This window comes from Halobacterium bonnevillei, from assembly GCF_009831555.1.
Lineage (GTDB): Archaea > Halobacteriota > Halobacteria > Halobacteriales > Halobacteriaceae > Halobacterium > Halobacterium bonnevillei.
Genome location: NZ_WUUU01000003.1, coordinates 1 through 57441 on the forward strand (window position 1 = coordinate 1; position 57441 = coordinate 57441).

A 57441-nucleotide genomic window follows, 5' to 3' on the forward strand; every position below is an offset into this window, starting at 1 on the left:
CTCGCGATGCCGGCGACCCGGCAACTCGCCCGGGAGGCCGGCGTCGACATCAACGACGTGCTGGCCAGCGAACAGCGCAGTGGCGAGGCGTACGTGACGCCCGAGGACGTCCGCACGTACGTCGAATCCGGCGAGAAAGCCGCGGAGGCCGGGGGGAGCGAGGTCGCAGCAGGGCCGTCCTCGGGGGAGCGGGTCCCCTACCGCGGTATCCGCCGCGCCATCGGAGAGCAGATGGCGCGCTCGAAGTACACCGCGCCGCACGTCTCCCACCACGACGAGTTCGACGCCACTGACCTGGTCGGCGTGCGCGAGGACCTCGCCGCGCCCGCGGAACAGGAGGGCGTCAACCTCACGTACCTCCCGTTCGTCGTGAAGGCGGTGACGCGAGCGCTCCAGGAGTTCCCGTTCCTAAACGCCAGCCTGGACGAGGACGCCGGGGAGATCGTGCTCCACGACGAGTACAATATCGGCATCGCGGTCGCGACGGACGCGGGCCTGATGGTTCCCGTCGTGAAACACGCCGACCGGAAGAGCCTCGTGGACCTCGCCGCCGAAATCGACGACCTCGCTACGCGCGCTCGCAACCGCGACCTCTCCCGCGAGGAGATGCAGGGCGGCACGTTCACCATCACGAACATCGGGGTCATCGGCGGAGAGTTCTCGTCGCCCATTATCAACCACCCCGAGGCCGCCATTCTCGCGATGGGGCCCATCGCCAAGCGGCCGTGGGTCGTCGACGACGACGTGGTCGCCCGCGAGACGATGCGGCTGTCCATCTCCGTGGACCACCGACTCGTCGACGGCGCGGACGCCGCGCAGTTCACGAACCGCATCCAGGAACTGCTCGGACAGCCATCTCGCCTGCTGCTGTAACGACGATACAGGTCCGGAGGCGCGGCTTGAACACTGTATGGCGGCATGTTCGCGGCCGCTCGCGAACGCTGGCCGGAATACGTGGACTTTTGCGAGCGGCCCGAGAAGCCAGTTCCATGGTAATGGGTGACATAGCGACCGGCACTGACGTGCTCGTCATCGGGGGCGGTCCCGGTGGGTACGTCGCGGCGATTCGGGCGGCCCAACACGACCTCGACGTGACGCTCGTCGAGAAAGACGCCTACGGGGGGACCTGCCTGAACTACGGCTGTATTCCCTCGAAGGCGTTCATCACGGCGACGGACGTCGCCCACGACGCGGGCAACGGCGGGGTCATGGGCGTCGTAGCCGACCCCGACATCGACATGGCGGCGATGGCCGAGTGGAAGGACGGCGTCGTCGACCAGTTGACGGGCGGCGTCGAGCAGCTCTGCAAGGCCAACGGCGTGAACCTCGTCGAGGGGACGGCCGCGTTCGAGGACGAACACACCGCGCGCATCGCCCACGGCGGAAGCGGGCAGGGCATGGAGACCATCGAATTCGAGCACGCAATCGTCGCGACGGGCTCGCGCCCAATCCAGGTGCCCGGGTTCGAGTTCGAGACCGACCCCGTCTGGTCCTCGCGGGACGCGCTCGCCACCGACTCCGTGCCCGACGAACTCGTCGTCGTCGGTGCCGGCTACATCGGCATGGAGCTCTCGACCACGTTCGCGAAAGCGGGTGCGGACGTCACCGTCGTAGAGATGCTCGAGGACGCGTTGCCAGGCTACGGGAGCGACCTCACCGGGGTCGTCCAGGAGCGCGCGGCCGCCCTCGGCATCGACTTCGGGTTCGGGGAAGCCGCGGCCGAATGGGAGTCCACGGAGGATGGAATCGTCGTCACGACGGAGACGGAGGACGGCGCGGAGTCGACGTACGCCGCCGACAAAGTGCTCGTGGCGGTCGGGCGGGAACCGGTCACGGACACGCTCGAACTGGAAGCAACGGGTCTCGAGCCGACCGACGGGGGCTTCCTGGAAACGGACGGTCAGGCGCGCACGGACGTCGACCACATCTACGCTGTCGGCGACGTGGCCGGCGAACCGATGCTCGCACACACGGCCAGCCAGGAGGGCGTCGTCGCCGCCGAAGTCATCGCGGGCGAGCCCGCGGCACTGGACTATCAGGCCGTGCCCAGCGTGGTGTTCACTGACCCGGAGATCGCGACCGTCGGCATGACCGAGGTCGAAGCCGCGGACGCCGGATTCGACCCGGTGGTCGGTCAGATGCCGTTCCGCGCGAACGGCCGGTCGCTCACCACCGGCAACGACGACGGATTCGTCAGGCTCGTCGCTGACGGCGACGACGAGTTCGTGCTCGGCGCGCAGATTGTCGGACCGGACGCTTCCGAACTCGTCGCCGAGGTCACGCTCGCAATCGAACTCGGCGCGACCCTCGAGGACGTCGCCCGCACGATTCACACGCATCCGACGCTCTCGGAGGCGGTGATGGAGGCCGCGGAGAACGCTCGCGGACGGGCGATCCACACGCTCAATCGATGACCTCCCGGAGCCAATCGCTGCCCTGCCAAAGAGTTAGGCCCGCTCGCGCAGACGGTAGGGTATGACAGTTCCAACGGCCGTCCAGCGACTGGCTATCGTGGCGTGGGGCGACCACCCGTGTCCGCCGACTCACCTCCGCGACCAACTCGGCGACCTCGACTGTGACGTCGTCGTCCGCGACGCGACCGACCTCGACGACTGCGACGCCGCGGTCACGGTCTACCACCACGATGAGTTCCTCGGCAGCGTCGACTGGGTGCACACGATTCGCTCCGGCTACGACGACTTCCCGCTGGACGCCTACGAGGAACGAGGAATCACGCTGACCAACAGCACGGGGATCGCTGGCGACCTCGTGGCGGAGACGGCGCTCGGCCTGATGCTCACGCAGGCCAAGGGCCTCCACCGCTACCGGGACAAGCAGCGCGACGCTGACTGGGAGCGCATCCCGTGGCAGCGCCCGTTCGAACTCGGCAGCGAATCCGTCTGCGTGGTCGGTCTCGGCGCGCTCGGATCCAGCGTCGCGACGCGGGCAGCGGCGCTCGGAATGGACGTCTGGGGCGTGGACGTCCGTCCAGTGGCCGCGCTGGGTCTCGACCGGGTGTACGACGTCGGTCGCATCCAGGCGGCCGTGGAGAACGCGCGCTTCGTCGTCCTGACGACGCCACTGCTGGAGTCGACCCGGGGCCTCGTCGACGCGGAGGTGCTGGCCGCGATGCGCGAGGACGCCTACCTGGTGAACGTGAGCCGCGGCGGAATCGTCGACCAGCCGGCGCTCGAGGCCGCGCTACGGGGCGATGAGATCGCCGGTGCGGCACTGGACGTGTTCGCGACAGAACCACTCGCGGACGAGTCCCCGCTCTGGGAGATGGACAACGTCGTGGTGACCCCGCACGCGGCAGCGCAGTCGAACAACTACGGCGAGAAGGTCGCGACGCTCGTCAGGACGAACGCTCGCATCCTCGGCAGCGACCGCGACCCCTGGAACAGAATCGTCTGACCGAATTCGGGAAATCCGAACCGAACGTTTTTCTTCCCGAACGCTGTTTGTGAGGGTATGACACAAAGCGACGCCGGGCCGAGGACGCCGGTCAAGACGGCCGAACGGACCCTCGAACTCGTGGAGTTCCTGAAGGCTGCAGACGGTGCGACGCTCTCCGAGGCGACCGACGCGGTGGACCTCCCGAAGAGCAGCGTCCACAACTACCTCAAAACGCTCGTCCACCACGGCTACGTCGTCGAGAACGACGGTACCTACGAGGTCGGTCTGCGGTTCCTCGACCTCGGCGCGTACGCTCGGACCCGGGTGCCCCTGTACCCGGTCGCCGAACCGGAACTGGAGACGGTCGCCGAGGAGACCGGCGAACTCGCGAACCTCCTCGTCGAACAGGACGGCCGCGGAACGTTCATCTACCGGAAGAAGGGCGAGAACGCCGTGAAAATCGACTCGTACAACGGTCAGCAGATCCTCCTCCACACAACCGCCATCGGGAAGGCGCTCCTTGCGAATCTGCCCGAGGACCGGGTCGAGGCCATCCTCGACCGCTACGGCCTCCCCCAGAAGACCGAGAACACGATCACGGACCGCGAGGAGCTGTTCGCTGAACTCGACAGGATTCGCTCGGAGGGGTTCTCGTACGACGACGAGGAACGAATCTCCGGTCTCAACTGCGTCGCGACGCCGATCCTCCAGGGCGACGACGTCGTCGGCGCAATCAGTGTCACCGGGCCGACGAGCCGGATGTCTCAGTCCCGCATCGACGACGAGATCAAGCAACAGCTCCGGAACGCGAAGAACATAATCGAGCTGAACCTCTCGCACGCCTGATTGCTCGCGGGGGACAGATCGCTCGAGGTGGACCGACATTCTGGAAATCCGAACGCCTCCCCGCACGAACGATTATACTCTTGTTCGAAGTGTGCAAGATAGTGGGATGGCGGGGTTGACACGTGATGTCACACCAGTACTGATGCTCGTGTTCGTATTTTACGAAGCACGGGGCGCAGGCGGGGCAGAATCGCGGAGCTATTTAAGTGTCGTCGCCCCAGGTCAGCGTTTATGTCGCCCTATCCAGGTACGGGATGGCCTGCCCATCCCTTCCATTCGGGTCACTGTACAGCGGTTCCTGGTCACCACGGGACGAGCACCGACCGAGACGAGCGTTCGCATTTCCCGAATCGACGCCCCGGAGAGCAGCACTAACTATAACAGGCGTACTTTCGTTATGCTAAGGCGGGCGCACCCGCGGCCCCCATTTAGAATAGAATTCTTATATTTTCGGCAAATACTAAAATCTCTGCTAATTCCGACGCCCTCGCCGGTTTGAAACGCGTTCGTGGCACATTCTCAGCCTGTACGGCCTTACGGTGGAGGATTACTTTTTTCAGTTTCGCTCGACTGCCTGGGGATACTGTGTTCTACGATTGCTGTTGCGGACGTACTTACGGCAATTGACAGTCAGTAAGCGATCTCTACGGATATAGTTATGATAAACTAACCAAAATTTTCTGTACTATCAGTAGATATGGGTATTTGTGGACGACTTCCGCGGTGGCGGAGCGCCGTCTCGAGGAGTGTTCACTGACGTGGTATCCCAGTCACCAGTGCCGGGGCGTCGAGGAGACGCGCGCTCGTCGTCAGGGTTGCCGGAATGAGCCGTCAAGCGAGGGGCCCGGAGGAAGACGCGCTGTGGGATTTGAGGATCGGCTTCGAGTGCGCCAGGTGGGGCTGCGTGGCCGGGCCTAGAGGCCGGCGTACGGACCGTCCTTGGCTTCGGTGAGCCGCTGCACTTGCTCTTCGCTGAGGTCGATGGCCGCCGCGCCGAGGTTCTCCTCGAGCTGGTCGACGGTCCGCGCGCCGACGATTGGCGCGGTGACGCCGTCCCGGTGCACCAGCCACGCGAGCGCGGTTTGGGCCGGCGTCGCATCCACTTCGTCGGCGACGGCGTCCAGTTCGTCGTGCACGTCGAAGTTCTCGCCCGTGAGGTAGTTCTCCTCCCAGCGCGACGACTCGCTGGCTCGCGATTCGCCGGTGAGTCCCTCGGAGCGGTCGTACTTGCCGGTCAGGAAGCCCTGGGCGAGCGGACTCCACGGGCACACCGCCAGCCCCTCGTCGCGCGCCATCTCGAGGTAGTCCCCCTCGACCTCACGGTCGACGAGGTTGTACCGCGGCTGGAGCACCGAGAACGGCTCCCAGCCCTCGCTGCGCGCGAGTTCGTTCGCCCGCGCGACCTTCCACGCGTCCGGCCGGAGCGTCGAAGCGCCGAGGTAGTGGACTTTTCCGGCTTCGACGAGGCCGTTCAGCGTCCGCATCAGCTCCCGGGTCGGCGTCTTGTCGTCCCACCGGTGGATGTAGAGGACGTCTACGTAGTCGGTGCCGAGGCGCTCGAGGATGCCGTCGATGCGGTCCCGGACGTTCTTCCGGTTCGTGCCCCAGCTGTTCGGGTCGCCGTCGCGCGTCTGCCAGAAGATCTTCGACGCGATGGTGTAGCGCTCGCGGTCGCGGTCGGACAGCCAGTCGCCGATCCACTCCTCGCTCTTCCCGCCGCCGTAGACGTCCGCCGTGTCGATGTACCGGCCGCCCGCCTCGGCGTACGCGGTCAACAGCTCTTTCGCTCGCTGTTCGCCGATTTCGAGGTTGCCGGCCTCGTTCTCGCGGCCGAACCGCCACGTCCCGAACTGGAGTTCGCTGGTCTGGAGTCCCGTCTCACCGAACTGCACGAAGTCGAGGCCCTCGTCTGGTTCGTCACTCATAGTCGTTCGTGGGTTCGGTCCCCCCGCGAAAAAGGGTTCAACAACCGGCAATCCCGCGACCGACCGACTCGTTCGAACGTGGTGCGGCCAGTCGACCGCTCAGCAGCGTGTGCAGGGAGTTCGCCGCCCGTTCGAGAGACGGAGCGGTTTTACGGTCGCAGCGGGACGACCGCCGTGTCCCCGGAGGCGTCCCCTTTCGGCGCGAATATCTATATGGTTTTCCGTCCCGTAACGGACTCCATCTCGAGTTCGTACAGCGAGAATTCGACGGTCTCGGTCGATTCACCGAACAGGCGGAACGGGGGAAACCACTCGTTGAGCGTCTTCTCGTCGACGTCCCCGTCCCACTCGGTGACCGGTCCACGAATGTGGATGCTCCAGGACTCGTCCGCTGACGCCGCGTAGCAGACGAACGTCGCGGTCTGAGTCGTCTCGAGGTACGCCACCTTCTCGCTGTCGTCGTGCTCGCTCACTCGGAGGAGAACGCGCTCGCCGTCGTAGTGATAGCTCAACGGGACCACGTACGCGTCGTCGCTGTCCGCCAACCCGAGGACGCCGTGGTTGCCGGCACGGAGCCGATTCTCGAGGTCGGACTCGCTCATTCCACTGGTGTAGACGTACTCGACGTGCTCCATGCGTAGCGCTACGTAACCGAGACACATATAGGGTCCTCGACATTCGGGGTCGGTCCGCTGCCACGAAACTACCCGCCGAGTCCCGCACCGACGGACTGCTCGGACAACGTACCTCTACACTAACTTCCAAGAGGGCGGGAGCTGTCAGTTCGAACGTGACAGAGGGTCCACATAGTCGGCCGGCCGACACGGTGCTGTCGGCCCAGGAAACGACCGCAGAGGGGTTGTCCGCCGAAGAGGCGGACCGACGGCTCGCCGAGCACGGCGAGAACGAAGTCGTCCGCGTGAGCGAACGCACACCGCTGGACATCTTCGTGGCGCAGTTCGACAGCGTCCTCATCTGGGTGCTGCTGGCCGCCGCTGCGATCTCGGTCTGGGCCGGCCACACGGTCGACGCCATCCTCATTGCCGTCATCGTCGTCGCCAACGGCCTCTTCGGGTTCGTGCAGGATTACCGCGCCGAGCAGAGCCTCGAATCGCTCCGCGACCTGACGGCGCCGACGGCGACGGTGCGGCGGGACGGCAGCGCAGTCTCGGTCGACGCGAGTGAACTCGTCCCGGGGGACGTCATCGAACTGGAGAGCGGGGCCGTCGTCCCCGCGGACGCCCGACTGCTCGAGGAGACGGACCTCGAGGTCGACGAGGCGGCGCTCACGGGGGAGAGCGTGCCGGTGTCGAAGTCCCCGGAGCCGGTCGACCCGGACGCACCGCTCGCGGAACACGCCAGTATGGTGTACAAGGGGACGAACGTGCTCCGCGGGCGGGCGACCGCCGTCGTGGCCGCGACGGGAATGGATACTGAGGTCGGCGCAATCGCGGGGGAACTCGCGGCCGCAGCGGAGACACAGACGCCGCTCCAGCGAGAACTGGACCGCCTCGGCCGCCGACTGGGGTTCGGGGTACTGGCGCTTGCCGCACTGGTCGTGCCGCTCCTGTTGCTCCGTGATACGACGCCGCTCCAGGCCGCCTTGACTGCGGTGTCACTCGGCGTTGCTGCAGTTCCGGAGGGACTGCCGGCCGTCGTGACGCTGACGCTCGCGATCGGTGTGCGAGCCATGGCGGACGAGAACGCGCTCGTCCGTCGGCTGCCCGCCGTCGAGGCCCTGGGCTCCGTCGACGTCATCTGTACCGACAAGACCGGGACGCTCACCGAGGGACAGATGACCGTCAGCGAAGTGTGGGTGAACGACGACGTCGTGGACCTCGACGAGACGGCTGACGTCGCCACCGAGCGCTCACTCGACGAGCCCGCTGATGCGTCCGGCGAGCGCTCACTCGACGAACGCGTCGGGTTGTTGTTGCGGGCCGGCGCGCTCTGCAACGACGCGACGACCGACGAGGGCGACCCGACCGAGCAGGCGCTGGTCCGCGCGGCGACAGACCACGGATTCGACGTCCAGGCGCTCCGGGACCGCACCCCGCGAACTGACGAGATTCCCTTCTCGTCGGAATCGAAGTGGATGGCGACCGTCCACGACGACGTCGCGTACGTCAAGGGCGCACCGGAGGTCATTCTCTCGAAGGCATCGAAGATAGCGACGGCGGACGGGACGAGGGAACTCACGCCGGAGACCGCCGACCGCGTGCGTGACCAGGTCAACGCGTTCGCTGACGACGCCCTCCGCGTGCTGGCTGTCGGGTACGCCGAGGACGTCTCGGACGCCGACGACGTGGCAGACAACCTCGTGTTCGGCGGTCTGGTCGGACTGATCGACCCGCCGCGCAGGGAGGTCGCGGACGCGATCGCTGCGACCGGACGGGCCGGCATCGACGTGAAGATGGTCACCGGCGACAACGTCCGCACCGCCGCTGCGATTGCGGAGACGCTCGGGATGGGGCGGGCGGTGATGGAGGGCAACGACGTCGAACAGCTGGACGACGACGAACTCGGCGAGCGAGTCGAGTCCGTCGACGTTTTCGCTCGGACCGCGCCGGAACACAAGGTGCGAATCCTGCAGGCGCTCCAGGCGAACGGCCACGTGGTCGCGATGACCGGCGACGGCGTCAACGACGCGCCGGCACTGAAGAACGCGGACATCGGCGTCGCAATGGGGGAACGCGGGACCGACGTCGCCCAGAACGCGAGCGACGTGGTGCTGCTTGACGACAACTACGCGACCATCGAGCGAGCCGTCGAGCGCGGCCGGGCCATCTTCGACAACGTCTGGAAGTTCGTCGCGTACCTGCTCAGCGCGAACATCGCGGAGGTCGCCATCGTGTTCCTGGCGTCGCTGTTCGGCTATCTCGTGTTGCCGGCGGTTCAGTTGCTGTGGATCAACCTACTCACGGACGGACTGCCCGCACTGGCGCTCGGAGCGGACCCGCAGAGCGGCGACGTGATGGACCGGCCGCCGCGAGACCCCGACCGCGGAATCGTCGACGGGCAGATGCTCGGCCTCATCGGGGGTGCGGGGAGCGTGTCGACGGTAGTCATGCTCGGGCTGTTGTTCTACACGCTCGACGGCTTGCCGGCCGTCACGCCGTACGTGATGACGATGGTGTTCACGGCGTTCGTCGCCCTCGAGTTCGAGAAGCTGTACGTGATCCGGTGGCTCCGGGAAACCCCGACGTTCTCGAATCCGTGGCTCGCGCTCTCGGTCGCCGGGTCGCTGCTGCTCCAGCTCGCCGTGCTGTACACGCCGCTGCGCCAGTACTTCGGGACGGTGTCGCTCGGGCTCGCGGACTGGGGGCTCGTCGCGGTCGTCCTCGCCGTCGCGCTACCGGGCTACGTGGCCGTCGTCGCCGCGATAAAGCGGTACCTCCCACGCGGCGGTAGTGGGGAAGCCAGTTGAGGTCCGCACTTCGGGAGGGAGGGGACCGACTGGGGAGCAGGCGGAGACCAGTTACCATCGGCACATGTTTTTACTGCCCCCGGACGAGACATCGAACCATGCCCCCAGTCCGACGCCTGGTCGTCGACGTACTGAAACCGCACGAACCGCCGCTCCTCGAGTTCACTACCAGCGTCGCCGAGACGGAGCACGTCGACGGCGTGACGTCGTCGCTCATCGAACTGGACCAGGAGGTCCAGAACGTCAAGCTGACCTTCGAGGGGACTGACCTCGACTTCGAGGCGGTCGAGGACGCCATCGAGAACCTCGGCGGGAGCGTTCACTCCGTCGACCAGGTGGCGTGTGGCGAGCAGGTCGTCACCGACCGCCGGACGCTCCAGGACGCCTGACAGCCGTGCCGTCGCTCCGCCAGCGCCTGACGCGGCTTCTCGGCCGGGAGGACGTCGTCGCGATTTCGCGGCGCTACTTCATCTCGAACGGCTTCGACGGGACGCTCACGAGTATCGGAATTGTCGTCGGCGCCGTGCTGTCGGGAGTGCCCGACGGAACCACGGTCATCAAGATCGGGGTCGGTGCGGCGGTCGGCCTCGGCACGTCCGCAGTGTGGAGCGTCTGGGAGATCGAACGCGCCGAAACCAGGGCCGAAATCCGGCGCATCGAGCGGGCGATGCTGACAGACCTCGACGACACCCGGATTCAGCGCGAGCAGAGCGGTGCCCGACTCCTGCACGCCACGCTCAGCGGACTCGGGCCGCTGATCGGAATCCTCGTGCCACTGCTTCCGTTCGCCTTCGAAGGCGCGTTCGTGACGATGCAGGAGGCCGCCCTGATCGCGGTCGGCCTGGGCGTGGGCGTACTGGGGGTGTTCGGCGCGTACATGGGTTCGATTTCCGGCCAGCGGTGGTACGTCGCCGCGGCCAGAATGGGACTCGCCGGACTGGTCGTCGCCGCCATCAACGTCGTCCTCCCCGGGTGAACACAGGAGTAGCCGGCCCCGCGCCTGCAAACAGTGAAGAGCGTGCGGTCGGAATTTCAGGACAGGAGTATGTACGAGCGGGTCCTCATCGCCGTCGACGGAAGTGACGAAGCGAAACACGCCGCGAGGCGTGGCCTCGAACTCGCGGCGAGGTTCGACGCCGCCGTGGACGTCCTCCACGTCGTCCCGGAATCCGCGCTCGGTCTCACGCGGACGGCCGACGAGCGGGCCGAACTCAGGGACCGCGGCGAATCGCTCCTGGACGAAATCGAAGCGCTCGCGTCGGAGGCCGGTCAGTCAGTCAGTACGACGCTCCTTGACGGGAAGCCAGCGCCCGCGATCTGCGAGAACGTCGCCGAACGGGATGCGGACCTGGTGGTGCTCGGACGACAGGGAATGACCGGCCTCGGGAAGCGACTGCTGGGCGGGGTCACCGAACGGGTGCTCCACCAGAGTCCCGCGCCCGTGCTGGTCGTCCCGGCGGAAGCCGAACTGACGGGCGACGACACCGAGTACTCCCGCATCCTCGTCCCGACAGACGGCAGCGAGAACGCGGAGCGAGCGACGCCTCACGCCATCGCGCTCGCGGAGACACACGACGCGAGGATTCACGCGCTGCACGTCGTCGACCTGCAGGCGGCGGGCGGCGTGTTCGACGCCGGCGGACTCGAACCGGAGTTCGTCGAACGACTCGAGGCGAGAGGACGAGCGGCCGTTTCCAGCGTCGCCGGCGACGTCGACGAATCCGGCGCCGGCGTCGACGTCGAGACAGCGGTGGAGCGCGCGACGTCGTACGACGGGACGGCTGGCGGCATCCGCTCGTACGTCGACAGCGAGGACGTCGACCTCGTCGTCATGGGCTCACACGGCCGGTCGAATCTACAGCGCCAGCTGCTGGGAAGTGTCGCTTCGACCGTGCTCAGGACCGTCGACGTTCCGGTGCTCGTCGTCGCGCGGGCACAGTGACGGGGCGGCGGTCGTCTCGCCGATCGCTCAGTGCGCCGTCGAGCCCTGCTGTGGCTGGTCACCGGGGCCGCTCCGGTACGCGAGGTACCCGACTACGACTGCCGAGAGCACGCCGACCGGGACGCCCGCGAACAGCATCGCCGACGCGAGCCCCACGGCCTGCGTCCAGACGACCGCTACGGCGAGCCCGCCACCGCCGGCGAAGCCGACTGTCGCACCGGCCAGCGTCCGGAGCCGGCGCCGCGTCTTCTCTGAGGCCTGTCCCGTCTCGCGGCGCTCACCCCAGTACGTCAGACCGAGATACGTGAGCGGCAGCGCGACTGCTCCGGCGACGAGCCCGGCCGGCACTCCGAGCATCAGGGACGGCCAGACGTACGGCGAGAGCGCTTCGGTCACGGCGACCCCGACGACGACGAAAGCGAGTATCCCGACGAGGAGACTCGCGATTGATTTCACTAATTTGTTCATATATGTTCTTCGACAGCAACGAACGTAGCACCGGTCGTTGGTTCTACATTCTTGGGAACGACGGACGTGGCGTGGTACTCGACGCGACGGTCACGCCGGGAGTACTCGACGATTCGCCGGGACTACTCTGCGGCGATTTCGTCAGCCGTTCGTTCTTCGATCTCGACAGACTCCGGGTCCGCCCGGCGCGCCCGTCGAACGGCCGCGAGGCCGGCCAGAAGCCCCGCCGCGAGCGCCCCGAGGACGAATACGGCTCGGCCTGCGGAGGGACCTCGTGACCCCTCAGCGTCTACCGCTTTGTCGTCCGGTTCCGCGGACTCGCTGGCGGCTTCACTGTCCATCACGGACGGGCCGAACTGTGCGTCGTCGAAGTGCGGTTCGAATATCGTTATCTTTGACACCATACCTCAGAGAGGCGCTCTGAGGAGATATACTAGCAGGGGGGTTCTCGTCGCCGGAGACTGCTCGAGGGGAATTGGAATCCCACGTGTGGGGGATACACAGCGGGCTGAGAGACTCGTTGAGTATGATCGGACATCGATATGAACGCACACCAGTAAGCGAAAACGTATTTCTATGCCTATTATTGAACGAGTGAGTAATCAGGGTACGTACCATTCACTGCGGTGGGTCGAGCGTAGCGGGGGGCGCGACTGCGCGTACGGGCGGATTACTCGTTGTAACCAGGTTATAACTGGTAACTATTAAGCGGCTGGCGGAAACATGCTACCACATGACTTCCGAAGAAGCGGAAGACGTCGTGGGCCAACTGGAAGTGTGGTGCGTCGGGGAGGACTGGTGCCCGGTCACGACCACGTCCTCGCTCATCGGGAAGAAGTGGCATCCCGTCATCATCCATCGCCTCCTCGAGAACGGCGAGTCCGGCTTCAACGAACTCAAAGCCGACGTCGACGGCATCTCCAGCAAGGTCCTCTCTGACAGCCTCGACGACCTCGAAGACAAGCAACTGGTGGAACGCAAGGTCATCAGCGAGAAACCCGTCCGCGTGCAGTACTCGCTCACCCAGCACGGCCAGTCACTCGAACCCGTCATCATCGCGATGCGGGACTGGGGTCTCGAGAACCTCGCCGAGCCCTCGGACCCGGAGTCTGCGGACGTCTAACGAAAAAGTTCCCTGACCGGGGTTGATCGAGCGCTCGGCTGCAGCGGTCCCTAACAGCGATAACTCGAGTCTCGGGGCGGCCCGTGTGCGATCGCGCGGGTGGCGAAGGCTCATCGACTAACCTTGGGCTCACCACGTAACTGCGGCCGTACCCAGTGAGTTCGGGGTTCGCTGAAGGTGATTAGGTCGGGTCGCGATACCCCTCGTAGGCATGCAACGGAGTGATATCAATCGTCGAACTCTCCTCAACGTTAGCGCCGCGGCCCTTCTCAGCGCGCTGGCTGGCTGTAACAGCCCCCAGAGCGCCGATGGGGAGACCACCGACGGGCAGACGACGGCCGAGGCACAGCCGACCACGCAGCAGCCGACGCAGGCGAGCGACTCGGAGTCGGTCCCCGGGGCCGACCAGCTCGGCGGTCCCGACGACCTGCAGGGGTCAGTGACCGTCGACGCGACGGTCCTCTCCTCTGACGAGGGTGCGGGGCAGAACGTCTTCACGCCCGCCGTGGTGTGGGTCGAACAGGGCGCGATCGTCACGTGGAACATCGCGGAGGGGAGTCACTCGGCGACGGCGTACCACCCCGACCACGACAAGTCGCAGCGCGTCCCCGAGGACGCCTCGCCGTTCGACTCCAAGACGCTCACCGCCGGTAACGCGTTCGAACACGCCTTCGAGACGCCGGGCGTCTACAACTACTACTGCCGGCCTCACGAGGGACTGGGCATGGTCGGACTCGTCGTCGTCGACGGCCCCCGGGGTGGGCCAGGGACGACCGCACCCGACGACGTCGAACGGAGCGCCGCCAGCGAGCAACTCGCGCACCTCCTCGACGTGGCGGGTATCGGCGACGGCGATGGCGACGGTGGGGAGGCGTCGTACGCGTGGCGCGACGCCACCTGGGACTCCTACTGGTACTCGCTGTACAACATGAGCACGAACATCGCGATGAGCGGCAACGGCGTGCGCTTCCCCCACAACGAGGACCAACAGGCGGCCTTCGACCAGCGGGTGCCGGCGATGCTCGAGGGCGCCGCCGTCGACAAGCCGCCGATCCGGAACCCGAACCTGAACATGGCAGCGTTCACGGAGGGCGACCCGCACTTCACGGAGCAACCCGTCTTCGACGCGGGCGACGGCCGCCCGGACGCGTCCACGCTCACGTGGGACGTGGAACAGTCCTCGAAGGTCGTGAGTCCGTCCTCGCTGGCGTGGACGCACCTCAAGGGCGTGACGTGGGCGAAGAACTTCCAGGAGCACTTCGAGACGCTGCCCCCGGAACTCGCCGCGAAGTTCCGCGCGCAGATACTTTCGACGCTCGCACAGATCGGCGTGAACGCGACGCTCATCGCGGGCGGGCCCGAGGGGAACGGCGCCCTAACGAAGGGCGAGTCGCTGGAACTCGTCTCGGAGTTCCGGCCCGGCGACGGCACTGTCGTCGACGACACTGCGCGGCCGAACCACCATTCGGCGATGCTGTGGTTCCTCTCGGGGCTCACAAGTCTCGCGCAGAACGACTGGTTCGGTTACGTCAACCCCGAGCCGCTGATTCCCGCGAACGAAATCCAGCAGTTGACAGACGGACTCGGGCAGGCGACGATGGCCCTGTTCGACCCGGCGGACGTCGTCGAGATGGGGTCGACGCGGGACCTCGGGCAGATGCTCGCTGCGGTCGGCTGGTTCGGCACGCAGGCCGGCAGCGAAGACCTGCAGTCCGCCGCCGTGGACTACGCGAATGCACTCGCCAGCGCGGTCGAATCCGACGTCGAATCCAGCGGCCGGATGGCCGGCGCCGGCGAGAACCAGGCCGCCGCCCAGGGCGCGGTCGTCCAGGGACTCCTGTGGGCGTCCGAACTCGACGGCGTCGACCACGCGAGTCTCGCCGAGGACACCCTCGACTACATGCTGGGCGAACTGTGGGACGACGAGGCCGGCACGTTCGCGTCCGACGTCGACGACTCCACCTATCGCATCACGTCCCGGGACGCCGGTGACGTCACCGGCGGCATCAACGCTGCGGACGTCCTGCTGGACCGCGACGTCCAGTCCACGTACGCGCGGTACTTCGACCAGACGTTCAACCGCGGCCGGCTCCAGCGCGCCGAACGGCCGCCGAGTCGCGACGAGAGCGCGGAGTTCACGCTGCCGTTGCCGCCCGCTGCGGGCGGCGAACACGGGCAGGCCGCAGTCTACAGCGACGCCGTCGAGTACGACACCGACAGCGACGAATGGTCGGTCGTCGACGACACGTTCACGACGGCGTGGGCGCTGTACACGGCGAACCAGGACATCTGGATCGGGAGCTGGGCCGGCGACTTCTACCGGGGGCGCGGCGTTCCCGGGCAGACCGACGATCCGCCGCAGTAACGCTCACTGCGTCTGGTCGGGCTGGCTTGCTGTTCGTTCGCGGGTCTCGCGGCAGACGCAGTACCCGGCTGTGTCGGCCCGCCCTCTCACTGTCCGGTTACGTGGTTTCGGCGTGGTTGCCATACGTTTACGTGCACCAGGGGCGCAGTAGTTTCTGTAGGTTAGCGACTCACGGTGGGAAACCCAATGGCCGACGGAACAACCACCGCACCCGAGTCCGAACTCGAGTTCTCGCTCGCCGAGCAGTGGGCCCTCCACAGTGCCGTTCTCGACTCCCTCGAATGCGCACTGGATGCCGAAACAGGCCCGGAGCCGGCCGTCGCTCTCGCCATTCTCGAGAAGGCCGAGAGCGACGCGTTCCGGTTCACTGCCTTCGAGTACGAGCGTATCTGCGTCCGTCTCGACGACTACGCCTCCAGCGACGATACCCCGAACGTCGACCGCGAGCCCGCCGCCGCAATCGTCGAAAGGCTCGCCCGGCAGTGTCCCTCGGATTGCCCCCGCTGACCGCGGTAATGCCTCCGCTCTCTTCTCTCCCCCCTCCCCACGGAACTTATCGGGTCGCGCACCCAGTCGTCGTCGTACCGCACCCGCGGGCGCTCGATGTCCGGCATCGGCACCGTGCACTACCACGGCAGCATCGAGATGATCGTCGACGGCGACCGCGTGGACTTCAGTCGGGACCGCTATCGACTCCAGGCGGACCCGCTTCACTTCGTGAACGCGGGCGGAACCCGATGGCACCTCCGCGCAAAGGACGTTTCGCTGGACTACGCGATGACGACGTCGGGCTTCGACGTCTCGGCCGACTCGGTGACCGACCATAGCACGACCTACCGGGACAGCGACCAGGGAACGTCAGCGACTGTCGCTGTGAACGGCGAAGCGGTCACGCCCAGCGAGTACGTCCTGCAAGACGGTGATCGGGTCCGGATTGCCGTCGACGGGGAGCGCGCCGGGACTTCCCACTCACTTCGAGCCCCACACGTACCAAACCCGCCACGCGCCCACCGAAACCTTAGTGTTGTGAGGGCTTCGCTGTCCGCGTGTGCAACGCTTCGACCGCCCGCTCGTCCACTGGCTGCTGGTCGCTGCCCTCGCGCAACTGTCCGTCCGAGCACTCGCTGGCGGCGTCGCACTTGTTGTCGACCCCTCGGGCGGGCTCGTCGGGCTCTCGACGGGCACGCTGAACGGCACCCCGTTCGCGGACTTCCTGGTTCCGGGCGTCGTGCTCGCTGTGGCGTTCTGGTTCCCTCCAGTCGTCGCGTGCTACGCCCTCCACACGGGGCGCTGGTGGGGATGGCTCGCGGCCGCGGGCGTGGCCGTCGCGCTCGTCGTGTGGGTGCTCGTGGAGGTCGCGGTCGGATTCGCTCGACCAACGGTTTACCTGAATCTCGGAACCGCCGCCGCTGTTCTCCTACTCGCCGCGCATCCGGCCGTTCGACGAGACGGACGCGGTTGTCAGTTGAGTCGGCAACCGAACGCGCGGGATTGAAGGTGGCCCGGGTCGTTCCGTTCGACACCATGGATCTCGTCTCTGTCGCCGCGGTCGCTGACAACGGCGTCATCGGCCGGGACGGCGAACTCCCCTGGCCGAGCGTCGAGGCGGACAAACGACAGTACCGCGAGCGCATCGCGGACGCGCCAGTGATTCTCGGGCGCGTCACGTTCGAGTCGATGCGCGAGAACCTTCCGGGGAACGCCCAGATCGTGTTGAGCCGCTCGCAGTCCGACTTCGGGGTCGAGTCGGCCCACCACGCGTCCGGTGTTGACGACGCGGTCGCCACGGCAGACGCGCTCGGAGCGAATCGGGCGTACGTCATCGGCGGCGCCGGCATCTACGAGCTCTTCCAGCCGCACGTCGACCGGATGGCGCTCAGCCGGATTCCGGGCGAGTACGAGGGCGACGCGTACTTCCCGGAGTGGGACCGCGACGAATGGCGGCTGACCGACCGCGAGGAATACGAAGCGTTTGTCCTCGAAGAGTGGGTCCGAGACGAGACCTGAAGTCTTCACGAACGCCGGTGGGGGACGACGGGAGCGCGACCGGAGCACTCCTGCGGGCACTCCGCCGGAGTTTGCGCACGTTTCCCCGGTACATGTACCGGAACGTTCGGAACTAACCGGGGCGAGCCTGACTCCCCCCATCCACTCGGGATCCGTCCGCGGACTCGGTGTTGTCACCGCTCTCACCGCGGCCGCGCTGCCCGACTCTCTGAAACTTGGCGCGTCGAAGAATGGAGCGATAGAGCCGTCAGTCGGCGGGCTCGATGTTCTGGTTCACGTGGAAGACGTTCTCGGGATCGTATTTCGATTTCACTTGCCGCAATCGTTCGTAGTTGTCGCCGTACGAGGCGCGAACCCGGTCTTCGCCCTCGTCCATCATGAAGTTGACATACGAGCCCGCGGCCGAATGCGGATGCACCGCCTCCCAGTACTCCGTGGCCCAGTCGGTAATCTCTTCGACGTTTGCCGGGTCCGGGTCGACGCCCGCAATGACCATCGACCAGGTCGCGTCGCGATAGCTCCATGCTGTCTCCTCCCTGTCGACACGGTGGACAGCCCCGTCGATTGGATAGAGGTGCATCGTCGACTTCGGGGTCGGCACTTCGGCAAAGCGCCGGTGTGCCGCGATGACCTCGTCGGTCAGGTCGTGCACGAAGTCACCGTTCCAGTACCACTGATCGCCCGGCGGATAGAGGTCGTCGAACATGCTCTGCAGCGCCGGATACGGCATCGGGTTGATGTGTTCGAACAGTGGTTCGGCGACGTCGCGGGCCGGCTGAAACGCAGCTTCGGCGTCATCCTCCGATCCCAAGTGGCACCACATGAGTCCGCAGACCTTCTCTCCGTGGATTGCCTCGGGGAAGGGGTCGCCGGGGACTTCGGCGACCATGTAGAACGCGTACACGTCCTCGGGAGCCTGTGGCAGCCACTGTCGATACCAGCGCATCGTGGGCTCGAGCTCGTCGATCGACCACAACATCGGCCCGGCGACCACCGTCTCCACTGGATGCAGCTCGTACTCGAAGGACGTGACCACACCGAAGTTGCCGCCGCCACCCCGCAGCGCCCAGAACAGGTCCGGATTCGCGTCCTCGCTCGCGTGAACCAATTGCCCGTCGGCCAACACGACGTCAGCGCTCACCAGATTGTCGATTGTCAGGCCGTATTTGCGCGTTAGATAGCCGTGGCCGCCGCCCAGAGTCAGGCCGCTGACACCAGTCGTTGAGATGACGCCACTGGGGGTCGCCAGCCCGAACGCGTGGGTCGCGTGGTCCACGTCGCCCCAGGTGCATCCGGGTTCGACTCGCGCGGTCTGCGCATCGGGGTCGACCCGGATGCCTGTCATCTCGGAGAGGTCGACGACGAGCCCGTCGTCGACCAGTGCCAGACCCGGACCATTGTGGCCACCGCCACGGATCGCTACCTCGAGATTCTGCTCGCGGCCGAAGTTCACGGCCGCGATCACGTCCGCAACAGTGGCGCACTGGGCGATGAGCCGCGGATACCTGTCGATCATCGCGTTGTAGATCGTCCGCTCGTCGTCGTACTCTGAATCCTCGGGGCGGAACAGTTGCCCTCGAAGCCCCTCCTGAAACTGTTCGATAGCCGGATCGTCGACATTACTTGCGGTTGACATTAGGTCTACCTCTCCGTTGACGCCTCAGCCAGCAATTCTTTCGTTTGCCACCTCAGCATCACGAGGCGCGTTAGCATGTGCGACGTGAATTAGCATGATTTCACTGGACGTACGCCGTTCACAGAATCTTCGCTGTTCACAGGGTGAACACGCCGAAGCCGAGAGCGACTTCGGCTAGATACCCCCGGTTCTTGATCACCATCTGGGCAATACGTTTCTACGCCATAGATTCGTATGGTGGTCCGGGCTATCGCTTGACATGGATGCCGCACTCGACGACGTTGCGTTTCTCGCGAACTCGGAGAACCGCGTCGCGGTCTTCGAGCTACTCGTCGAGGCGCCGCGAAGTCGTAATAAAATCAACGAGCAGGTCGATGCGTCGCGGGTCACCATCGCTCGGATCCTCGACGAGCTTGAAGCGCGCGAGTGGATCAGGCGCTCGGGACAGGAGTACCGAGCGACGCCGCTCGGCACCTGGGTGTACGACGAGTTTTCTGGCTTGGTGGCCGAGATAGCGGCCGAGCAAAGGCTACGAGGCCCCCTGCAACATTTTCCGTCCGATCTGCTGACGTTCGACGTCCGATGTCTCCGCGACGCAGAGATACTCTGTCCCGATGGGAGTGATGCGACGGCCATCGTACGACGGATCGTCGAATTTCATCGCTCTGGCGACCGGATTCGGGGTGTCGCACGCACGGTTGCGCCTGTATTCATCGAAAACCAGCGGGAGTTAACCGTGCAAGGCGACACCAGCCTCGAACTGGTCATCACCCCCGATATCCTGGATACGATCCGGGGCCATCCACCCTCAATGCGGCGCTTCCGGGACATGGTCGAGGCGGAGACCACGAGCTGGTTCGTCCACGAGGATATCCCGATTTCGGTGGGGATCGTCGACGGTGCCGTGGGAATGAACCTCACCGACGAGGACGGCGTTCTCAAAGGGGGGTTGCTGACCGATGACGACACTGTCCACTCGTGGGCAGTCGATCTCTTCGAGAGCTGTCGCGAACAAGCGAGGCCAGTGGATCCTGACGCAATCACGGCGTGACCACAGTCTGCTCCGTCGTCGAAGACTACTCCAGTTTCGAGGTCGGTGATTCGGTCTGAGCAACCGGTACGCTCCTTATGATTACGTAACTATGCCTGTAATGATATGTGGCGACGAGCGGACGTTTCTCGACCGACGGTGCCGTCTCCGCTCCGGCGTCACGAAACAGCCAAAATTTATCAGACAAAAACAGTATGTGCTGGAATGACTATTATCGGGGCTCCTGTACGACGTCAGGTCACGCGCAATCGTAGGCACGTCTCGAAATCGACGGAGGAGACTCTGTCCCCACACCGAAGTGAGAATGACTGACCGTTCGCAACAGCGCCGAATCGGCGCGATACTCCCCGAATTGAACACGGGATTTCTACGTCAGAATACCTCTAGCACGGATTCCGGGGCTCTGCCACCTCATTCACGCTGAAACCACGTTTGAAGCCCCATCGCCGGTCCACGTTGCCTTCGCTCGGCCTGTCTCTCCGTGGCTTCGTACCCCAATCGCAGCGGGACGGATCCGCGGGGGACGGGATCGATCCCGCCCGATACTATTTATCTGATTAGTTATGTTATTCGCTAATGTTCGATTTCCGTATATCTTGGACCGCTCCTGGACACCACCGACAACGAACTCACGCTCCCATTTCATCGTGATGTACCGCTCTACCTGGGTCCCCGAGAGCGGTCTCTCACTGCCGTCCTCGTTCAGTGCCCCACTTGGTACCGCCCGAGGTCTGGTTTGCGTGCTCGTAACTTCGTGGACCGACGCGACCGTTTGAGCGAAGGCGCGACGATTCGCACTCTGGTCGTCGTTTCGGGGCCGTGGATGCTCGCCGTGCGCGTTCGATGGGGGTGCGTCTCGCTGCAGACGTGAAGGTAGCCGGTGACCCACGTGCGCTACTTGCGCTGGGCGTAGCGGTCCCTGTCGTCGTTCACGAGCCCCGTTCCTGTGGACGGACGAGCGTCACTCGCTGCACTGCGGTGTCTGGGCGCCGCCGCTCTCTAAATAGCCGGCGACTTCTTCGACAGGTCTGACGTCCCCGTATTTGGCGTTGATGTCGAAGAGATTCGCCTCGTGGGGGTCGACGGCGCGGTCGCCGACCGCGTCCTCCGGAACGATGGTGTAATACCCGTGTGAGCAGGCGTCAACGACGGACGCACGGATGCAGCCGCTGGTCGTACACCCTGTGACGACGACGGTGTCGGCCCGGAAGTACGCGAGCATCGAGTTCAGTTCGGTTTCGTGGAACGCGCTGGCCTGCTGTTTGTCGAGCACGTGGTCTTCCTCGCGGACGTCGAGTCGCGGGTCGACGTCGACCCACTCGCCGTCCGCGTGCAGCGTCTCCAGGCTCGGTATCTTCTCGCCCCAGACGCCGAGGTCCCGCATGTCGTCGTGTTTCGTGACGATGCGCGTGAATACGACCGGGACGTCGCCGTCGCGGGCGGCGCCGACGAGCCGATCAGTTCGCGCAACGACGTCGGTCAGGTCGCCGCCCAGTGGGTTCTCGGGGTCGGTGAAGCCTGTCTGGAGGTCGACGACCAGCAACACCGGCTCGTCGCCGTACCCGACGCGGTTGTCCATCGATGCGCGCTCGTAGATCGCCTGTTTGTCGTTCTCGGCCATGTCCTGACGTCCGGGCGGAATTGATTCCCCGGGACGGAACGCCCCGGTTTGTTCGCCGCAGTGAATTTCGGTGGGTTTCACTACGACACTGACCGACTTGATGGTGTGGGTGGACGTGACTCGGAGCCACCGACGGAACGCTATCCGACCGCATTCGCGGGGCTGATTGCAAGCCCGAGAACGGATCGTGAGAATCGGTCAGATGTCTCGGTGGACGAACCACGCCTGGCTCGCGAAGAGGAGGACCGCGGTCATCCCGACGAGTACGGCCGCGCCTGCGAGGTCGTACGTTCCGTCGAGCAGGACCGCGTTCGGATCGAAGTACCGCATCGGTGCGAGCGCTCCCACCGACTCGTACTCCGTCCCCCGAAGCAGTGATTCGACGAGGTAGAGCGCGAACGTGACGCCGAGTGCGACGCGCTGGGCGATGCTCGCGCGGTCGAAGGTGACGGACGCGAGCAACCCGATGCCCGCACAGGCGAACAAGTACGGGACCGACAGCAGGTGGAGCGCGACGACGTCGGCGGCGGACAGTGACTCGCCGATGAGCCGGGCGGAGACGAGCACCACGACAGGTGTGACGACGTTCACCAGGAGTATCGGAACACCGAGGGCGGCGAACCGCTCGGTGGCGAGTCGCTGCCGGGATACCGGCATCGATAGGAGGGTGTCCATCCGGCCGCGGTCGATGTCGTCGGCTACGATACTCGCGGCGCTGTACGCGAGGTACAACCCAAGGAGGATGATCCAGCCGAACATGTACAGCTCGACGGAGAGGAATCCCTCGAGGGAGGCCATCGTCTCGATGTTGAACGCCCGGATCATCGGCTCGGGGAACGCGTCGCGGAGTTGGTTCATGTCCATCGCTTCGCTGTAGGACGGGTACGCCCACACTGCGAAGGCGGCCAGCAGCGACATCCCGATTGAGAGGTACACGCTGCCCCGGACTCGCTTGCGAGCGTCGTACCGCGCGAACTCAAACATCCTCGCCACCCCCGTAGAACCGCAGGAAGACGTCTTCGAGCGGCGCTTCCTCGATCGAGACGTCGACCATCTCGTGGTCCGGTAGCCGAGCGAGCAGCGCGTTGATGTCACCGGTGAAGGTGAACGTGCACTCGGTGAACTCGGTCTCCGGGTCAGCCGTTTCGTCGTCCGGGACGCTGGTTTCGAGGTCGTGGACGCCCTCGAGGTCCACGAACGCAATCGGAATCGGGTCGGCGCTGTTGATGCGGACGACTTTCCCGCTCCGCGTCAGGAACGACTCGATCGGGTCGACGGTGACGAGTCGACCGTCCCGGATAATACCGACGCGGTCGCAGAGCCGGCGGACCTCACTCAGGATGTGCGAGGACAGGAACACGGTCACCCCGCGGTCGCGTTCCGCGCGGAGGAACTCGGCGAACTGGTGTTTGATGAGGGGGTCGAGCCCACCGGTCGGTTCGTCGAGGATGACGAGGTCCGGGTCGTGCATGAACGCGGTCACCAGCCCTAATTTCTGGACGTTCCCGCTGGAGTACTCGCGGACTCGCCGGTCGAGTGGCGGTTCGAACATCTCCAGGAGTTCCTCCCGCCGGTCGTCGCCTTTCACCGCGGCGTGCAGGTCGAGAATCTCGGCGCCCGTCGCCTGCTCGTCGAACGCCTGGTCGTCCGAGAGGTGACCGATCCGGCGTTTTGCGTCGATGAGCGCCTTCTGGTCCCGGATGTCGTTGCCGAGCACGCGAGCCGTTCCGGCTGTCGGTCTGATGAACCCGAGGAGCATCCGGATCGTCGTCGTCTTCCCCGCTCCGTTCGGACCGAGGTACCCGAAGATCTCCCCCGTTTCGACGGAGAACGTGAGGTCTTCGGCAGCGAGGACCTCCCCGTAGTCCTTCGTCAACCCGTCGAGTTCGATTGCGCCCATACGACTTCCTTCTCGACGTGCCCATGTTGTTGTATCGGTATTCTGAACGCTACAGCGGACCCGACCGAACCGGGCGGACGCTCCGGGTCCCCGACTGTCAGGCGGGCGGCTGCTCGCCGGCGGGGGCTGCGAGGAAGAAACCGCCGAATGCGGTCACCCACAGGAGGCCGAGGTACGCCACCCAGCGTTCGAGCCCGCCGATTCCCAGCGGCGTCCCGTCCCCGAGTGCGACGAAGAGGACGAACGCGACCAGTTCGAGGCCGCCGAGCGCGACGGAGACGTACCGAAACGGCGCCCGGAGGACCGACCCCGCGACGAGGGCTGTGACGCCGATGCCCCCGAACGCGACGAACGCCGCGACGAAGTGCGGCGCCCCCGTGTGGGCGGGGAACACGCCGACGCCGGCGACCCCGACGCCAGTGACGGCTGTGACGCCCGTGAACGCGCGGCTGTCGAAGAGCCGGTGAAGGGCTGCGGCGACGCCGACGAGCAGGACGCCGCCGAGAATCATCGCGGCGTTGAACACGGCCTGCGATGCCCCCGGGGCGTCCTCGGCGCCGAGCGCACTGATCGTCTGGTCGGCGGCGCTGTACCCCGGGTAGAGCACTTCCGCTGTGACGAACCCGAGTACCGTACAGGCGCCTCCCGCAATCAGCGCGACCCCGGCGAGCGTCCTCGTCCGTTCGCTGTCCATCGTGTCCGATTCCTCACACGCCGTTGGTAATAGTGCTGGCGTCCCGGCGAGTCACTCAGCCCTCGTTCTGGTATCGGTGGCCGACGACGAGCGCGAGGACGTTCGACGCGAGGAGCGCGACGAGCACTGGCGGTTGGAGGGCGACGTGGTCGGGGAACGCTGCTGCAACGAGGAACGCACCCGGGTAGACGAGCGGGAAGAGGACAGTCGCCCAGAACGCCGCCGCTTCGGCGCTGCCCGCGACCGTCCGGACGCCCGCGCCGAGCACGCTCGACAGACGTCCCCGGGTGGACGAGACTCGGCTCATACATCCGACCAATACAGCCAGCCGCAATAGGGTGGCGTAGATTCAAACGGCTCTTTGAGTGTGTGCAGTGACGAATCGCCGGGAGTTTGGTACGACGAGGACGCTCTCTGGCGGGCGGCGGCCACCGGGATCCGCTGCCGGCCAGCGCCGCAGCGCCGACACACCCCTCGAGTACACGCTCGGAGAGCACACGCGCCACCCGTACTGTTCCCTCACTGATCGCGACGTCGCTCCCTGCAGTCGCTCGCAAACGCACCGGGCTCCCCGTCGTTCCGAGATGAAAGTGGTTATCGGTGCGCCCGCCCTTACCCACGTATGACGATCGCTACCGGCGATTCTGTGACCTTCGAGTACACCGGACGACTAGACGACGGCACGGTCTTCGACACCTCGCGGCTCGACGTCGCCGAGGACGCTGGCCTCGCCGACGCGCAGCCCGACCGCGACTACACGCCGCTGACGGTCGACGTCGGCGCCGAACAGGTCATCGAGGGCATGGAGGACGGCCTGGTCGGTCTCGAGGAAGGCGAGTCCACGACCATCGAGATTCCGCCCGAGAAGGCGTACGGCGAGTGGAGCGAACAGCAGGTCCAGGAGTACGAGACCGACGAACTCCGCGAGATGCTCGGCGGCGAGACCCCCGAGGAGGGCGCGTACCTCGAAGCCCAGAACGGGCAGGTCGGCGAGGTCGTTCACGCCGACGAGGACACCGTCCGCGTCGACCTCAACCACGAACTCGCCGGGAAGACGCTCGCGTTCGACGTCGAAATCGTGGACGTCAACTGACCCCAGCAGCCCCGAGAGCCGCGCGCGCAGTTTCACACACCTCGTGTTGCTGTTCGAAATTCGTGGGCTCCGCGTTGCGTCCTGCTGTCTACGCGGGTCCGCGCGGCGTCCGCCCGTCTTCGCGCCTCCGCGTCGCGTCTGGCTGTCCCCGTTACGTTCCCCATCTGTCGCCCCCACACAGCAGTGGTATCGGACGCCGAGAACGTGAGTCGCGTACTTCCGTCGGGAGACGATATCGGGTCTGACCGCGCTGGGACGGGTCGCGTACCGAGAGCCGGATAGGCCGAGACTGGCAGTCGACCGCTGTCCCAGACACTGGCCGTCGCTTCGGGAGCGTCGGCCTACGCCCGCTCTTCGACGTTCCGTATCGCTCGTTCGGACGCTTCGTCCGCGCGCTTCTCGAGCTCTGCGACGTCCCGTTCGACGTCCTCGACGAACGCCGAATCAGACACCTGGTCGACGTTGTGCCGGACTGTGAAGACCGCGGCGCGGAGCGCCGAGCGAGCGAGAATGACGCCGGTAGCGGCGTCAGCGACCGCGTTCCGGTTGCCAGTCTCGGTGACGTCCGTCGCCAGTTCGAGGACGTTCAGGCACGCGTCGGCTATCGTGAGCGGAACGCCGATCGACCGTTTGACGTCGGACTGGTCCACGACGCCGCTATCCGCGCCGAAGAGCTCGTCGACCACTCTCCCGTCGGTGTCGGCGAGCTCCAGGAGGTGACCTCGCTGTCTGTGGAGGTCGTCGCGGACGTCCGCCAGTCCTGTCGCCGCCCCTCCGCTGGCTCCGCCATCGACGGTGTGGATACAGACCATCTCGCAGAGAGCCGCCCCGAGCGCGCCGACGACTGCCGTCGCGGTCCCGCCGGCAGGCGCGACGCGATTCGAGGCGACCCCGGAGAGGAACCCGTCGAGCGACTGGTCTCTGTAGTGCATCAGTTTCGACCGGGTCCACGGGGAGCAGACAGATACCTTTTCCTGGGAGATCGGGTCGATTCTTCGCAGATGGGGGCTGCGAACGTGGTCGGAGCGCCCGAACAGTGGCGAGTCGACCTCGAGGATTCGGGCGACTGTCGGTCGTTTCCATGGCTATCGTTGACATTCCGTCTGAAATATCGGCACAGAGGCCGGTAAAATCGGTTCTTGTTTCTACACCAATGGGAATGCTCTGACATTTATATGGGGTGCCGGCCGTTGGTTCTACTGGGATGATTTCAATGGCTAACAGTACCCAAGAGCTCGAGGCCTTCAAGGCGAACCTGGGCGAATTCTCGGAGCAAGCACCGGAGATCGAGAACTTCCTCGGCTTCGTCGAGTCGGCCGAAGCGACCGAGACGCTCGACCGGAAGACCAAGGAGTTGATGTCACTCGCAATCGGGGTCGCCGTCAGATGTGAACCGTGCATCCTCTGGCACACGGACGCCGCACTCGACGCGGGCGCGAGCCCCGAGGAGGTCGACGACGCGCTGAAAGTCGCCGTCGCCATGGGCGGCGGTCCGGCGCTGGCGTACGCGACCAAAGCTCACCAGGTCCTTCAAGAGCTATCGGAGTAGGGCACTCCGTTTCGCGTTCGGCGCCCCGGTTTCAGATTCGACTCTCCTCCGTTTTCAGACACGCCTCGCCGACGTTTTCACGCGGTGAGGAGTTGTCTGAGGACGTACTGCAGTATGCCTCCGTGCTCGACGTACGTCACGGCGGCCGGCGTGCCGACCTGTGCGGTCACCGGGAACTCGACGGTCGAACCGTCCGCGCGTTCGGCGACGACGGCGAGTTCGTCCATCACGTCGAGGCCGTCGTCGAGTCCGCGAATCGTGAACACCTCCGACCCGTCCAGTCCCAGCGACTGCCACGAGTCGCCGTCCTGGAACTGCAGGGGTAGCACACCCATCCCGACGAGGTTGTCGCGGTAGATGCGCTCGTAGCTCTCGGCGATGGTCGCGCGGACGCCCAGCAGGTCAGTCCCCTTCGCCGCCCAGTCCCGGCTGGACCCGGTGCCGAACTCCTCGCCGGCCATCACGACGAGCGGTGTCCCGTCCTCGCGGTAGCGACGACTGGCTTCGAACACCGTCGTCTGCTCGCCAGTCGACTGGTGGACCGTGTACCCGCCCTCGACGTCGTCGAGCATCTCGTTCTCGATGCGGACGTTCGCGAACGTCCCACGCATCATCACCTCGTGGTTGCCGCGGCGGGCGCCGTACGTGTTGAATTCGTGAGGTTCGACGCCGTGGTCGAGCAACCACTGGCCCGCGGGGAGGTCGGGGCCGAACGGGCCGGCCGGACTGATGTGGTCCGTGGTGACGGTGTCACCGAGCGTCAACAGACAGCGCGCGTCCTCGACGTCCTCGACACCCGGCGTCTCCAGCGGGAAGTCCTGGAAGAACGGCGGTTCGCGGATGTACGTCGACTCGTCGTCCCACTCGTAGGTTGCACCGGTCGGCGCGTCGAGCGCGGCCCAGCGCTCGTCGCCCTCGAACACGGACGCGTACTTCTCCTCGAACAGCTCCGGGGAGACATTCTCGTGGATCGCGGCCTGCACTTCCGCCGCGTCGGGCCAGATGTCCGCCAGATAGACCGGCTCGCCGTCCGCGTCGGTCCCCAGCGGCTCCGTTTCGAGGTCGACGTCCATCCGTCCGGCGAGGCCGTACGCGACGACCAGCGGCGGACTCGCGAGGTAGTTCGCGCGGATCTTCGGGTGGATGCGCGCCTCGAAGTTCCGGTTCCCGGAGAGGACGCTGGTCGTCCAGAGGTCGTGGTCGTCGATCGCCTGCTCGACCGAGTCGGGCAGCGGGCCGGCGTTCCCGATGCAGGTCGTACAGCCGTAGCCGACGACGGCGTACCCGAGGTCTTCCAGATACGGGAGGAGGCCGGACTCCTCGAGGTACTGCGTGACGACGCGGCTCCCTGGCGCGAGGCTCGTCTTGACGTACGACGGCACGTCGAGCCCCTTCTCCACGGCGTTCCGCGCGAGCAGCCCGGCGGCGATCATCACCGACGGGTTCGACGTGTTCGTACAGCTCGTGATCGCGCTGACGAGGACGTCGCCGTGCCCGATCTCGACCGTTTCGTCGCCCAGGTCGACCTCGACGTTCTTCGTCAGCGGCCCCAGTTCCGGCTCGGATTCGACCTGGACGCCGCCGTCGGATTGCGGGTCCGAGGTGGCATCGTTCGCTCCGCTCACGCTGCCGCCGTCCGTCTCCGCACCGGCCGCACCGGACGCGCCGCCCTCGCCGAGCCACCGCTGGAGCACGTCCTCGTCGACGTCGTCGAGGTCCTCGCCGAACTCGCCGTGGAGGAGGTCCCGGAAGCTCTGCTTCACGTCCCCCATCGGAATCCGGTCCTGGGGGCGCTTGTGGCCAGCGAGACTCGGTTCGACCGTGGAGAGGTCGAACTCGACGACCTCGGTGTACTCTGGCTCCTGTTCACCGAACAGTCCCTGTGCCTCGAGGTACTCGCGGACGAGGTCGACGTGGTCGGGGTCGCGGCCGGTGAGTTCGAGATAGTCGAGCGTTCGCTCGTCGGCCGGGAACATGCTGATCGTCGACCCCTGCTCGGGCGCCATGTTCGCAATCGTCGCCCGGTCGGGCACCGTGAGGTTCTCCACGCCGGGCCCGTAGAACTCGACGAACCGGTCGACGACGCCGACCTCGCGGAGCCGTTCAGTGATGTGGAGGACGAGGTCCGTCGCAGTCGCGCCCTCGGGCAGTTCGCCCTCGAGGCGGACGCCGACGACCTCGGGGAGTTTCATCGTGACCGGCTGGCCGAGCATCGCCGCTTCGGCTTCGATGCCGCCGACGCCCCACCCGACGACGCCGATGCCACCGATCATCGGGGTGTGGCTGTCCGTGCCGACCAGCGTGTCCGGCAGGAGCCACTCCTCGCCGTCCCGTTCGCGAGCGTGGACGACGCGGCCGAGGTGTTCGAGGTTCACCTGGTGGACGATGCCGGTGCCCGGCGGGACGACGTTGAAGTTCTCGAAGGCGTTCTGCGCCCACTTGATCGCGCGATACCGCTCGCTGTTGCGCTCGTACTCCAGTTCGACGTTCTTCTCGTAGGCGTCCTCGGAGTCGAAGTAGTCGACCTGGACGCTGTGGTCGATGACGAGGTCGATGGGGATCTCCGGCTCGACGAGCGCCGGGTCGCGGTCCTTGCGCTCGACTTCCGAGCGGAGCGCAGCCAGGTCGACGACAGCCGGCACGCCCGTGAGGTCCTGGAGGACGACGCGAGACGGCGAGAACGGGACCTCCGCGTCGGGGACGTCGGGCTCCCAGCCAGCCGCATTCCGGACGTCCGCTTCGGTAATCGCCTCCCCGTCGGCGTTCCGGAGCACCGACTCCAGGAGGACCCGGATGCTCACCGGGAGCGAGTCCAGGTCGCACAGTCCCTCCTCTTCGAGCACCTGCAGGTCGGCCATCTTGTACGTCGTGCCGTCGACTTCCAGTTCACGGACGGCATCGAATGGCAGTCTCTCAGTCACAATAGTTCGAACTTTGGTAAGAACCCCCATCAATCTCACCCCGAATCCCACCCACTAAGAACCGGAATCCCACTGACGGACAGGGGATCAGCGAGTATGCCCCGGGAGGTTCGTCCGGGCACTGCGACGTGAGGCCGGCGTGGGCCGCAATCTGTACCGGTCCGCAGACGCAAGCGCCGACGAACTCGGCATACACCCGCCTGAGCTGTCCCCGTGTTTCGACAGACGGCAGGAACGCCCGGACACAGATTCGCGGCGGGTCCAGCGACAGACTGCGAAGGTCCGGCCTACAGGCGCCAGTCTCTACAGGTGTCGTTCAATCGTTCACACCCGTCGGCAGTGACGACGACGACGTCCTCGATGCGGACGCCGAACTCGCCGTCCACGTAGACGCCGGGTTCGACGGAGAACACCATCCCCTCCCGCAGGGTCTGGTCGTTCCCGCTGACCACGTACGGCTCTTCGTGGACTTCCAGTCCGAGACCGTGCCCGGTCCGGTGGATGAACTCGTCCCCGTAGCCTGCGTCCGCGATGACGTCCCGGGCGGCGGCGTCGACGGCTTCGGCCGGAATCCCCGGCTGGACAGTCTCGCAGGCGGCTTGCTGTGCCTCGGCGACCACCTCGTGGACCCGCTCGAACGCCGCTGGCGGGTCGCCCGCGAACACGACCGTCCGCGTCTGGTCGCTGGGATACCCGTCGACCCGAGTCCCGAAGTCGAAGACGACGGGGTCGCCGCGCGTGATTTCCCGGTCTCCGTGCCGGTGATGGGGTTTCGCTCCGTTCGGCCCGCTTCCCACGATCGGGTCGAACGAGGGTCCGGTTCCGCCGTGTGCAGCGAGTCGCTCCTCGACGTAGCCCGCGAGCTCCGCTTCCGTCATCCCGATCGCGTCGGAGCCGAGGGCGCGGACGTCCTCCATGGCAGCGTCGGCGGCGGCGCCGGCGCGCCGCAGGGCGTCGACCTCTCGACTGTCTTTTTGCATCCGGAGCGGAGCGAGCACTTCGCTCGCCAACCCGACGTCGGCGTCGGGGAGCGCCCCGCGGAGGTCGAGCGTGAACTGCGCCCACATTCGGTCGTCGACGAGAACGCGGCCGTCCTGGATGCCGAGCTCGGCCGAGACGTCGGCGACGAGAGCGAGCGGATCGCCACCGTCGCCGTAGGTTCGGATGTCCGCGACCCACGAGTCGTCCGCGATGTGGGACTCGTACAGCTCGGGTGCGACGAAGACCGGCTCGTCGTCCTGGGCCACGAACAGGAACAGGTGGCGCTCCATCGGTTCGTCGGTGAACCCGGAGAGGTACTCCATGTCCACGCTCGGGAACAGCACGAGCGCGTCCGCGTCGCCGCCTGCCAGGTGTTCCTGACAGGACGCGACACGCTCCCGGTAGTTCACTCGCTGCCACCCCGCGTCCAGACGTCGGCGGTATCGTAGTCGGCTTCGATGCCCCACTCGGCGATCTCGCCGACCGGCGGGGATTCGTAGCCGCCGGCCTTGCTGTGCGTCCAGCCGAATCCAGCGAGGTCCGCGAGCAACTCGGCGAACTTGAACGGCGCGGTCACTGCATCCAGGACCGGTACGCCCAGTTCCGCCTGCAGGTCCTCGTAGAAGCCGTACTCCGCCGTGCAGCCCAGAATCACGACCTCGGCGTCGTCCTGCTCGACGGCCTTCGTGGCGGCCGCCCGGAGCCGTTGTTCGGTCCTCTCGGGGTCGGCCTGGAAGTCCAGCACGCCGAGGTCCGCGGTCCGGAAGGACGCCAACTGGTCGCCGAACCCGTACTTGCGGACGCGGTCCCGCATCTGGGGGACCCACTTCTGCCGCCCGACCACGACCGAGAATGAGTCCCCGAGCGTCGTGGCGAGGTGTGTGGTCGCTTCCGCCGGGGCCGCGATCGGCATGGACTCGCTGACTTCGCGGGCTTCCTCCAGTGCGAGGTCGTAGAAACACCCGACGACGACGGCGTCGTACCCGTTGTTCTCGGCGCGCTTGACCTCGTGGAGGACGTCCGGCGTGACGAGCGCCTCGTAGTAGTGGTACTCGACGTGGTGCGGGCCACGGTCGAGGGCCGTGACGTCGACGGTCGTCCCGGGGCGCGCAGCAGACTGCAGGATGTCCTGGATGTCCCCCGAGAAGTCGTCGTGGGCGACCGGGTCGATCCAGCGGACGTCCGTCATCTGTCCGCTCGCAGGTCGGCGGTCTCCTCGTCGTCGACGCGTCCGTCCTCGGTGATGGCGACCCCGTACTGTTCGCGGGCGGCCGCACGGGACACGTAGCCGTCCTCGTAGTCTTCGAGAACGAGCTCGGGGTCGCGGTCGAACGGGTCGCCGTAGCCCCCACCGCCAGCGGTGCGGTTCGAGATGGTTTCACCGGGCACGAAGTTGCCGCGGAACATCCCGACGTGCTTGCCGTCCCCGTCGTGGAGGTGGTCGTTGTCGACGAGTACTTCGACGCGGTCCTGGAAGTCCGCCCGGTCGGAGTCGAGGACGACGACGTTCTTCTTGCCGGGTTGACCGCCGTCGAGCCCCCAGTTCTCGGTCCGGGTCTTCTGGATGATCGAGAGCGCGCCGACCGGCTCGAGCACGCGGAAGTCACGCCGGATACCGAGGCCGCCGCGGTGCTCGCCCGGCCCACCGGAGTCTTCGCGCAGCGAGAGCTGGTCGAAGCGAATCGGCGCCTTGTTCTCGAACACCTCGATGGGGATGTTTCGGACCATCGTCTCGCTGATGTGCATGAGCGCGTTTTCGCCGTCGTGACCGACACCGGCCCCCCAGCCGACGCCCTCGTTGTTCGCCTCGACGAACGGCCGGCCGGTCTCGGGGTTCTCGCCGTACAGCATGATGTCCGCGAGGTCGCCGCCGGAACTCGCGGGCACGCGGTCGGGCATCCCCTTCGCCAGCGCCTTGAAAACGACGTCGATGCCGACGATGCCCGTCCAGACAGTGAACGTCGGGGCCGGATAGCTCGCGTTGAAGATGTTGTCCTCGGGCACCTCCATGCTGAGCGGCTCGTACTGGCCGCCGTTGGAGTCCTCCTCGGGGGTCGTCAGCGTCTTGAACGTGAGCTTGCAGATGGTCTCGCTCATCCCCGGCGGGATGTTCAGCGGTTCGTCGACTTCGCCGGAGGACCCCGAGAAGTCGACCGTGAACTCGTCCCCGTCGATGGTCACCTCCGCTCGGAGTTTGATGAGGTCGTCGTCCTCGCGGTGGACGCCGTCGGCGTACCCGGTCGCGGACCACGTGCCGTCCGGGAGGTCCTCGACGGCTTCGCGCGCGGTCTGCTCGCCGTGGTCGAGGATCTTGTCGACGGCGGTTTCGACAGTGGCGTCGCCGTACTTCTCGTAGAGTTCCTGGAGGCGCTGCTCGCCCGTTCGGACGGCCGCGACCTGGGCGTTCAGGTCGCCGATGACTTTCTCCGGCATCCGGGAGTTGAACCGGATGATGTCCAGGATCTCCTCGTCGGGTTCGCCGTCCTTGTACACCTTCGTTCCCGGGAACAGGACTCCCTCCTGGTGGACGTCCGTCGAGTCCAGGACGTACCCGGAGTCTTTCGCGCCGAGGTCCAGCCAGTGAGCGCGGCAGGTGGTGTACCCGATGAGTTCCTCGTCGTGGAACACGGGCGCGAACAGCAACACGTCGAGCGTGTGCGTGCCGCTCCAGTACGGGTAGTTCATGATGAACACGTCCCCGGGGTTCATGTTCTCCTCGCCGACGTGTTCGACGGCCTTCTCGATGCCGTAGTCGTTCGCGCCGAGGAACAGCGCCAACCCGGGGGAGTCGGCGATGAGGTTCAGGTCCCGGTCGAAAATGGAGATGCCGAAGTCCAGAATCTCGTAGATGATGGTGTTGTACGCGGTCCTGATGAGCGTGCGCTGCATCTCGGTTGCGGCGGACGTGAGGTAGTTCCGGACGACCTCGACCGTCGCCGCGTCGATCTCCTGGGTGCTCATTGTTCGTCCTCCGTGGAAATGATGATGTGACCGTACTCGTCGACGGTCGCGGACTGGTCGCCGTGGAAGACCAGCGAGGTGGTTGGTTCCGTGACGACCGCGGGGCCGTCGAGTTCGTCGCCGGGCGCGAGCGTCCCGCGTTCGTATTCGTCGAAGTCGCGGAACTCCCCGCTCGCGAAGCAGTACGCCTCGCGAGTCCCGGACGGTTCGGGGGTGCCGTCGCTCCGTTCGCGGCGTTCGAGGCTGGGTTTGTCGTTCTCGCCGATGGCGCGGACCCTGAGGTGGACGACCTGGACGGGGTCGTCCATCGTGTGCCCGTAGCGCGTCTCGTGCTGGGCTTCGAAGCGGTCGGCGAGCTCGTCGAGGTCGTCGATTCCGTCCGCGTTCACTTCGACGGTGTGCTCCTGGCCGAAGTACCGCATCTCGACCGTGCGTTCGAGCTCCTGGCGGTCCTCGCTGATGCCCTCCGCGGAGAGCGTTTCCCGTCCCTCGGCTTCCAGTTCGTCGAAGGCTTCGTCGAGGCCCGCGAGTTCGACGTCGTCGAGCACTGCGATGTGGGTCTGGGAGAAGTCGTAGACGACGTCGGCCATCAACATCCCCCACGCGGAGAAGACGGACGGCGCCTGCGGGACCAGTACTTCGTCGACCCCGAGTTCGCGGGCGACCAGCGGGACGAACATCGGTCCCGCGCCCCCGTACGCGACCATCGAGAAGTCGCGGGGGTCTAACCCCTTCTCGACGGTGATCTCCCGGATCGCGCCGACCGTGTTCGCGAGCGCGACGTCGAAGACGCCGCGGCTGGCGTCCTCGACTGTCGTTTCCAGGGGGTCGGCGAGTTTCGAGCGAATCCCGTCGATGGCTGCCTGTTCGGCGGTGTCCATGTCACCGCCGAGGAAGTCCGCGGGGTCGAGGTAGCCGAGTGCGAGTCCCGCGTCAGTGACCGTGGGCTCTGTGCCCCCGTTGTTGTAACAGATCGGCCCGGGTTCGGCGCCCGCGCTCTCGGGGCCGACCTTGAGGAGGTCGCCGTCCAGCCAGGCGATGGACCCGCCACCAGCACCGATCGTGCGGATGTCGTAGACGGGTATGAGCATCGGCTGGTGTTCGAGCGTGGAGTCGTACTTGACGACGGGCGACCCGTCCTCGATGACGGCCGCGTCGAGGCTGGTGCCGCCCATGTCGACAGTGATGAGGTTGTCGCGGCCCGCAACGTCACCGACCTGGGAGGCGCCGATGAGGCCGCCGGCGGGGCCGGAGAGGATGGTGTGCACCGGTGCGGTTTTTGCGCTGTCGGCTGTGAGAGTGCCGCCGCCCGAGCGCGTTATGAAAAACGATCCGTCGAATCCGTCCTCCGAGAGCGCGCCGTCGAGGGTGTCGACGTAGTTCTCGAAAATCGGCTTGATGTAGCTGTCGAGGACGGCGGTGCTGGTGCGTTCGTATTCGCGGTATTCGCCCGTGATGTCGCTGGAGACGGAGACGCTGACGTCCGGGCAGGCCTCCCGGACGACGGCTGCGGCTGCCTGTTCGTGCTGGTCGTTCTGGTAGGCGTGGAGGAAGCAGATTGCGATCGAGTCGACGTCGTGTTCTTCGACGAGCTCGATGGCTGCCTCCCGCACGGCCGCCTCGTCGAGCTCCTCGACGACGGCGCCGTCGGCGTCGAGTCGACCGGGGACGCCGAGGCGGCGCCGACGGGGCACCATCGATTCCGGCTTCTCGTAGTTGATGTCGTACATCGCGTCGCGTTCGAGGTTCGTTCGCGCGATCTCGTAGACGTCGGTGAACCCCTCGTTCGTGATGATGCCCGTGCGGGCGCCGTCCCGTTCGAGGACTGCGTTGAGGCCGAGGGTCGTGCCGTGGACGAACGCGTCCGTGTTGGCGAGGTCGGCGCCGACCTTGTCGACGGAGTTGCGGACGCCGTCGCTGGGTTGATCGGGAGTCGTCGCTGCTTTTTCGAGGTCGACTTCGCCGGTTTCGCGGTCGAAGGTGATCGCATCGACGAACGTACCGCCGATGTCGACCGCGACCCGGTGTTTGTTGTCTTGTCTCACGTCATAGCCGTTTCGTGCAATACTATATATCGCTTTCCCCGGTTGGTTCTGGTTCGTGTCTTCCAACGCCCGTTTCGTGTGGTTTCTGGATAGTTATGGACCGATTAGTAATTTTTACCGTTTGTTTTGGGGAATTTTTACAGTAGAACTAAGTTCCCTGGTGTTGCAGTTGGGTAGCATGGGTACCAGTATCAATGACCATGTTGACCGCCGCACGTTCCTGAAATACGGCGGCGCAGCCAGTATCAGTGCCATCTTCGCGGGCTGTACCGACAACCAGTCGACGGACGAGACGACGAACGAATCGGGAACAGATTCACCCGATTCGACAGAAAGCGACGGCGGCTCCACGTCGAACGGCGACGACGAAGCCACTGAATTCAACTACGTCACCACTGTCACCCCGAGTTCCATCGACCCGATGAAGGGGTCGGACAACCTCGAGACGCTGCTCCTCCACAACGTCTACGACCCGCTGCTGTACTACACTGACGGCACGCCGCCCGAACTCCAATCCTGGCTGGCTACGAACTACTCCGTCTCCGACGACGGCCAGACGTACACGTTCGAACTCCGGTCGGATGCGACCTTCCACAACGGCGACCAGGTCACGGCGTCGGACGTGAAATACTCCGTCCAGCGCATGATGGACATGCAGAACGGGTTCTCCTGGATGTGGGAGGGCGTCCTCTCCCCGGAGAACGTCGAGGTCGTCGACGAGAAGACCGTCAGAATGACGACGAACGACGTCTACGCGCCGTTCCTCTACACGCTGCCGTTCCTCTACATCGTCAACCAGGACCAGGTCGAAGCGAACGCGAACAGCGACGGACAGTTCGGGGAGCACGGCGACTACGGCACCGAGTGGCTCGAAGCGAACGACGCCGGGAGCGGTCCGTACCAACTCGCGTCCCGCGAACGCAAACGCGAGATCGTCCTCGAGAAGAACGACGACTGGTGGCGGGAGTTCCCCCACGGACAGGACGGCTACGAAGTCGTCAGCGCAGAAATGGTCCAGGAGTCCGCGACTGCCGCGGGCCGCATGCGGGAGGGCGCGGAAATGGCCGACCAGTGGCTCCCGCTCCAGACGTACAACGACCTCGCGAACGAGGACGGCGTCCGGGTGCACGCGAAGGCGACGTTCAACCCGTTCTACGTCTACATGCACACGCAGCGCGAGCCGCTCGACGACGTCCACGTGCGGCGCGCTATCTCGTACGCGTTCGACTACGACGCCGCGCTGACCGACGTCATGTCGGGCGACTCGGACCACCTCCAGGGGCCGCTCCCTGGCGCGATGTGGAGCCACACCGACGACCTCGAGACCTACGGCCAGGACCTCGAACAGGCCCAGGCCGAACTCGAGCAGTCGGAGTACACCGCCAGCGACATCGACCTGGAGTACACGTACGTCTCCGGGCTGACGGTCGAACAGAACATGGGGCTGTTGCTCCAGTCGAACATCCAGGAACTGGGCGGGTCGCTTTCGGTCAACAAAGCACCGTGGTCGAACATCACCGAGATGACGACGAGCAAGGAGTCCACGCCGGACATGCTCGCCGTCTACCTCTCGTTCAGCTACGCCGACCCGGACACCTTCCTCTACCCGGCCTGGCACAGTAACTCCCACGGCTCCTGGACGAGCGCGTCCTGGTACCAGAACGACGAGGTCGACGACCTCCTCACGGAAGCCCGGCGCACCGTCTCCCAGGAGGACCGCGTCCCGATCTACGAACAAGCCCAGCGGATCATCGCCGAGGACGCCCCCGCGCTGTTCGTGATGAACCAGGCGACGCGCAATGCGCTCTCGACGGACGTGCAGGGGTTCAAGGACAACGGCATCACCGGCTACCGGCAGACGTTCCACCGCTACTACCAGGGCTAAGCAACCAACATGGGTTACAGAGATTATCTGATCAAACGCGGGCTGTCGACGATCCCGATGTTCCTGGGGTTGTCGGTGCTCATCTTCACGCTCGCCCGCGTCATTCCCGGTCGGCCGGCGCGGCTCGCGCTCGGTCCCCGTGCGACCGACGAGGCGGTCCAGCAGCTCCGCCGACAGATGGGGTTGAACGACCCGATCTGGCAGCAGTACGTCGAGTACATGGCTGGCCTCCTGCAGGGGGACCTCGGTCAGTCCCTGATCTCGGAGCGGAACGTCGCGACTGACCTGGTGGAGTACTTCCCGGCGACCTTCGAGTTGACGACGCTCGCGATGCTCATCGCGATCTTCGTCGGCGTCCCGCTGGGCGTCGTCGCCGGGCAGCACAAGGACAAGTGGCCGGACAACGCAAGTCGACTGTTCTCGTTCTTCAACGTCTCGCTCCCGCCGTTCTGGGCGGGCATCCTGCTCCAGTTGCTCGTCGCGTTCCAACTGGGCTGGCTCCCCTCGACGGGACGGATCGGTGACGTCAGTCCGATGCCCGTCGAAACGACGGGGGTACTGCTCGTGGACAGCCTCTTGGCGGCGAACGGTGCGGCGTTCGTGAGTGCCGCACAGCACCTCATTCTACCAGCAATCACGCTCTCGCTGGCGCCGATGGCGGACATCGCCCGGATGACGCGGTCGAGCTTCATCGAGGAGTACGACAAGGACTACGTCGAGGGGTTGCGCACGCACGGGATTCCGAACCGGCTGATCGCCTACAAGTACGTCCTCCGGAAGTCGTTCGCGTCCACGCTCACCATCATCGGGCTGGACTACGGCTTCCTCCTGGGGTCGGCGTTCGTCGTCGAGATCGTCTTCTCGTGGCCCGGGATGGCGTCCTACGGCGTCGAGGCGATTCTCCAGAAGGACATGAACGCGATGGTCGGGGTGACGCTCGTCGTCGGCGCTTCGTTCCTCCTCGTGAACTTCGTCGTCGACGTTCTCTACGGGTTCTTCGACCCGCGAGTCTGGCACGAGGGTGAGAGTGAATGAGTGACACTGAACCAACCGTCGACGACTCTACTGATAGCGCGCTGGCGCGACGCATCGACGACCTCAACCGCATCGTGTACCGGTTCCGCCAGAACCCGATGTCCGTCGTCGGGCTCGCCATCATCCTGTCGTTCGTCCTGATCGCCGTGTTCGCCCCCTGGATCGCGCCGTATCCCAGCGACGCGGGCCACGGTGGCGAGCCCGCCGTCCACTTCGACCAGAAGTTCGAATCGCCCAGCGCCGACCACCTGTTCGGGACCGACCAGGCGGGACGCGACATCTTCAGTCGCGTCCTGTTCGGCACGCGGCTGTCGCTGAAGATCGGGGTGGTCGTCCTCGCGGCCGCGGTCTCCATCGGCGTTCCGGTCGGACTCGTGGCGGGGTACGTCGGCGGCGGGGTCGGCATGACGCTGATGCGCATCACGGACGTGTTCCTGTCAGTTCCGCCGCTGGTCCTCGCGTTGTCCGTCAGCGTCGCGCTGGACTCGAGTCTGACCAACGCGATGCTCGCTATCGCGGCCGTCTGGTGGCCGTGGTACGCGAGGTTGACGTTCGGCGAAGTGCTGTCGGTCAAGAAGGAGACGTACGTGGAAGCCAGCCGCGGCATCGGGGCTACCTCGTTCCGCACCATCTTCCGGGACATCCTCCCGAACGTGCTCGCGCCGATTACGGTGAAGATGAGCCTCGACATGGGGTACGCCATCCTCGTGGCCGCGGCCCTCGGCTTCCTCGGCCTGGGTGCCCAGCCGCCGACCCCCGAGTGGGGAACGATGGTGAGCCAGGGCCGCGATTACCTGCCCGGTCAGTGGTGGTACTCGACGTTCCCCGGCCTCGCCATCTTCCTCATCGTGCTCGGGTTCAACTTCCTCGGTGACGGACTCCGCGACATGTTCGACGTGGAGGTACAGTAATGACAGGCTCACTACTCGACGTTCACGACCTCTCGGTATCGTTCGACACCTACGAAGGCCGCCACGACGTCCTCGACGGCGTCGACCTCACGGTCAACGAGGGCGAAACCGTCGCGCTGGTCGGCGAAACTGGCTGCGGGAAGTCCGTCACTGCACGCTCGATAATGGGGACGCTGCCCCGCCCCCCGGGCGACATCACGAGCGGCGAAATCCGCTACGACGGGGCGGACCTCCTCGCCGACGAGGCGGCCCACGAGCGCGTCAAAGGCGACGAGATGAGCATGATCTTCCAGGACCCCATGACGTACCTCTCGCCGGTGTACCCCGTCGGGTCGATGATGGCCGACGTCGCAACCTACAGCGGCGGCAGAGACGCCTCCTGGTGGGAGATACTCAAGAACCTCCTCGGCCACCGGGCGGACAGAGAGGCGATTCGCGAACGGAGCGTCGAACTCCTCGACCGGATGCGGATTCCCGACCCGGAAGGGACCCTCGACCGGTACCCGGTGGAGCTCTCCGGCGGGATGCGGCAGCGCGTCATCATCGCGATGGCGCTCATCAACGAACCCGACTTCCTCATCGCGGACGAACCCACGACCGCCCTCGACGTCACGGTCCAGAACCAGATTCTGGACCTGCTGCGCGAGCGCGTCGAGGAGCGCGACCTCTCGATGCTGTACATCACGCACAACCTCGGTGTCGCACGGGAGATTGCCGACCGGATCTGCATCATGTACGCCGGCGAGATCGTGGAGGTCGGACGCACCGAGGACATCTTCGACGCGCCGCTCCACCCCTACACCCGCGGGCTCCTGGAGAGCATCCCGAAGCTCACCGGGTTCGAGGGAACGGGGATCGACGGCCAGATTCCCGACTACACCGACCCGCCGTCCGGGTGTCGGTTCCACCCGCGGTGCCCGGCCGCCATGGAGGGCACCTGCGACGTCGAGCCCGTCGAGGAGTACGCGGTCGGCGACGACCGGACCGTGGCCTGCCACCTCTACGAGGACGGCATGGACTTCGAGGACGCAGCTGCAATCGCCGCCGACGAGGCGACGTACCGCGGCGAGGACGCCCAGCCGGCGGAGGCCGGTGTTGGTGGTGAACGATGAGTGCTGATTCACCCGAGCCTCCGGACGCCGGCAGTTCGTCGACCGAGTCCCGGACGGCGATCCACCGGGCGGAAGACCGAGCGGGAGACCCGCTCGTCTCGGTCCGCGACCTCAAGAAGCACTATCCGGTCAGCGACGGCTTGCTCAACCGCTCGAAGTCGTACGTGAAGGCCGTCGACGGCGTGAGTTTCGACATCTTCCCGGGGGAGACGTTCGCGGTCGTCGGCGAATCAGGGTGCGGGAAGACGACACTGGGGAAGACGGTCGCTCGGCTCTACGGGGCGACCGACGGCACCTTGACGTTCGACGGCCGCGACGTCACCGAACTCGAGGGGAAGCAGTTACGCCGACTCCGCCGCGACGTCCAGGTGGTCTACCAGGACCCGTCGTCGTCGCTGAATCCGCGGCGCCGCATCGGGAACATCATCCGCGAGCCGCTGGACGTCCACGACGTCGGGACGAAGGCACAGCGCCGCGACCGCGTCGCGGAGCTCTTGCGCATGGTCGATCTGCCGGTCGAGTTCCGGCATCGGTATCCCAACGCGCTGTCGGGCGGCCAGAAGCAGCGCGTCGCCATCGCGCGAGCGATCGCCGTCGAGCCGAAGTTCGTGGTGTTAGACGAGCCGACGAGCGCACTCGACGTGTCGGTGCAGGCGAAGGTGATCTCGCTCCTGGACGACCTGCAGGACGAACTCGGGCTGACGTATCTGCTGATCAGCCACGACCTCAGCCTGGTGAAGAACGTCGCGGACCGGATCGGGGTGATGTACCTCGGGAACTTCATGGAGGTCGCGGACAGTCGAGCGCTGTTCCGCAACCCACTGAATCCGTACACGGAGCAGCTACTGTCGGCGATTCCGGTGATCGAGAGCCACGAGCAGTCGTTGAAGCCGACCGCCGTGGAGGTGCAGGGTGAAACCCCGGACCCGCAGAATCCGCCGAGCGGGTGTCCGTTCAATCCGCGGTGTCATCGGCGGTTCGATGCCTGCGACGCTGTGGAGCCCGAACTGGTCGAGGTGGAACCCGGCCATCTGACTCGGTGTCTCCACACGCCGGGCGAGAAGCGCGAGGAGGTGAGAAAGGCGCTCCCCGACGGTGTATCCTTCGAGGAACGGGACGGAACGCTGACTGACTGAGCGCGGTGCTCGGCTGGCGTGGCTGCAGTCAGTGTCTGTCCATCCAATCGGCCACGCCACCCATTCTCTCGTTTCGTAATCCGAACCACTACTTTTGCCACGCAACCGCCACTGCTGTAGACGAATAGTCTGGCAGAGATTTCTTTTCGGTTAGAAATAAGGGTATCAGTACACGATAAGTTTATAGACCGCCACGTTTTGGTGTGCGGTATGGCAGAGGATACCAGTCGGGTCGCCGTCGACATCGGGGGCACGTTCACTGACCTCGTCGCAGTCGACGACGGCGCACTCGCACTCGAGAAAGCGTCGACCACGCCGTCGAACTTCGCGGACGGCGTCATCGACGCCCTCGAGAAGTGCGAACTCGACCCCGGAATCATCGACCAGTTCGTCCACGGCACGACCGTCGTCATCAACGCGATAACCGAGCGGAACGGCGACGACACCGCCCTCCTCACCACGGAGGGCTTCCGCGACGTCCTGGACATCACGCGGGCGAACCGCCCGGACATGTTCAACTTCCAGTACCAGAAACCGGAGCCGTTCGTCCCCCGGCGCCACCGCTGGGAAGTCCCCGAACGCGTCGACCAGTCCGGAGACGTTCTCACGCCACTCGACGAAGACGCCGTCCGCGAGGCCGCCCGAGAAATACGGGACGCCGGCTTCGACACCATCGCCGTCAGCCTCCTCCACAGCTACCAGAACCCGGCCCACGAACAGCGAGTTCGGGACCTCGTCGCCGACGTCCACCCGGACGCGTACGTCACTCTCTCGCACGAACTGACGAAGGAATACCGCGAGTACGAACGCACGAACACCGCCGTCCTGAACTCTTACGTTCGACCCATCGCCGATACGTACCTCGACTCGCTCGAGGGGCGTCTCCACGACCACGCCGTCGACGGGAACACGTACGCGATGAAGTCGAACGCTGGCACGACGAGCTTCGAGCAGGCCCGCCGTCGCCCCGTCGAAATGGTGGAGAGCGGGCCGGTCGGTGGCGTCTACGGGGCGGCCAGAGTCGGCGAACAGATCGGCGACCCCGACGTCGTCAGCTTCGACATGGGCGGAACCACCGCGAAGACGTCCCTCGTCCAGGACGGGGACGTGACCATCGACACGGACTACTGGCTGGAGTCGTCGCAACGGGACGAGGGCTACCCGCTCAAAATCCCGGTGGTCGACATCGTCGAGATCGGCGCCGGCGGCGGTTCGATCGCCTGGGTCGACCAGGGCGGCTCGATCAACGTCGGCCCGCAGTCCTCCGGCGCAGACCCAGGTCCGGCCTGTTACGGCCGCGGCGGGACAGACCCGACGGTCACCGACGCGAACCTCCTCACCGGTCGCCTCAACCCCGACTACTTCCTCGGCGGCGAGATGGCACTCGATACGGACGCCGCCCGCGACGCCCTAGAACCGCTCGCCGACGAATTCGGCACGAGCGTGCGTGAAGCCGCCCACGGCGTCCTCCGCGTCGTCAACTCCAACATGGCGAACGCGCTGAAACAGGTCAGCCTCCGGCGCGGCCACGACCCGCGGGACTTCGTCATGGTCGCGAGCGGCGGCGCGGGGCCGCTCCACGCGGCGACCCTCGGCCGCGAACTCGGCGTCAAGGAGACGGTTGTCCCGCGCGCTCCCGGGCAGTTCTCCGCGTGGGGGATGCTGTTGACCGACCTCCGGAAGGACTTCGCACGGACCAACGTCGGGTCCTTCGACGCCGACACCGCAGCCGAAATCGACGGCATCTTCGCGGACATGGAGACCGAAGCGCGCGACGCGTACGCCCGGGAAGACGTCTCGCTGGACGACCTCAATCTCGAGCGGACCGTCGACCTCCGGTACGCCGGCCAGGAGCACACCGTCAACACGCCCGTTCAGGCCGAGACCGTCGACGCGTCCGTCGTCGGGGAGACCATCGAGCGGTTCCACGACAGGCACGAACAGACCTACAACTTCCGCATGGACGACGCGGTCGAGGTCGTCAACCTCAGGCTCACGGCGTACGCACCGATGCCGAAGCCGGAGGTCTCCCCGGTCGAAACCGACGCCTCACCCGCGGCTGCCGTCAAATCGACCAGGTCCGTCGACTTCGGGACAGAGGGCGTCCACGACACTCGCGTGTTCGAACGCGACGCCCTCCCGACGACCGAGCCAATCGAGGGCCCGGCAGTGATCGAAGAACCGGCCTGTACGACGCTCGTCCACCCCGACCAGACTGTCGACGTGGACGCGCTCGGCAACCTCCACATCTCGTAACCACCAATGCAATCTGAAACTGACACGCAAGCGCAGACCGCAAGCGTCGACCCCTTCACGCGAGAAGTCGTCACGAACGCGTTACAGAGTGCGGCCGAGGAGATGTTCCTGAACCTCGGCCGCACCGCGAAATCGAGTGTCATCTACGAGACGCTCGATTACGCGTGCGGCATCACCGACGCGGAGGCGAACGTCGTCGCACAGGCGAACGGCGTCCCGGGATTCCTCGGGACGCTCAAATTCTGCGTCGCGGACGCCATCGAGAAGTTCGGACGGGACGGCTTCGACCCCGGTGACGTCGTCCTCCTGAACGACTACCACGGCGGCACTCACCTCAACGACGTCGCGATGGTCGCGCCGATCTTCGTCGACGACGAACTGGTCGGATTCACCGCGTCGAAAGCCCACTGGACGGACGTGGGCGGTAAAGACCCCGGGTCGTGGACGACTGACGCGACCAGCGTCTTCCAGGAAGGCATCCAGTACCCGATGGTGAAACTCTACGAGGGCGGCGACCGGAACGACGCGGTCTACGACATCGTCGTCGCCAACACCCGGATGCCGGACGTCACCCGCGGCGACATGCAGGCCCAGAAATCCTCGATGGACGTCGGCGCCGAACGCGTCGTCGACGTCTTCAATCGCTACGGCACGGACACCGTCCGGCAGGCCGTCGCGGACGAGTTCGACGCCGGCGAACAGCTCGTGCGCGAGGAGATCCAGACGCTCCCGAACGGCACGTACACCGCAGAAGACTACCTCGACGACGACGGCGTCACTGACGACCCCGTCCACGTCGAAGTCGAAGTCACCATTCGAGACGAGACGATCGAACTCGACTACACCGGGACCGACCCAGCGACTGACGGCCCCATCAACTCCCCGTACGCGGCTTCAGTCAGCGACATCCGTGCGTTCTTCCAGGCAATCACGCTCCCGGAGGCGGAAACCAACGAGGGGTTCTTCCGCCCGCTCGAAATCACGATTCCCGAAGGAACGGTGTTGAACGCCACGAAGCCGGCGCCCATCGGGACCGACTGGGAGGGGTCCGCCATGGCCGCCGACCTCCCGTGGCAGGCGCTCGCACCGCACCTGCCCGACCGATTGTCTGCCGGTCACTTCCTGAGCGTCTGTGCGACCATCGTCGGCGGCCACGACGAGCGCCGCGACGAGGACTTCCTCGTCGTCGAGCCCCAGCCCGGCGGCTGGGGTGCCAGCCCCGGCAAGGACGGCGCGGACGTCCTCGTCTGTTCGGGGGACGGTGACACACTCGAGATGCCCGTCGAAGTGATGGAAACCCGCTTCCCGTTGCTGTTCGACCAGTTTGCGCTCGACACGCCCCAGGAGGCCGGCCACGGCGAATTCCGGGGCGGAACGGGGCTCGTCCAGGACTACCGAATGTACAACGCGTCCGGCGGCTTCATCACCGCCGGATTCGGCCGCTCGAAGTTCCCGCCCTGGGGCGTCGAGGGCGGCCGGGACGGCGACGGCAACTACATCGAGATCGTCCGCGACGGCGACGGGAGCGTCGAGCGACACAGCAACCTCACGAACCACGAACTCGGCGAGGACGACGTCGCGCGCCTCGTGACGAGCGCCGGTGGCGGGTGGGGCGACCCCTTCGACCGCGACCCCGAGCGCGTCCTCGAGGACTACCGCGACGACTACATCACGCGACAGACGGCACGTGAGGAGTACGGCGTCGCCATCACGGAGGCCGGCGAACTCGACGCGGCCGCGACCAGTTCGCTCCGCGAGGCCGGCGCGACACCGACTGACGGCGAGCCGAACCGGGGTGAGACCCAGTGAGCGACGACGCCGTCGAACTGACCGACCTCGAGTCGGTCTGGGAGGACAGCACCGGGAGCCCGTTGACGCTGTTCGAATCCGAGGACCCCGAATCCGAGACGGGGTCGTACGTCATCCAGCCGGGGGAGCGCGTGCCCGAGGACGGGTGGACGAGTCACGGGGGCGACGAGGTGTCCGTCGTCCTGGAGGGCGAAGTCACACTCGTCACGCCCAGCGGCGAGTACAGCGTGTCGGCCGGAACGCTGTCGGTGATTCCCGCCGGCGTCGAACACTACAGCGTCAACGACACCGACTCCCCGACGAAACTCGTGTACACCGCCATCGGCGGCCTCTGACCCGTTCGAGGCCGCTGTCCGCCCGTGGACGCCCCTAGTCCGTCTCTTCGTCGAGCGTCTTGTGCCACGCCTTGTGGGTCTTCGTGACCGGGATCGTCTCGTAGTTCTCGACGGCGTCGTCGTCCTGGAGTAGCGACCGCAGGTAGGTCTTCACGTCCGACAGCGAGGCGTGCCAGACGCGGAGCAGGAGGTCGTACCTGCCCATGTACTCCTCGATCTCGTAGATGAGCTCTTCGCCCTTGACCGCGTCCAGGAACGAGTCGAGTTCCGCACTGCCGACGCCGGAGTCCAGGGTGACGAAGACGTCGGCGTACGCGAGGTCCGCTTCCTGGAGGACGAGCACGCCGAGGACGTCGACGAGTCCCTCGTCCTGTAGCTTCTTCCGCCGCCGTCGCGCAGCGGTTCTGGAGAGCCCGACGCGTTCCCCGATCTCCGTGTCGGACATTCGGCCGTCCTCGTTCAGGGCTTTGTAGATGCGGTAGTCGGTCTCGTCGAGGTGCTCTTTCAGGATCTGCTTGACTTTGTCGTTGTCCAGCCACTCGTCAGCGGGGGTCGCCTGTGGAGCCATTAGTTGCGTGTTCTCCCCCCGGGGAAGTGTAGTTATCGGTCAATCTGTCACGGGGGACGTTCCGAATCGGGCTCGAAATCCGGTTTCACCTCGCAAAAAATCTGTCACCGGTCCTATGAATTCGATTTTGACAGGCAATTCCACCGGCCACAGGTCCCACGGCGCATCGCGTCTTTCGGGTCGTTTTTCCCACGCACCCGACACGCGTCCGTATGGTCACCCTCGGCACGAAACTCGTCCAGATGGACGCCGTTCCCGCCACCCTTCACTACGCCGACGGCGGCCAGGACGGGCCCCTGGAACTCCAGCACGTCCAGGTGGACGACGACACCGTATCGGCAGTCATCTACGTGCAGTCGGGCGGCACGCGGTCGCTCGCTCGCCTCACCGGTCGCCTCGACGACGACGAACTCGAACTCCAGATCTCCACCGAACGAGCTGATTTCGACTCCCTCGAGGCGTTCCTCGACGCCGACGACATCTTCGAGACCGCCAGAACCGTCACGGACATCCAGACCCACGTCTAATACAACTTCGCGCCGCCGAACCGACCACAACTTCGCGCCGCCGAATCGCCCCACCGCTTCAGTCGCGAACTGCCCCTACAGTCCGGCGACGTCTTCGGCGAACTGCCCCTACAGTCCGGCGACGTCTTCGATGGCGTCGGTCAACGCTTCGATGCTCTCGACGGTGTGCTCGCCCATGTGCCCGATGCGGAACGTCCGCCCGCCGAGCGTCGACCCGTAGCCGTTCGAGAACGCCATGTCGTACTCCTCGGAGACGTCCTCGATTACAGCAGCGACGTCCAGGCCCGGTGTATTCTCGATGCAGCTCACGGTCTGTGACTCGTAGCCCGCCTCCGGGAACACGTCGAAGTGCTCGCGCGCCCAGTCCCGCGTGTACTCGGCCATCTCTCGGTGGCGCTGGTCGCGCGCCTGGTGCCCCTCCTCGAGCATGTGCTTCATCTGCTTGCGGTACGCGAGCATGATCGGAATCGCGGGCGTGGAGTGGGTCTGCCCCTTCCGGTCGTAGTAGTCCAGCGACCGCTGGAACCCGCCGTACCAGGACGCCGACTCCGACTCGACCTCCCGCTCGTAGGCGTCGTCGCTGACGACACACACCGCCAACCCGGGCGGCATCGCGAACGCCTTCTGCACCGACGTGAAGATGACGTCGATGTCGTGCTCGTCGATGTCGACGTAGTCGCCGCCGAGCGCCGAGACGGCGTCGACGACGAACAGCGTCTCCGGGTAGTCGGCGACGACGTCCCCGATCTCCTCGATCGGGTTGCGGACGCCGGTCGAACTCTCGTTCATCACGCACGTCACCACGTCGTAGTCCGTCTCGCTCGCCTCGAGGGCGTCCCGCACGTCGCCGGGTTTGACCGCCTGCCCCCACTCGTATTCGAGCGTGTCGACGGTCTTCCCGAGGCGCTCGGCGACGTTCGCCTGGCGCTCGCTGAAACTCCCGCACGTCGTCACGAGGACGTCCTCGTCGACGAGGTTGAGGATTGCGCTCTCCATGAACTCCGTCCCCGAGGCGGTCAACACGATGACGTCGTTGTCGGTCCCGAGGAACGTCTTCGTGTCCTCGACGACGGTCGTGTAGAGGTCCGTCATCTGGTCCATGCGATGCCCGAACATCGGCTCGCACATCGCGTCGAGAACGTCGTCGCGGACTTCGGTCGGCCCCGGAATGTACAGCGTCTGCTCCGCGTACTCGCCGGTGTACTCGCGTTTCTCAGTCATAGGGACTCCTGGATACGACTAGGTTCACAGCAGGACAGGATGTGTGTTGTGATGGCGCGAACACTGGCCGCAGCACACGCCCGCCGAGGTGGAGCCCACCGTTTGCCGCGGTCGCATTGCTCGCGCGTCTCCCGGGCGGGCGGTCCCGTTGGCACTCCCCGGCCTGATACGTTTGTCAACAGGTACTTTGGAGTTGGTGTGCAATGGTCGGAGAGAGGCTGACTACGATGGGTACCGGCACCGGAGTACCGGCTGACACCGACGATTACTGATGGCACCAGACCTGACTGTCGTTACGACTGCCGTCGCGGTTCCCTTCGTCGCTGCGGTCCTCGCACCGCTGCTGTATCGGGTCCTCGGTGAACGGACTGGCTACGCGGGGGCCGCCGTCGCGGCGGCGAGTTTCGGACTGCTCGCGACGCAAGTCGGCAGTCACGGCACCGTCAGGAGTCCGTGGATCCCCGCGCTCGAGGTGGGCCTCCAGTTCACTATCGATGGGTGGGGACTCCTGTTCGCGCTCCTGGCCAGCGGCATCGGCGTCCTCGTGTTCGTCTACTCGGCGCGGTACATGCACGGCGAGAGCGGCCTCGCGCGCTACTACGCGGCGCTACTGGCGTTCATGGGCTCGATACTCGGCGTCGCGCTCGCGTCGGACCTCGTGTTCATCTTCGTGTTCTGGGAGCTGACGAGCCTCAGTTCGTTCGTGCTCATCGGCCACTACACCGAGGACGCCGAGTCGCGGTACTCGGCTCGGATGGCGATGGTCGTGACCGTCGGCGGCGGCCTGTGCCTGCTCGCTGGCCTGCTCGTGCTCGCGGTGGCAGCGCGCGGGGCTCTCGGCGGCGTGACGTTCGACCTGGCGGCGATGCTCGCGAACGACGAGGCGATGCGTGCCTCGCTGCGCGAGTCGGGGCTGTTCGTGCCGGCGCTCGCCCTGGTCGTCACGGCCGCGGCGGCCAAGTCCGCGCAGGTCCCGCTACACTTCTGGCTGCCGAACGCGATGGTGGCGCCGACGCCCGTCTCCGCGTTCCTCCATTCCGCGACGATGGTCAAGGTCGGCGTCTACTTCCTCGGACGCGTTCGACCACTGATGATGAGTCCGGAGTGGGTGTTGCTCGTCGCGACGCTGGGCCTGCTGACGATGACCGTCGGGGCGCTGCTGGCTGTGGCCGCGACCGACACCAAGGAGTTGCTCGCATACTCGACGGCGAGCCACCTCGGGCTGATGGTCGCGGGCTTCGGCTTCGACGTCGTGTACGGCGGCGAGGCCGGGACGTTCCACCTGCTCAATCACGCCCTGTTCAAGGCGCCGCTGTTCCTCGTCGCGGGAATCGTCGCCCACGAGGCCGGCACGCGTAATCTCGACAATCTCGGGGGACTGTGGCGGGAGCTCCCGATAACGGCTGCTATCACTGGGGTCGCCGCGTTGAGCATGGCCGGCATCCCGCCGTTCAATGGCTTCTACTCGAAGGAACTGCTGTTCGAGGCGACCTACGAGGTTGCTCACGAGGCAGGCGGGCTCGCCTGGCTGTATCCGGGCGTGGCGACGGTCGCGAGCGTGTTCACCGTCGTGTACTCGGTGAAGTTCCTCGCGATGTTCGTCGGCGAGCGCCGAGCGCCAATCGCTGACATCCACCGGCCACCGCTGGCGCTCGTCGGACCCCCCGCCGCGCTGGCCACCGCAGCGGCCGTGGTCAGCGTCGCCCCCCAACTGGCCGTCGACGCCATCGTCCAGGGGGCCGTCGAAGCAACCGCCACCGGCAAAGCACACCTCGAAGTTGGGCTGCCGACGCACTTTTCGCCCCCTGTCGGGATGTCCGCCGTTGCAATCGTCGGCGGGCTCGCGACGTATCCGTTTACGGAGCGCCTCGCGGCGGGCATCGGACGGGGCGTCGATGCCCCGATTCCCGTGCGGCCCAGCGGATGGTACGACTGTGCCGTCTCGACGGCAACGACGACCAGCGCCCGGTTCGGCCCGCTGGTCCACAACGGCCTCCTGCGGACGTACGTGTTCTGGGTGGCGGCGGCTGGGAGCGTTCTCGCGCTCGCTGGCTTCGCCGCTACCGCGGGGGTCCCAGAACTGGACGTAGTCGGCGTGCCGCTGGCCGTCACTGTCGTCCTTGTTGTCGCTGTCCTCGCCGGACTGGCGGTTGTGACTGCGTCGTCGCACGTTGCCGGCGTCCTGACGCTGGCGATTCTGGGCTTCATGATTGCCATCTTCTTCATCCTCGCGAGCGCGCCGGACCTGGCGCTCACGCAACTGGTCGTCGAGACGCTCGTGCTCCTGTTGTTCCTGCTGGTCCTCCAGCGGTTGCCGTCGTTCTACGCGGACGTCCGACCGCTCGTGCTCGCCCGCGACGCGGTTCTGTCGATTCTGGTGGGCGCGATGGCGTTCGCGTCAGTCCTCCTGACGACACCCGGACCCGATGCCGACCCGTCGAGCGTCGCCGAGTATTACACGGCGCAGGCGGTCCCGGGTGGTGGCGGGTCGAACGTCGTCAACGTCGTCCTCGTGGATTTCCGGGCGTTCGACACGCTGGGCGAGCTGCTGGTGGTCACGGTCGCCGCGATCGCCATCCTCGTGCTCGTGACCATGCGGATTCGTGGCGAGGAGGCCGTGACCGAGGGCGAGGAGGAACCGGTTTCCGACGGGGGTGACCTGCCGTGACGACGACGATCATGCGGACGACGGCACGGGTGACCGTCCCCATCGTCCTCGTCCTCTCGATTTCGCTGTTCCTGCAGGGCCACAACCTACCCGGCGGCGGGTTCATCGGCGGCGTCCTCACCACGGCCGCGCTGGTGCTCATCTACGTCGCCTACGACCTCGACTACCTCGAGTCGGGGGTGCTCGGCCAGGAGGTCGAGTCCGGCACCAGTATTTTCGAGCACCGCACGGTCCTCGCCTACCGCCGGACGCTACTGTTGGGTCTGCTGGTCGTCTTCGGTAGCGGGGTCGCCGGGTTCCTGGTCGGCGACCCGTTCCTGACCCAGACGTACGTCCACCTCGAGGGCGTCCCGATCTATCACGAGGTCGAGCTCGCGAGCGCGCTCGTGTTCGACCTGGGCGTGTTCCTCGTCGTGGTCGGTAGCCTCCTGACGATCGTTTCGGTGGTGAGCGCCGAATGACTCGGCGCACAGAGTCGTCGGCTTTCCGAAGTGGGGCTGGTACCCGATGAGCGTCGCCCTTGCAGTCGCCGTCGGCGGGTTGTTCGCCGTCGGGACCTTCCTGCTGTTGCGGCGGGACCTGGTACGGGTCGTCTTCGGGCTCGCTGTCGTGTCGCAGGCGACGTTCGTCTACCTGATCGCGATGGGCGGCGTCGCGGAGGGCGCCCGGGAACTCGTGCCCGTCCTCGACACGCACGGCGGCGGGGTTCCCGAGATCGCCGACCCAGTGGTGCAGGCACTCGTCCTGACGGCTATCGTCATCAGCTTCGGGACGACCGCGCTGGCGCTGGTCCTGTCGTATCGCGCCTACGAGGAGAACGAGACCATCGACGTCACGGAGTGGGTTCGATGAGCCGGCTCGTCATCGCGCCGCTGCTAGTCGTGCTCGGGACCGCCGTGCTCACGCTGGCGCTCGGCCGGCGGCCACAGCTACAGCGCGCGACGAGCGTGGCCGGCGTCGTCGGCTACGTCGCGGCTGTGTCCGTTGCCGTCTGGACGTTCGTCCTCGCGCCAGCGGCGCCCGGCGCGGCGACCTACCAGGTGGGTGACTGGCCCGCCCCCTTCGGAATCACACTCGTGCTCGACGGGCTGTCGGCGTTCATGCTGACCATCGCCGCGGCCGTCGGGCTCGCTTCGATGCTGTTCGCGGTCCGGTACGTCACCCCCGAGAACCAGCGCGTCTACTACCACCCGCTGTTCCACCTGCTCCTGGTGGGCGTGACGGGCGCGTTCCTCACCGGCGACCTGTTCAATTTGTTCGTCTGGTTCGAAGTGATGTTGATCGTCAGTTACGTGTTCGTCGCGTTCTACGGCACCGACTACGCCACTGCGGCGTCGTTCCGGTACCTGGTGTTGAACCTGTTCGGGAGCGCGCTCATGCTCGTGGCCGTCGGCGGCCTGTACGCCACCACAGGCACGCTGAACATGGCGGACATGGCTCGGCGGCTGGCCAATCCCGCCGCGTACGGCGTCGACCCAGCACCCGTCGTCGGGCTGTCGGCTCTGCTGCTTGCGGTGTTCGCGCTGAAGGCCGGGCTCGTCCCGTTCCAGTTCTGGGTGCCCGCCGCCTACACCGCCGCGCCGCCGCCGATCACTGCGATGTTCGCGGGCGTCACGAAGAAGGTCGGCATGTACGCCGTCGTCCGCCTCTACTTCACGGTCTTCGCGGGCGTGCCAGTCTCCGTCGACCTGGCCGGCTCCCTCGGTGCTTCGCCGCTGGCCTTCCTCGCACCGGTGTTGGCAGCGATGGGAATCGCGAGCATACTCGTCGGCGGGTTCGGCGCAGTCGGCCAGGACCGACTCGAGGGCGTGTTCGCGTACTCGAGCGTCGGCCAGGTCGGCTTCATCGCCCTCCCCATCGCCGTCGCCGCGGCGGCCGACCCAACGGGGTCGCTGCGCGGCGTCGCCATCGCTGCTGCCCTGGTGTTCGCGCTCCACCACGCGCTCGTGAAGGGGCTGCTCTTCCTGTCGTCGGCCGCGGTCCAGGACGCGACCGGGACGGACAGCCTGCGAGACCTCGGCGGCGTCGCTGGTCACTCGCCAGTGCTCTCGGGAGCGGTCTTCGTCGCCCTCCTCTCGCTGATCGGGCTCCCGCCGTTGACTGGATTCTTCGGGAAGTTCCTCGCGTTCGACACGGCGGTCCGGGGACTCGCGGTCGACCTCGGCGTGCTGTCGACACTCGCGTTGGTCGCGTTGCTCCTCGGCGCCGTACTCACGATTCTGTACGCGACGCGGGTGTGGGTCGACGGCTTCTGGGGGCCCGAGACGCCGGCGGTCGAGACCTCGACTGTCGACCAGGGACAGGTCGCAGTCCTCGTCGCGCTCGCGGCCGCCGTCGTGCTCGTTGGCGTCGGATTCGACCCGGTGTACCGGTTCGCCGAGACGGCCGCGAGCGCGGCCATCGACACCGAAGCATACGTCGACGTCGTGGGCCTCGACGGGGGTGGCGGCGCGTGACCCGGAGTTGGCCGGTCGCGGGCGTCGTCTTCGGCGTCACCTGGGTGTTCGTCCACGGGCCACCGCTCAGCCCCGCCCCGCTCGCCGGGTCGCTGCTGCTCGGATTCGCGGTCGGCTTCCCCATGGCCTACGTCTTCCGACGCCTCTACGGGGATACCGTCGACCTCGGCCGTTCGGTTCGCGGCGTCCCCTACATGGTGCTGTACACGCTGGCGTTCGTCCGCGAGGCAGTCGTCGCCAGTCTCGACGTCACGTACCGCGTGCTCGCGCCCTCCGGCCCGGTCGAACCCGAGGTAATTCTCATTCCACTGCGGGTGCAGTCGGACCTCGGCGTGACCACCATCGCCAACAGCATCACCATGACGCCCGGCTCGCTCACACTCGACTACGACTCCGAGGAGAACGCACTGTACGTCCACGTCATCGACGGGAGCGACCCGGTGGACATCGTCGACCCGATCCGCGTCTGGGAGAACTACGCGCTCGTCATCTTCGACGAGGAACTGTCGCCGGACGACCCCGCGCCGGACTTCGCAGTCTACCCGCCAGACCAGACCCATCCCGTGCTCGAGCAGGCCGCACCTGACAGCGAGACAGCGGGAGAGACGGATTCGGAGGCACCGGTGGAGTCGGAGGCCGAGACTGGACCGCCGACCGAGGAGTCGAGTGGGGGTGACGGCGATGGCCGTTGAGGGGACGGTCGCGCTGGTCGTCGACGCCGCGATCGTCCTCGTGGCCCTGCTGAATCTGCTGTGCGGGTACCGCGTGGTCCGTGGACCGACGGTTCCCGACCGGGTGGTCGCGCTGGACGCAATCGCGACGAACGTCGTCGCCATCGCCGTCCTGTTCGCGATCAAGACCGACCGAGGCCTCTTCGTGACCGTCAGCCTCGTCCTCGCCATCATCGCGTTCCTCTCGACGGTCGCGGTCGCCAAGTTCGTCACCGAAGGCGACATCATCGTCACACAGGACTGAACCCAGCATGTATCACGAACACTCACGACAGGCCGTGCGCGCGAGTCGACGGAACAGGGGAGGTGGCCGCTGATGGCCGACCTGGAAGCGCTCCGGACCGTACTTGTCGTCGGCTTCGTCGTCGTCGGAGCGTTCTTCCTCACGGTCGGGACAATCGGCCTGCTGCGACTGCCGAACGTGTACAACCGCATGCACGCGACGAGCAAGCCGGCGACCATCGGCACAGTCTCGGTCTTCCTCGCCGGGTTCGCGTACTTCGGGCCCGGTGGCGCCGGCCTCCCGTCCCTGATCGGGATCGTGTTCCTGTTCCTGACGGTGCCGACCGGCGCGCACATGATCTCGCGAGCAGCAGAACGGACCGGCGTCCCGTTCCTGGGGTCAGTGACGTGGCCGGGCAAGTCCGACGACGAGTAGCACAACAGCTGTTACGGCGCCGTATCGAGGTGGCCGAACCACCACTCCAGATGGGTGAGCCAAAACGGCGTCAGCACTGGGCGGCTCGTCCGAATACTTCGCTTCGAGTCCCGCTGTGTCGCGCACGCCCCGCACGTTTCCTGTATCAAGCGGACGACCTCGGTCGTGGTCGTTGAATCGGCCTTGTGTTCTACCAACATTGTTCTCCAAATTCGCCAGCTGAGCGACCCCCACCGCCACGATTCGAATCCGCTCCACTCGGGCTGCTGTGGAACGTGATGCGCGGACCCGAATCGGGAACGCGGGATGCGTTTGGCGGTGCGTGCTCGGCACCGATTCTGATTGGTCGACCCCGTCACAGAGAGCTTCGAACGCTTCGGCCGTTCTACGCGTCCGTCAGTGAGCGTGGGGTCTGGTCCCCGTGTCTCGGACACGAAAGCATCCCGAGCCCGGTGACACCTCCAGTGGACCCATTACCAGTTGCATAAACAATATAAATAATTTATATTTTGACCCTCTCTCGGTGGGGACACCGTCCACGACCGGGCCCGAAATCCGGCTCCAAACCACGCCTGGGAAGAACTCGCATCACGTCGCTGTCGATGACACCACGAACCAACTCGACGACGATCGATCCTGGCTGTACGTAGGCCTCAAGCTACGAGTCCAACGAACTCCCAGTTCTAGCGGTCTATCTCCACGACTAGTCGCCGTGCTAAAGCGGTTCCCAGTTGCTTCGCAGTCTATTCCCCGTCAACGGGCCTGCTTTTATCGCGACCGCCCTCTTCAGCCGGCCGAACTCCGGGAGTTACGTCCGAACCTAGATTCGTCTCACCTACCCGATGGGGCACTAATTCGACGCGCTGTCCACGCCTGTCGCCGGTGCCACTCGAACCCACTCTACGAATTATACGAAAATTGAGGGTAAGCCCAACAACCCAGTTCACGTATGTATCTCGGTGGCTCGTTTTCGCACGGGTCATTCCTGACCCGACACCGCGGTGCCCCGTTGAGCACGAACCCCGCGTTACACTGCAGAGTAATCTGCCGTTTTCCGCTTGTCCTCGAAGTACGGTGCCGGACCGACCGTTGCGCGGATCTCGGTCTGCGAATGTGGTTCGACTCTCGGATTCCTGGACTCCCCGGACTCCCCCCATACGATGGTAACCTCCGTCCCGGGGTCGCTGTACGCTGGGTCGATACTACAGAGCGAGAACATGCGCCGCTCGAAGTAGAGGTACCTGGTGTTGTTCGCAACTCCCACGTCCTCGCCGTCTTTCCGCACCCGGTCGTTCTGTGTCAACGACCACTCCGGAACGGGCAGGTTCGTGTACCGCTTCGGCTCCGCGTCCTCGAACAGGTGTCCGACGAGGGCGTTCGTGTCTGCCCGATTCCAGACGAGCGTTACCTTGGTTCCGGGCGGATCGTCGGCTTGGGCTTCGAGCGCGTCCCGTCCGACGAACTCGTGGTCGAACTCGATGAACCGGTCGTGACCGGCACCGAACGGCGTCAGATAGTGCTCTGTGACGTCCGTCGGTTCGACGCTTCCAGCGACGGTGAGCGCGCCTTCGAAGCTGTCCGCGTCGAGCCACTCCCGGTACGCTCGCATCTCGTCGCCGAAAATCGCTGGAAGGGGAACCGACATCCAGGCGGCGGGAATGACGCCGCCGGCGTACGCTTTCCGTCCGACGCGAGTGATTCCGTGGTCCTCGCCGGCGTCCATGAGTGCGCCAAGGACGGCGTCAGCGTGCTCCCACGGACCGAACAGCTCGAACCCTGGCTCGTTTATCATCCCGTGGCGGAGCGCGTTGACCTCGCAGCCAGCAACCGAGACCGGTTCGAAATTGAAGAACGAGATGTCCGGGAGGGGTTCGTCGAGGGCGCGTCGGATAACGGCGAGCGCGCTGGGGCCCTGTACCTGGTATCTGAAGTCTCTGGGGTCCCCGTCACGAACTCCGCTGTGCTCGTTGCGCGTCGTGGTCACGTCGTAGTCCCCGGTCTCCGCGTTGTACTGGATCCAGTTGATGGGCCCGTATCCGACGAGGTTGAACGCGTTCTCGGCGAGGCGAAACAGAATGCCGTCACCGATGAGGTAGCCGTTCGGGTTGCAGGCGACGAACTGCTTGGCCTCGCCCCGCTGGAATCCCTCGAAGTCGTTGGCGCCGAAGTCCTCGAAGAGGTC

General features: G+C 65.9%; 51 protein-coding genes (1 of these 51 only partly in view). 32 read left to right on the forward strand and 19 right to left on the reverse strand.

Annotated elements, in window-relative coordinates; genetic code table 11:
- The 4 genes from GRX66_RS01055 to GRX66_RS01070 form a co-directional block, all read left to right on the forward strand.
- Positions 1-873, forward strand: an 873-nt coding sequence (locus GRX66_RS01055) for a dihydrolipoamide acetyltransferase family protein (RefSeq protein ID WP_201292870.1), incomplete at its 5' end; no start/stop codon positions are given.
- Positions 874-989: 116 nt separating this feature from the next.
- Positions 990-2414, forward strand: coding sequence for a dihydrolipoyl dehydrogenase (gene lpdA / locus GRX66_RS01060; protein ID WP_159524851.1), 1425 nt, complete (start codon positions 990-992; stop codon positions 2412-2414).
- A gap of 61 nt (positions 2415-2475) precedes the next feature.
- Positions 2476-3414 (forward strand): D-2-hydroxyacid dehydrogenase, encoded by a 939-nt coding sequence (locus GRX66_RS01065; protein ID WP_159524852.1) that lies wholly within the window; start codon positions 2476-2478, stop codon positions 3412-3414.
- 57 nt (positions 3415-3471) lie between these two features.
- A complete protein-coding gene (locus GRX66_RS01070; RefSeq protein WP_159524853.1) occupies positions 3472-4242 on the forward strand; it encodes an IclR family transcriptional regulator in 771 nt (256 codons plus the stop codon).
- A 914-nt stretch (positions 4243-5156) separates the two neighbouring features.
- On the opposite strand, the gene GRX66_RS01075 is transcribed toward GRX66_RS01070, so the two are convergent.
- The gene (locus GRX66_RS01075) at positions 5157-6167 is read right to left on the reverse strand and encodes an aldo/keto reductase (protein WP_159524854.1); all 1011 of its coding nucleotides are present in this window, start codon (positions 6165-6167) and stop codon (positions 5157-5159) included.
- A 209-nt stretch (positions 6168-6376) separates the two neighbouring features.
- Positions 6377-6802 carry a pyridoxamine 5'-phosphate oxidase family protein gene (locus GRX66_RS01080; RefSeq protein ID WP_159524855.1) on the reverse strand — a complete coding sequence of 142 codons (426 nt, stop codon included), beginning with the start codon at positions 6800-6802 and terminating at the stop codon, positions 6377-6379.
- A 155-nt stretch (positions 6803-6957) separates the two neighbouring features.
- Here GRX66_RS01080 and GRX66_RS01085 point away from each other — a divergent pair, with 155 nt between their 5' ends.
- From GRX66_RS01085 to GRX66_RS01100, 4 genes are all read left to right on the forward strand, one after another.
- On the forward strand, positions 6958-9594 hold the full coding sequence (locus GRX66_RS01085) for a cation-translocating P-type ATPase (protein ID WP_325063895.1): 2637 nt from the start codon (positions 6958-6960) through the stop codon (positions 9592-9594).
- A 98-nt stretch (positions 9595-9692) separates the two neighbouring features.
- Complete coding sequence (locus GRX66_RS01090) at positions 9693-9983, forward strand: DUF211 domain-containing protein (RefSeq protein ID WP_159524856.1); 291 nt, start codon at positions 9693-9695, stop codon at positions 9981-9983.
- A 5-nt stretch (positions 9984-9988) separates the two neighbouring features.
- Complete coding sequence (locus GRX66_RS01095; RefSeq protein ID WP_325063896.1) at positions 9989-10570, forward strand: VIT1/CCC1 transporter family protein; 582 nt, start codon at positions 9989-9991, stop codon at positions 10568-10570.
- 69 nt (positions 10571-10639) lie between these two features.
- The gene (locus tag GRX66_RS01100; RefSeq protein WP_159524857.1) at positions 10640-11536 is read left to right on the forward strand and encodes a universal stress protein; all 897 of its coding nucleotides are present in this window, start codon (positions 10640-10642) and stop codon (positions 11534-11536) included.
- A 27-nt stretch (positions 11537-11563) separates the two neighbouring features.
- Here GRX66_RS01100 and GRX66_RS01105 read toward each other — a convergent pair whose 3' ends face one another.
- On the reverse strand, positions 11564-11992 hold the full coding sequence (locus GRX66_RS01105) for a hypothetical protein (RefSeq protein ID WP_201292871.1): 429 nt from the start codon (positions 11990-11992) through the stop codon (positions 11564-11566).
- Between the two features lie 134 nt (positions 11993-12126).
- Positions 12127-12408 carry a hypothetical protein gene (locus GRX66_RS01110; protein ID WP_159524859.1) on the reverse strand — a complete coding sequence of 94 codons (282 nt, stop codon included), beginning with the start codon at positions 12406-12408 and terminating at the stop codon, positions 12127-12129.
- A gap of 329 nt (positions 12409-12737) precedes the next feature.
- On the opposite strand from GRX66_RS01110, the gene GRX66_RS01115 reads away from it, so the two are divergent.
- The 5 genes from GRX66_RS01115 to GRX66_RS01135 all read left to right on the forward strand — a co-directional run bounded on the left by GRX66_RS01115 (position 12738) and on the right by GRX66_RS01135 (position 17499).
- Positions 12738-13127, forward strand: coding sequence for a winged helix-turn-helix transcriptional regulator (locus GRX66_RS01115; RefSeq protein WP_159524860.1), 390 nt, complete (start codon positions 12738-12740; stop codon positions 13125-13127).
- Positions 13128-13338: 211 nt separating this feature from the next.
- Entirely contained in the window at positions 13339-15492 is a 2154-nt protein-coding gene (locus GRX66_RS01120) for a plastocyanin/azurin family copper-binding protein (protein WP_159524861.1), read from the forward strand.
- A gap of 186 nt (positions 15493-15678) precedes the next feature.
- Positions 15679-15999 carry a DUF7853 family protein gene (locus tag GRX66_RS01125; protein ID WP_159524862.1) on the forward strand — a complete coding sequence of 107 codons (321 nt, stop codon included), beginning with the start codon at positions 15679-15681 and terminating at the stop codon, positions 15997-15999.
- A 541-nt stretch (positions 16000-16540) separates the two neighbouring features.
- On the forward strand, positions 16541-16987 hold the full coding sequence (locus tag GRX66_RS01130; RefSeq protein ID WP_159524863.1) for a hypothetical protein: 447 nt from the start codon (positions 16541-16543) through the stop codon (positions 16985-16987).
- Positions 16988-17016: 29 nt separating this feature from the next.
- Positions 17017-17499, forward strand: a complete 483-nt coding sequence (locus GRX66_RS01135; protein WP_159524864.1) for a dihydrofolate reductase — start codon at positions 17017-17019, stop codon at positions 17497-17499.
- 247 nt (positions 17500-17746) lie between these two features.
- Here GRX66_RS01135 and GRX66_RS01140 read toward each other — a convergent pair whose 3' ends face one another.
- Entirely contained in the window at positions 17747-19135 is a 1389-nt protein-coding gene (locus GRX66_RS01140) for an FAD-binding oxidoreductase (RefSeq protein ID WP_159524865.1), read from the reverse strand.
- Between the two features lie 259 nt (positions 19136-19394).
- Here GRX66_RS01140 and GRX66_RS01145 point away from each other — a divergent pair, with 259 nt between their 5' ends.
- Entirely contained in the window at positions 19395-20186 is a 792-nt protein-coding gene (locus GRX66_RS01145) for a helix-turn-helix transcriptional regulator (protein ID WP_159524866.1), read from the forward strand.
- A 961-nt stretch (positions 20187-21147) separates the two neighbouring features.
- On the opposite strand, the gene GRX66_RS01150 is transcribed toward GRX66_RS01145, so the two are convergent.
- The 5 genes from GRX66_RS01150 to GRX66_RS01170 all read right to left on the reverse strand — a co-directional run bounded on the left by GRX66_RS01150 (position 21148) and on the right by GRX66_RS01170 (position 24708).
- Complete coding sequence (locus GRX66_RS01150) at positions 21148-21807, reverse strand: isochorismatase family protein (RefSeq protein WP_159524867.1); 660 nt, start codon at positions 21805-21807, stop codon at positions 21148-21150.
- Positions 21808-22005: 198 nt separating this feature from the next.
- Entirely contained in the window at positions 22006-22791 is a 786-nt protein-coding gene (locus GRX66_RS01155) for an ABC transporter permease subunit (RefSeq protein ID WP_159524868.1), read from the reverse strand.
- A complete protein-coding gene (locus GRX66_RS01160) occupies positions 22784-23707 on the reverse strand; it encodes an ABC transporter ATP-binding protein (protein ID WP_159524869.1) in 924 nt (307 codons plus the stop codon). The genes GRX66_RS01155 and GRX66_RS01160 overlap by 8 nt, the downstream gene beginning before the upstream one ends.
- Positions 23708-23804: 97 nt before the next feature.
- Positions 23805-24401 (reverse strand): DUF998 domain-containing protein, encoded by a 597-nt coding sequence (locus GRX66_RS01165; RefSeq protein WP_159524870.1) that lies wholly within the window; start codon positions 24399-24401, stop codon positions 23805-23807.
- Between the two features lie 55 nt (positions 24402-24456).
- Complete coding sequence (locus GRX66_RS01170; protein ID WP_159524871.1) at positions 24457-24708, reverse strand: hypothetical protein; 252 nt, start codon at positions 24706-24708, stop codon at positions 24457-24459.
- A 315-nt stretch (positions 24709-25023) separates the two neighbouring features.
- On the opposite strand from GRX66_RS01170, the gene GRX66_RS01175 reads away from it, so the two are divergent.
- A complete protein-coding gene (locus tag GRX66_RS01175; protein WP_159524872.1) occupies positions 25024-25494 on the forward strand; it encodes an FKBP-type peptidyl-prolyl cis-trans isomerase in 471 nt (156 codons plus the stop codon).
- Between the two features lie 341 nt (positions 25495-25835).
- Here GRX66_RS01175 and GRX66_RS01180 read toward each other — a convergent pair whose 3' ends face one another.
- Entirely contained in the window at positions 25836-26426 is a 591-nt protein-coding gene (locus GRX66_RS01180; RefSeq protein WP_159524873.1) for a cyclodeaminase/cyclohydrolase family protein, read from the reverse strand.
- A 272-nt stretch (positions 26427-26698) separates the two neighbouring features.
- On the opposite strand from GRX66_RS01180, the gene GRX66_RS01185 reads away from it, so the two are divergent.
- On the forward strand, positions 26699-27043 hold the full coding sequence (locus GRX66_RS01185; protein ID WP_159524874.1) for a carboxymuconolactone decarboxylase family protein: 345 nt from the start codon (positions 26699-26701) through the stop codon (positions 27041-27043).
- A 77-nt stretch (positions 27044-27120) separates the two neighbouring features.
- Here the strand turns inward: GRX66_RS01185 and GRX66_RS01190 are convergent, their stop codons facing one another.
- From GRX66_RS01190 to GRX66_RS01210, 5 genes are all read right to left on the reverse strand, one after another.
- Positions 27121-29964 carry an aconitate hydratase gene (locus GRX66_RS01190; protein ID WP_325063897.1) on the reverse strand — a complete coding sequence of 948 codons (2844 nt, stop codon included), beginning with the start codon at positions 29962-29964 and terminating at the stop codon, positions 27121-27123.
- A 287-nt stretch (positions 29965-30251) separates the two neighbouring features.
- Positions 30252-31355 (reverse strand): M24 family metallopeptidase, encoded by a 1104-nt coding sequence (locus GRX66_RS01195; RefSeq protein ID WP_325063898.1) that lies wholly within the window; start codon positions 31353-31355, stop codon positions 30252-30254.
- Positions 31352-32134 carry an aspartate/glutamate racemase family protein gene (locus GRX66_RS01200; protein WP_159524876.1) on the reverse strand — a complete coding sequence of 261 codons (783 nt, stop codon included), beginning with the start codon at positions 32132-32134 and terminating at the stop codon, positions 31352-31354. Before GRX66_RS01200 ends, GRX66_RS01195 begins: the two co-directional genes overlap by 4 nt.
- On the reverse strand, positions 32131-33906 hold the full coding sequence (locus tag GRX66_RS01205) for a hydantoinase B/oxoprolinase family protein (RefSeq protein WP_159524877.1): 1776 nt from the start codon (positions 33904-33906) through the stop codon (positions 32131-32133). The genes GRX66_RS01200 and GRX66_RS01205 overlap by 4 nt, the downstream gene beginning before the upstream one ends.
- Entirely contained in the window at positions 33903-35951 is a 2049-nt protein-coding gene (locus tag GRX66_RS01210) for a hydantoinase/oxoprolinase family protein (protein ID WP_325063899.1), read from the reverse strand. Before GRX66_RS01210 ends, GRX66_RS01205 begins: the two co-directional genes overlap by 4 nt.
- 178 nt (positions 35952-36129) lie before the next feature.
- Here GRX66_RS01210 and GRX66_RS01215 point away from each other — a divergent pair, with 178 nt between their 5' ends.
- The 8 genes from GRX66_RS01215 to GRX66_RS01250 all read left to right on the forward strand — a co-directional run bounded on the left by GRX66_RS01215 (position 36130) and on the right by GRX66_RS01250 (position 46430).
- Positions 36130-37836, forward strand: a complete 1707-nt coding sequence (locus tag GRX66_RS01215) for an ABC transporter substrate-binding protein (protein WP_159524879.1) — start codon at positions 36130-36132, stop codon at positions 37834-37836.
- A 9-nt stretch (positions 37837-37845) separates the two neighbouring features.
- Positions 37846-38871, forward strand: coding sequence for an ABC transporter permease (locus GRX66_RS01220; protein ID WP_159524880.1), 1026 nt, complete (start codon positions 37846-37848; stop codon positions 38869-38871).
- On the forward strand, positions 38868-39782 hold the full coding sequence (locus tag GRX66_RS01225; RefSeq protein ID WP_159524881.1) for an ABC transporter permease: 915 nt from the start codon (positions 38868-38870) through the stop codon (positions 39780-39782). Before GRX66_RS01220 ends, GRX66_RS01225 begins: the two co-directional genes overlap by 4 nt.
- Positions 39782-40894, forward strand: a complete 1113-nt coding sequence (locus GRX66_RS01230) for an ABC transporter ATP-binding protein (protein ID WP_159524882.1) — start codon at positions 39782-39784, stop codon at positions 40892-40894. Before GRX66_RS01225 ends, GRX66_RS01230 begins: the two co-directional genes overlap by 1 nt.
- Positions 40891-42030 (forward strand): ABC transporter ATP-binding protein, encoded by a 1140-nt coding sequence (locus GRX66_RS01235; protein WP_159524883.1) that lies wholly within the window; start codon positions 40891-40893, stop codon positions 42028-42030. Before GRX66_RS01230 ends, GRX66_RS01235 begins: the two co-directional genes overlap by 4 nt.
- A gap of 210 nt (positions 42031-42240) precedes the next feature.
- On the forward strand, positions 42241-44286 hold the full coding sequence (locus GRX66_RS01240) for a hydantoinase/oxoprolinase family protein (RefSeq protein WP_159524884.1): 2046 nt from the start codon (positions 42241-42243) through the stop codon (positions 44284-44286).
- 6 nt (positions 44287-44292) lie between these two features.
- Complete coding sequence (locus GRX66_RS01245; RefSeq protein ID WP_159524885.1) at positions 44293-46095, forward strand: hydantoinase B/oxoprolinase family protein; 1803 nt, start codon at positions 44293-44295, stop codon at positions 46093-46095.
- A complete protein-coding gene (locus tag GRX66_RS01250) occupies positions 46092-46430 on the forward strand; it encodes a cupin domain-containing protein (RefSeq protein ID WP_325063900.1) in 339 nt (112 codons plus the stop codon). The genes GRX66_RS01245 and GRX66_RS01250 overlap by 4 nt, the downstream gene beginning before the upstream one ends.
- 34 nt (positions 46431-46464) lie before the next feature.
- Here the strand turns inward: GRX66_RS01250 and GRX66_RS01255 are convergent, their stop codons facing one another.
- On the reverse strand, positions 46465-46998 hold the full coding sequence (locus GRX66_RS01255) for an Lrp/AsnC family transcriptional regulator (protein WP_159524886.1): 534 nt from the start codon (positions 46996-46998) through the stop codon (positions 46465-46467).
- Positions 46999-47210: 212 nt separating this feature from the next.
- On the opposite strand from GRX66_RS01255, the gene GRX66_RS01260 reads away from it, so the two are divergent.
- A complete protein-coding gene (locus tag GRX66_RS01260) occupies positions 47211-47525 on the forward strand; it encodes a hypothetical protein (RefSeq protein ID WP_159524887.1) in 315 nt (104 codons plus the stop codon).
- A 108-nt stretch (positions 47526-47633) separates the two neighbouring features.
- Here GRX66_RS01260 and GRX66_RS01265 read toward each other — a convergent pair whose 3' ends face one another.
- Positions 47634-48746, reverse strand: a complete 1113-nt coding sequence (locus GRX66_RS01265; protein ID WP_159524888.1) for a pyridoxal-phosphate-dependent aminotransferase family protein — start codon at positions 48744-48746, stop codon at positions 47634-47636.
- Between the two features lie 271 nt (positions 48747-49017).
- Between GRX66_RS01265 and mbhE the strand changes: the two genes are divergently transcribed.
- The 7 genes from mbhE (at position 49018) to mnhG (ending at position 55259) form a co-directional block, all read left to right on the forward strand.
- Positions 49018-51414 carry a hydrogen gas-evolving membrane-bound hydrogenase subunit E gene (mbhE, locus tag GRX66_RS01270; RefSeq protein WP_159524889.1) on the forward strand — a complete coding sequence of 799 codons (2397 nt, stop codon included), beginning with the start codon at positions 49018-49020 and terminating at the stop codon, positions 51412-51414.
- Positions 51411-51875 (forward strand): MnhB domain-containing protein, encoded by a 465-nt coding sequence (locus tag GRX66_RS01275; RefSeq protein WP_325063901.1) that lies wholly within the window; start codon positions 51411-51413, stop codon positions 51873-51875. The genes mbhE and GRX66_RS01275 overlap by 4 nt, the downstream gene beginning before the upstream one ends.
- A gap of 46 nt (positions 51876-51921) precedes the next feature.
- Positions 51922-52266, forward strand: coding sequence for a sodium:proton antiporter (locus tag GRX66_RS01280; RefSeq protein ID WP_159524890.1), 345 nt, complete (start codon positions 51922-51924; stop codon positions 52264-52266).
- The gene (locus GRX66_RS01285; protein WP_159524891.1) at positions 52263-53870 is read left to right on the forward strand and encodes a complex I subunit 5 family protein; all 1608 of its coding nucleotides are present in this window, start codon (positions 52263-52265) and stop codon (positions 53868-53870) included. Before GRX66_RS01280 ends, GRX66_RS01285 begins: the two co-directional genes overlap by 4 nt.
- Complete coding sequence (locus tag GRX66_RS01290) at positions 53867-54562, forward strand: Na+/H+ antiporter subunit E (RefSeq protein ID WP_325063902.1); 696 nt, start codon at positions 53867-53869, stop codon at positions 54560-54562. The genes GRX66_RS01285 and GRX66_RS01290 overlap by 4 nt, the downstream gene beginning before the upstream one ends.
- A complete protein-coding gene (locus GRX66_RS01295) occupies positions 54552-54845 on the forward strand; it encodes a monovalent cation/H+ antiporter complex subunit F (protein ID WP_159524892.1) in 294 nt (97 codons plus the stop codon). The genes GRX66_RS01290 and GRX66_RS01295 overlap by 11 nt, the downstream gene beginning before the upstream one ends.
- A 72-nt stretch (positions 54846-54917) precedes the next feature.
- The gene (gene mnhG, locus GRX66_RS01300; RefSeq protein WP_159524893.1) at positions 54918-55259 is read left to right on the forward strand and encodes a monovalent cation/H(+) antiporter subunit G; all 342 of its coding nucleotides are present in this window, start codon (positions 54918-54920) and stop codon (positions 55257-55259) included.
- A gap of 1027 nt (positions 55260-56286) precedes the next feature.
- Here mnhG and GRX66_RS01305 read toward each other — a convergent pair.
- A protein-coding gene (locus GRX66_RS01305; protein WP_159524894.1) for an aminomethyl transferase family protein crosses the window boundary here: on the reverse strand, positions 56287-57441 show its 3' portion. The gene runs 225 nt beyond the window's last position; only the last 1155 of its 1380 coding nucleotides appear in the window; its start codon lies off the right edge, out of view; the stop codon is at positions 56287-56289.

Excerpts from the sequence above, each read along its gene's own strand:
- GRX66_RS01090 (WP_159524856.1), top strand. The coding sequence starts at position 9,693 with ATGCCCCCAGTCCGACGCCTGGTCGTCGACGTACTGAAACCGCACGAA.
- GRX66_RS01255 (WP_159524886.1), bottom strand. The coding sequence starts at position 46,998 with ATGGCTCCACAGGCGACCCCCGCTGACGAGTGGCTGGACAACGACAAA.
- GRX66_RS01200 (WP_159524876.1), bottom strand. The coding sequence starts at position 32,134 with ATGACGGACGTCCGCTGGATCGACCCGGTCGCCCACGACGACTTCTCG.
- GRX66_RS01215 (WP_159524879.1), top strand. The coding sequence starts at position 36,130 with ATGGGTACCAGTATCAATGACCATGTTGACCGCCGCACGTTCCTGAAA.
- GRX66_RS01075 (WP_159524854.1), bottom strand. The coding sequence starts at position 6,167 with ATGAGTGACGAACCAGACGAGGGCCTCGACTTCGTGCAGTTCGGTGAG.
- GRX66_RS01110 (WP_159524859.1), bottom strand. The coding sequence starts at position 12,408 with ATGGTGTCAAAGATAACGATATTCGAACCGCACTTCGACGACGCACAG.
- GRX66_RS01120 (WP_159524861.1), top strand. The coding sequence starts at position 13,339 with ATGCAACGGAGTGATATCAATCGTCGAACTCTCCTCAACGTTAGCGCC.
- GRX66_RS01185 (WP_159524874.1), top strand. The coding sequence starts at position 26,699 with ATGATTTCAATGGCTAACAGTACCCAAGAGCTCGAGGCCTTCAAGGCG.
- GRX66_RS01205 (WP_159524877.1), bottom strand. The coding sequence starts at position 33,906 with ATGAGCACCCAGGAGATCGACGCGGCGACGGTCGAGGTCGTCCGGAAC.
- GRX66_RS01295 (WP_159524892.1), top strand. The coding sequence starts at position 54,552 with ATGGCCGTTGAGGGGACGGTCGCGCTGGTCGTCGACGCCGCGATCGTC.
- GRX66_RS01240 (WP_159524884.1), top strand. The coding sequence starts at position 42,241 with ATGGCAGAGGATACCAGTCGGGTCGCCGTCGACATCGGGGGCACGTTC.
- mbhE (WP_159524889.1), top strand. The coding sequence starts at position 49,018 with ATGGCACCAGACCTGACTGTCGTTACGACTGCCGTCGCGGTTCCCTTC.
- GRX66_RS01150 (WP_159524867.1), bottom strand. The coding sequence starts at position 21,807 with ATGGCCGAGAACGACAAACAGGCGATCTACGAGCGCGCATCGATGGAC.
- GRX66_RS01160 (WP_159524869.1), bottom strand. The coding sequence starts at position 23,707 with ATGGGCGCAATCGAACTCGACGGGTTGACGAAGGACTACGGGGAGGTC.
- lpdA (WP_159524851.1), top strand. The coding sequence starts at position 990 with ATGGTAATGGGTGACATAGCGACCGGCACTGACGTGCTCGTCATCGGG.
- GRX66_RS01115 (WP_159524860.1), top strand. The coding sequence starts at position 12,738 with ATGACTTCCGAAGAAGCGGAAGACGTCGTGGGCCAACTGGAAGTGTGG.
- GRX66_RS01080 (WP_159524855.1), bottom strand. The coding sequence starts at position 6,802 with ATGGAGCACGTCGAGTACGTCTACACCAGTGGAATGAGCGAGTCCGAC.
- GRX66_RS01175 (WP_159524872.1), top strand. The coding sequence starts at position 25,024 with ATGACGATCGCTACCGGCGATTCTGTGACCTTCGAGTACACCGGACGA.
- GRX66_RS01100 (WP_159524857.1), top strand. The coding sequence starts at position 10,640 with ATGTACGAGCGGGTCCTCATCGCCGTCGACGGAAGTGACGAAGCGAAA.
- GRX66_RS01245 (WP_159524885.1), top strand. The coding sequence starts at position 44,293 with ATGCAATCTGAAACTGACACGCAAGCGCAGACCGCAAGCGTCGACCCC.
- GRX66_RS01225 (WP_159524881.1), top strand. The coding sequence starts at position 38,868 with ATGAGTGACACTGAACCAACCGTCGACGACTCTACTGATAGCGCGCTG.
- GRX66_RS01170 (WP_159524871.1), bottom strand. The coding sequence starts at position 24,708 with ATGAGCCGAGTCTCGTCCACCCGGGGACGTCTGTCGAGCGTGCTCGGC.
- mnhG (WP_159524893.1), top strand. The coding sequence starts at position 54,918 with ATGGCCGACCTGGAAGCGCTCCGGACCGTACTTGTCGTCGGCTTCGTC.
- GRX66_RS01125 (WP_159524862.1), top strand. The coding sequence starts at position 15,679 with ATGGCCGACGGAACAACCACCGCACCCGAGTCCGAACTCGAGTTCTCG.
- GRX66_RS01065 (WP_159524852.1), top strand. The coding sequence starts at position 2,476 with ATGACAGTTCCAACGGCCGTCCAGCGACTGGCTATCGTGGCGTGGGGC.
- GRX66_RS01180 (WP_159524873.1), bottom strand. The coding sequence starts at position 26,426 with ATGCACTACAGAGACCAGTCGCTCGACGGGTTCCTCTCCGGGGTCGCC.
- GRX66_RS01155 (WP_159524868.1), bottom strand. The coding sequence starts at position 22,791 with ATGTTTGAGTTCGCGCGGTACGACGCTCGCAAGCGAGTCCGGGGCAGC.
- GRX66_RS01230 (WP_159524882.1), top strand. The coding sequence starts at position 39,782 with ATGACAGGCTCACTACTCGACGTTCACGACCTCTCGGTATCGTTCGAC.
- GRX66_RS01280 (WP_159524890.1), top strand. The coding sequence starts at position 51,922 with ATGAGCGTCGCCCTTGCAGTCGCCGTCGGCGGGTTGTTCGCCGTCGGG.
- GRX66_RS01260 (WP_159524887.1), top strand. The coding sequence starts at position 47,211 with ATGGTCACCCTCGGCACGAAACTCGTCCAGATGGACGCCGTTCCCGCC.
- GRX66_RS01285 (WP_159524891.1), top strand. The coding sequence starts at position 52,263 with ATGAGCCGGCTCGTCATCGCGCCGCTGCTAGTCGTGCTCGGGACCGCC.
- GRX66_RS01220 (WP_159524880.1), top strand. The coding sequence starts at position 37,846 with ATGGGTTACAGAGATTATCTGATCAAACGCGGGCTGTCGACGATCCCG.
- GRX66_RS01265 (WP_159524888.1), bottom strand. The coding sequence starts at position 48,746 with ATGACTGAGAAACGCGAGTACACCGGCGAGTACGCGGAGCAGACGCTG.
- GRX66_RS01165 (WP_159524870.1), bottom strand. The coding sequence starts at position 24,401 with ATGGACAGCGAACGGACGAGGACGCTCGCCGGGGTCGCGCTGATTGCG.
- GRX66_RS01145 (WP_159524866.1), top strand. The coding sequence starts at position 19,395 with ATGGATGCCGCACTCGACGACGTTGCGTTTCTCGCGAACTCGGAGAAC.
- GRX66_RS01140 (WP_159524865.1), bottom strand. The coding sequence starts at position 19,135 with ATGTCAACCGCAAGTAATGTCGACGATCCGGCTATCGAACAGTTTCAG.
- GRX66_RS01070 (WP_159524853.1), top strand. The coding sequence starts at position 3,472 with ATGACACAAAGCGACGCCGGGCCGAGGACGCCGGTCAAGACGGCCGAA.
- GRX66_RS01135 (WP_159524864.1), top strand. The coding sequence starts at position 17,017 with ATGGATCTCGTCTCTGTCGCCGCGGTCGCTGACAACGGCGTCATCGGC.
- GRX66_RS01235 (WP_159524883.1), top strand. The coding sequence starts at position 40,891 with ATGAGTGCTGATTCACCCGAGCCTCCGGACGCCGGCAGTTCGTCGACC.